The sequence below is a fragment of the Micromonospora sp. PRAS1 genome, assembly GCF_059553435.1.
In genome coordinates, this window is record NZ_JCANNB010000009.1 from 168,928 (window position 1) to 213,779 (window position 44,852).

Sequence of the window (44,852 nt, forward strand, 5' to 3'; positions counted from 1 at the left end):
GCATGTGAGTGACACCGGGCTGGTGTTGTCGGGGTTGGATCTGTCCGGGGTGCGCTCGGCGGGTGAGTTGTTGGACGCGGTGGCGGTGTTCGCGGCGGGTCTGCCGGGGGATGCGGTGGTGTTGGGGCACGGCTGGGACGAGTCGACGTGGGCGGTGCCGCAGCCGCCGGGGGCGGCGGAGTTGGATCGGGCGGCCGGTGGGCGGCGGGTGTATCTGTCGCAGGCGTCGGTTCATTCGGCGTTGGTGTCGTCGGCGTTGTTGGCGGCGTGTCCGGAGGCGGTGGCGGCGCCGGGGTTCGACGGGTCGGGGTGGCTGCGGCGGGATGCGCATCATGTGGTGCGGGCGGCGGCCCGGACGTCGGTGACGCGGGCGCAGCGGGTTGCGGCGCAGCGGGTGGCGTTGGCGCGGGCGGCGGCGTTGGGGATCGCTGCGGTGCACGAGTGTGGTGGGCCGGAGATCTCCGACGAGGCGGATTTCATCGGGTTGTTGGCGCTTTCGGGTGCGGGTGTGCCGGAGGTGTACGGCTACTGGGGTGAGTTGGGTGGTGCGGCGCGGGCGCGGGAGTTGGGTGCGGTGGGTGCCGGTGGTGATCTGTTCGCCGATGGTGCGCTGGGGTCGCGGACGGCGCATCTTTCGCAGCCGTACGTTGATGGTGCGGGGTGTGGTGACGGTTATCTGAGCGCGGAGCAGGTGCGTGATCATTTGTTGGATTGCGCGGCGCACGGGTTGCAGGGTGGTTTCCATGCGATCGGGGATGCGGCGATCTCGACGGTGTTGGCGGGTTTCGCGGGTGCGGCGCAGCGGTTGGGTACGGAGGCGGTGCGGGCGGCGCGGCATCGGGTGGAGCATGCGGAGTTGATGGATCGGCGGTTGATCGCCGGGTTTGTGGAGTACGGGGTGGTGGCGTCGATGCAGCCGGCGTTCGACCGGTTGTGGGGTGGCGCGGGTCGGATGTATGAGGCGCGGTTGGGGTTGGCGCGGTCGTTGGGGTCGAATCCGATGGGTGCGATGCATGCGGTGGGGGTGGCGTTGGCGTTCGGTTCGGATTCGCCGGTGACGCCGTTGGATCCGTGGGGTTCGGTGCGGGCGGCGGTGGCGCATCACAATCCGGTGCAGCGGATGAGTGTGCGGGCGGCGTTCGCGGCGCATACCCGGGGTGGGTGGCGGGCGGTGCGGCGGGACAGTGCGGGGGTGTTGGCGTTGGGGGCGCCGGCGACGTTCGCGGTGTGGTCGACGCCGGCGGGGGTGGAGCGGGGGTTGCCGGTGTTGCAGTCGCCGGATCCGGAGTTGCGGGGGGTGGCTGATCCGACGCCGTTGCCGGTGTGCCGGGCGACGGTGCTGCGTGGCGAGGTGATCTATGAGCAGGGGATGGCGTGATGGGGAAGCTTGATCTGGATCCGGCGTTGGTGGCGCGGGCGCGGGAGTTGGCGCGTCGGGCCGGGGGGCCGGTGGTGGAGTTGGCGCGTGGGCATACCACGGTGTCGGTGGAGCGGGCGGTGTTGCGGCTGGCCGGGGTGGCTGGTGCGGATCCGGATGGTATTCCGTGGGTGAACCGTCTGGTGGATGCGGTGGTGGCGGATGTGGGGTTGGGGCATGGGGTGGCGGTGCCGGTGTTCGATGCCCTGGCTCGGGAGGGCGTTGCGGATGTGACGTTGCTGGCGCAGAAGGCGGCGGCGGGGTCGGTGCGGTTCGGGTTGCCGACTGGTCGGGCCGAGTCGGTGGCGCGTCGGGCGGCGCGGAAGGCGGTGGGTGCGGGGGTTCGGCGCATCGACCGGCGGCGGGTGGAGCGGGAGCGGCTGGTGCGGCGGTACGGGGATCCGGCGCAGCGGCCGTGGATTTATCTGATCGTGGCGACGGGGGACATCTACGAGGACATTCCGCAGGCGCAGGCTGCGGCGCGGGCCGGTGCGGATGTGATTGCGGTGATCCGGTCGACGGGTCAGTCGTTGTTGGACTATGTGCCGGAGGGGGCGACGCGGGAGGGGTTCGCCGGGACGTACGCGACGCAGGAGAACTTCCGGTTGATGCGGGCGGCGTTGGATGAGTCGTCGCGGGAGTTGGGGCGGTATGTGCGGTTGACGAATTATGCGTCTGGGTTGTGCATGCCGGAGATGGCGACGCTTGCGGGTCTTGAGCGGTTGGACATGATGCTCAACGACTCGATGTACGGGATTTTGTTCCGGGACATCAATCCGGTGCGGACGTTCGTGGATCAGCGTTTTTCGCGGCAGGTGCATGCGCGTGCCGGGATCATCATCAACACGGGTGAGGACAACTATCTGACCACTGCGGATGCGGTGGACGAGGCGCATACGGTGACGGTGTCGCAGCTGCTGAACGAGTATTTTGCGCATGAGGCGGGGTTGGCGGACTGGCAGTTGGGGTTGGGGCACGCGTTCGAGATCAATCCGGATGTGCCGGAGTCGTTGCGGTTGGAGTTGGCGCATGCGTTGTTGGCGCGGGAGTTGTTTCCGGATGCGCCGTTGAAGTGGATGCCGCCGACGAAGCACATGACCGGTGACGTGTTCCGGGGCAACCTGCTGGATGGGTTCTTCAATCTGGTGGGGGCGATGACGGGGCAGGGGATTCTGCTGGTGGGGATGATGACGGAGGCGGTGGTGACGCCGTGGTTGTCGGATCGGGACATCGCCCTGCAGAACGTGCGGTACGTGTTGGGTGCGGCGGGTGGGTTGCATGAGGATTTCGTGCCGGCGCCGGGTGGGTTCATTCAGCAGCGTGCCAATCGGGTGCTCGGTGAGGCGGTGGAGTTGTTGGAGCGGATCGGGGAGCAGTCGTTGTTGTCGGCGATCGCCGAGGGCACGTTCGGGATCATGAAGCGGCCGGCGGATCGGGGGAAGGGTCTGGACGGGGTGGCGCGGCACGAGGCGGGTTACTACAACCCGGTCACCGAGATTCTGGAGGGTGGTGCGGCGTGAGCGGGAAGGCGGTTGTGCGGCCGTACGGGGACACCACCGGTGACGGGATGGTGCAGGTGTCGTTCACGTTGCCGGTGCCGCATGACAAGCGGGCCGAGGGTGCGGCGGTGCAGTTGGCGAACAGGATGGGGATCGATCCGGCGTTGGTGGTGCACGCGAAGCAGATGGGTGAGGGGTTCACGTTCTTCGTGGTGTACGGGCGGGTGAACCATCTGGTGGACCTGTCGGCGGTGCGGGTGGTGGAGCGGGACTTTCCGTTGTTGTCCGCCAAGGAGGTCAATGCGGTGGTGAAGCGGCGGCTGCGGCGGAAGTTGTCGGTGGTGGGTGCGTGTATCGGTACGGATGCGCACACGGTGGGCATCGATGCGATTCTCAACGTCAAGGGGGTGGCGGGGGAGAAGGGCCTGGAGTATTACCGGGAGTTGAAGGTCACGAATCTGGGTGCGCAGGTGAGTGTGCCGGAGTTGGTGGAGGTGGCGCGGCGGGAGCGGGCCGATGCGGTGTTGGTGTCGCAGGTGGTGACGCAGCGGGACGCGCATCTGCACAACACGCGGGAGATGTCGGCGGCGTTCCGGGAGGCGATGTCGGTGGGGCGGCGGCCGTTGCTTGTGGTGGGTGGGCCGCGGTTCGACGAGTCGCAGGCCGCCGAGTTGGGGGTGGATCGGATTTTTGGTCGGGGTACCACGCCGGGTGAGGTGGCGTCGTATCTGGTCCATGCGTTGATCATGGAAAAGCAGGCGTTGGCGACGGACAAGAAGGCGAAAAGTGATGGCTGATTCCCGGGTCGGGTTGACGGTGACGCACCGGCGCTATGTGCCGTATTCGCATGCGCACTACGCGGGGAGTCTGGTGGACGGGGCGTACGCGTTGGGGTTGTTCGGGGATGTGGCCACGGAGGTGTGTATCCGTACCGATGGCGACGAGGGGTTGTTCGCCTCGTACTCGGATGTGCAGTTCCGGGCGGCGGTGCGGGCCGGGGACGTGTTGGAGGTGGTGGCGACGGTGACGCGGGTGGGTAGTCGCAGCCGCACGCTGGACTTCGAGGCGCGGGTGGTGTGTCGGGGCCGGCCGGAGCGGGGTGAGTCGGCGGCGGAGGTGTTGGCTGAGCCGATCGTGGCGGTGACGGCGACCGGCACGGTGGTCGTTCCCGCGTCGTCGTGAACGTCGCGGTCTGCGCCGACGTCGGTTCCACGTACACGAAGGTCGCGGTGGTGGACCTCGACGGTGGTGGTTTGGTGGGGGCGGCGGCGGCGCCGACCACTGTCGGTACGGATGTGTTGCACGGGTTGCAGGCCGCGGTGTCGGCGGCGACGGCGGGGCTGATGGTGCGGGACGTGCCGTGGTTCGTGTGTTCGTCGGCGGGGGGTGGGCTGCGGCTGGCGGTGGTCGGCTATGAGTCGTTGGTGACCGCGCGGGCGGGTCGGCGGGTGGGCCTGTCGGCGGGGGCGGACGTGGTGCACGTGGCGGCGGGGCGGCTGGGTCGGGCGGAGCTGACGGCGTTGCGGGCGGCGCGTCCGGATGTGGTGTTGCTGGTGGGGGGCACCGACGGTGGGGATGCCGAGACGTTGACCCACAACGCGACGCGGTTGGCGCGGGCCCGGTGGCGGGTGCCGGTGGTGCTCGCCGGCAACGTCGATGTCCGTGCCGGGTTGCATGCCGTGCTGGCGGGGGCGGGGGTGCCGGTGACGGTGGCGGACAACGTGTTGCCGCGGATCGGGGTGCTGGCGCCGGGGTCGGCGCGTTCGGCGATCCGGGAGGTGTTTCTGCGGCACGTCATCGGCGGTAAGCGGCTGTCGCGGGGTGGCCGGTTCGCGCGGTTGGTGCGGGCGGCCACGCCGGACGCGGTGTTGACCGGGGTGGAGGTGCTCGCCGACGTGGTCGGCGGTGACCTGGTGGTGGTGGATGTGGGTGGGGCCACCACGGATGTGTATTCGGTGTTGGTTCCGGACGAGCGGGCCGGTGGGCCGGGCCGGGAGGTGGCCGGGGAGTTGTGGCGGGCGCGGACCGTCGAGGGGGATCTGGGGATGCGGTGGAGCGCTCCGGGGGTGGTGCGCGCGGCGGTGGAGGAACGGCTGGTGGCGGCCGAGGATCGGGATGGGTTGGCGGCTGCGGCGGTGGCCCGGGCCACGGATCCCGGATTCCTGCCGGCGGACGCCGCCGGTCGGGCGGTGGACGCGCGGATCGCGGCGTTGGCGGCGACGGTGGCGGTGCGCCGGCACGCCCGTGGGGAGGGCACCGGGGAGCGGGCCGGGCGGGATCTGCGGGACGTGCGGTTGTTGGTGGGTTCGGGTGGGGTGTTGCGCCACGCCCGGCACAACGACGCGGCGGGGGTGCTGGACGCGGTGTTGGCCGACCATGCCGGGGGGTGGGCGGTGCCGAGGGCGGCGCGGCCGGTGGTGGATGTGGACTATGTGCTGGCGGCGGCGGGGTTGCTCGCCGTCGAGCATCCGGTGGCGGCGCGGGCGCTGCTGCGTCCGCTGCTCGGTTGAGTGGTCGCCTCGGGGGCCGGTGGACCGGGTCGTGGCGTGCCGGAATGGTCGCGGTGTGGTGCGACACGCCGAGGCGGTGCGGCGACTCGACGGGGGTGGGTTGACAAGGGCGGGGGTGGGCCACGTACCGTCTTTGAGTCCTACCACGGGAAGCGGCTGCTGTTCGCTTCGTCCCTTCGTCCGCTGGCCGAGCGACAGGTGCATGTCGGTCGCGGCGGCCAGGTCCAGCGGGCGGGGGTCGGCGGGGCGGCGCGAACCCGGCCGCGGTTACCGGTGTTCGGCAGGGTGAGGTGCGTGGCCAGTAGACAACGGCCTGACGGGGGCAGCCAGCCGCCGTCCGGTCGGTCCGAAGGTCGTCGTGCTCATTCTCGCCGCACCGGCCGGGAGGGGCCTGGGAGCATCGGGGCGCGGCGTGAGCCGCGCCCCGACTTCATGTCCGCTGTGGTGGTGGCGGCACTCCTGCGCTGGGCACCGGAGCCGGGCGGCTACGACCTGGTGTCGGCGCAGTTCATGCACCTGCCGCCGCAGCCCCGGCGGGAGCTGTTCGCGCGGCTGGCCGACGCGGTGGCACCCGGTGGGCGGCTGCTGATCGTCGGGCACCACCCGCGCGACCTGCGGACCACCGCCCGTCGCCTGCACTACCCGGAGATGATGTTCACCGCCGAGCAGGTGGCCGCGGAGCTGGACCCGTAGCGGTTCGAGGTGCTGGCGGCGCAGGCCCGCCCCCGCGCGGCGGTGGATCAGGACGGGCGCGACATCGTCGTCCACGACGCGGTGCTGCTCGCCCGCCGCCGGTGACCCGGCGCCGGTGCGGCCCCACGGCAACCTGTCCGGTTGGCCGGGCGAGGGCGGCGACGGCCGCGCTGGCCGGCCGGGTAGCCTTCGGCGCGTGATCGCGCCTGACTCGTCCGGGACGGCCGTGGACCGGCCCGCCACCGCGTCGCCACCTGCCGAGGCCGAGCCGGTGCGCCTGCCGCTGGCGGTGGCCATGGCGGTGGCCGCCGGGTTGGCGCTGCTGGTGGCGTTCCCGCCGTACGGGTGGTGGCCGTTGGCGCCGGTGGGCGTGGCGCTGCTGGCCGCGGCGACCCACCGGCGGCGGCTGCGGGCCGGTGCCGGTCTGGGCTTCCTGACCGGTCTGGCGCTGTTCGCGCCGTTGCTGGCCTGGACGAACCTGCACACCGGCTACCTGCCGTGGGTGCTGCTGTCGCTGCTTCAGGCCGGCTACCTGGCGCTGCTGGGTGCCGCCGCGGCCTGGGTGTCGCCGCTGGCCGACCGGTTCCCGGCGGCATGGCCGCCACTGACCGGGGTGCTGTGGGTGGGGCAGGAGGCGCTGCGCGACCGCACCCCGTTCGGCGGGTTCCCGTGGGGCCGGTTGGCGTTCGGCCAGGACGGCTCGCCGCTGCTGCGGCTGGCCGCGCTGGGCGGCGCCCCGCTGGTCACGTTCGCGGTGGCGCTGACCGGCGGGCTGCTGCTCGCCGCCCTCTGGTGGCTGCTGAGGGCGCGCCGTGCCGCTGCCGGTGGTCGCTGGTGGGTGCCGGCGGCCGGTGCCGCCGCCGCGGCGGTCCTGGTGCTCGGTGGCGGGCTGCTGGTGCCGGTGGCCACCGCCCGCGCCGACCGGAGCGTGACGGTGGCAATCGTGCAGGGCAACGTGCCGCGGCTCGGCCTGGACTTCAACGCCCAGCGGCAGGCCGTGCTCGACAACCACGTCAACGCCACCATCACGCTGGCCGAGGAGGTCGCCGCCGGTATCCGGCCCCGCCCCGATCTGGTGGTGTGGCCGGAGAACTCCAGCGACATCGACCCGCTGCGCAATCCGGCCGCCGGGGCCCGGATCTCGGCCGCCGCCGACGCGGTCGGCGTACCGATCCTGGTCGGCGCGGTGCTGTCCGGTCCGGGGCCGGGGGAGGTACGCAACGCGGGGCTGCTGTGGCACCCGGGCAGCGGCCCCGACCTGGAGCAGCTGTACATCAAGCGGCATCCGGTGCCGTTCGCCGAGTACGTGCCGCTGCGTCGCATCGCCCGGCTGGTCAGCGACCAGGTCGACCGGGTGCGGGCGGACTTCGTGGCCGGCAGCACGCCGGGGGTGCTGCGTACCCCGGCGGTGGTGCTCGGCGACGTGATCTGCTTCGAGGTCGCCTACGACGGGCTGGTCCGTGACACGGTGGTCGGTGGGGCGCAGCTGCTTGTGGTGCAGACCAACAACGCCACCTTCGACGTCGCCGAGGCGCGCCAGCAGCTGGCCATGGTGCGGCTGCGGGCGGTGGAGCACGGCCGGTCGGCGTTGATGGCCTCCACGGTCGGCGTGTCCGGGTTCGTCACCCCCGACGGGCGGGTAAGCGACGCCACCGGGTTCAACACCCGGGCGGTGGTGGTACGGCAGCTGCCATTGACCGAGGGGCGCACGCTTGCCACCCGGGTCGGGATGTTGCCGGAGGTGCTGCTGGCCGGGTTGTGCGTGGTCGCGCTGGCCGGTGCGGCCGTGCTGCGGCGTCGGGCGGGTGCCCGGCCCGGCTAGGCGCTCGGGAGAGGGGGCGGCGGTGGCGCAGCGCACCGACATCCGTACGGCGGTTCCCGGGGTGGGGCGCGTCCTGGTGGTCATCCCGACCTACAACGAGGCCGACAACGTGGCGGCGATCGTGCGGCGGGTGCGCCGGGCCGCGCCGCAGGTGGAGATCCTCGTCGCCGACGACAACAGCCCCGACGGCACCGGTGCGGTCGCCGAGGAGATCGCCCGCGCCGACGGGCAGGTGCATGTGCTGCACCGCGACGGCAAGCAGGGGCTGGGTGCGGCGTACCTGGCGGGGTTCGCGTGGGCGCGGCAGCGCGACTACGACGCGGTGGTGGAGATGGACGCCGACGGTTCGCACGCCCCGGAGGACCTGCCTACGCTGCTGCGTGCCGCCCGCGACGCCGACGTGGTGATCGGCTCGCGGTGGACGCCGGGCGCCCGGGTGGTGAACTGGCCGCTGCGGCGGCTGGTGTTGTCGCGCTGCGGCAACCTGTATGCGCGGTTGGCGCTGGGTGTTCCGGTGTCCGACGCCACCGGCGGCTACCGGGTCTACCGGTCGGCGGTGCTGGACGCGCTGGACCTGGAGTCGGTCTGTTCGCAGGGCTACTCGTTCCAGGTGGAGCTGTCCCGGTTGGCGCACCGGGCCGGGGCGCGGATCGTGGAGGTGCCGATCACGTTCGCCGAGCGGGAACGTGGGGCCAGCAAGATGAGCCCGCTGATCGTGGTAGAGGCGCTGTGGCGGATCACCGGCTGGGCGGTGCGGGACCGTCGTACGGCGGTGCGGCGCGGGTGGCGGGAGGCCACCACCGGGCGGGCCCGGTGGCCCTGAGCGGCGGTCGTGTCATGCTGGATATACGCAGACGGTCGCGCCTGCCGGGCGGGCCGCAGACGTCGAGACGCCGTGTGGCGGATGGGGTGATATGCGCCGAGCACTGAGGTTCGTACCGTTGGTCCTGCTGGTGTCCGTGGCCGCGGAACTGGCCGTGTTCGTCATGGTGGGCCGCACCATCGGCTTCGGCGCGGCGACGCTGTTGGTGTTCGCGGCCTCGCTGCTCGGGCTGGTGCTGCTGCGTCGGGAGGGGATCCGGGCGTGGCGGGGCTTCCGGGAGGCGGCGCAGGCCGGCCGGCCGCCGGGTCGTCAGGTGACCGAGGGGCTTGTGGGTCTGCTCGGTGCGCTGCTGCTGGCCGCCCCGGGTCTGGTCAGTGCCCTGGTGGGGTTGGTGTTGCTGGTGCCGCCGGTGCGTCGGATGGCCCGGGTCGGGATGCAGCGTTCCGCCGAGCGCCGGATGTCGTCGATGGCGGCCGGTGACCTGTTCGGGCCGCGCCGGGTACGGGTGTACCGGGGTGCGCCGCAGGAGCCGGCGGGCTCGACCGGTGAGCAGCCGGCCCAGCCCGCCACGAGCACCGGTCAGCCGGCCACGAGCACCGGTCAGCCGACCATGGTGGCGCAGCAGCAGCCGGTGGTGGACGGCGGCGGGGCGATCGAGGGTGAGATCGTGGAGCCGCGTAACCGCTGAAAAAGGGTCGACTCGTCGGCCCGCCCGCGAAGACATGACAGCGCCCCCGGGAATGATCCCGGGGGCGCTGTGCGGGTACGGGTCAGGCGCGTCCGCGGCGGGTGCGGACCTCCTGCAGCCGCTCGGCGAGGATGTCCTCCAGTTCGGCGATGGAACGCCGCTCCAGCAGCATGTCCCAGTGGGTACGCGGCGGCTTGGCCTTCTTCTGCTCCGGCTCGCTGCCGTCGACCAGCCGGGCGACGCTGCCGTCGAACTTACATTCCCAGGTGGTGGGTACCTCGGCGTCGACGGCGAACGGCACCTCGAACTGGTGTCCCTTGGCGCACAGGTACTCGCGGGTCTGCCGCGGCGCGAGCTCCGTGTTGCGGTCGGACTCGTAGCTGACCGCGCCCAGCCGGCTACCGCGCAGCATACGCTCGCCCATGATCGACTTCCCCTCTTCGGTGGTGCTGGTCCTGTCAGTGCAACGGTCCGCCCCCGCCGGGCCATTCCCGGCCGTACCCCGGGCGGCGGCGTTCACGCGTTGCGCGGTCAACGGTAGCCGGCCACGGCCTGCCCCCGGCCGCCTCGGCGGACCGTCGCCGCCAGCGGGAATGGTAGCCGGTCGGGTCGCCGACGCGGGCAGGCCGTCGCGTAAACCGCCGAGCGGTCAGCCGACCCGTGGGGTCGGCGGCAACGGCAACGGCAGCCCGGGTAGGCCGTCGAGGCTGTGCGCCACGTGTTCCTTGCCGGCGAAGTAGCTGCCCAGGGAGGCGTCGTCCTCGCGGGCGAAGCGTCGGGCGTGCAGGTCCCGGTCGGCGTCGTAGGTCATCAACGGCACCGCGTAGCCGCAGGTGTCGCGGATCAGTTCGGCGTGTACGACGATGACGGCCCGTAGTCCGTGGTCGGTGGGGTCGATGTCGGGGAAACGCCGCACCAGGGCCGGGAAGCGAGGGTCGTCGCGGAACACCGGCTCGCCCCGGCCGTGCACCCGTACGATGTTCGGCGCTCCGGAGAAGGCGCACCACATCAGCGTGATCCGGCCGTTCTCCCGAAGGTGGGCGATGGTCTCGGCGTTGCTGCCGGCGAAGTCCAGGTAGGCCACGGTCTGTTCGTCGAGCACCACGAGGCTGCCGCGCAGGCCCTTCGGGGAGAGGTTGACCGTGCCGTCACCGGACAGTGGAGCGGTCGCGGTGAAGAAGATCGGTTGCTCCTCGATGAAGTCCCGTAGCCGCCCGTCGATGCGTTCGTGCGTCTTTCCCATCCCGCCATCATCGTCGCCACGGGTGGGGTCGGCGCGGTCCCGGGTGGCGGGGCGGACGGGATCCGAGCCGTACGACGTCGGCCGCTATCGGATATCGCCAAGATCGACGGCGTTTTGAGTCGAGTACCAGCACTCACAGGGCACGAGACTGTTGACATTCGAGAACAGCTCCGGGATAGTGGCTCGAAATCTAGCAGTGGAGTGTTCTATGTCACAGGCGGAGGCCATGCGTGGCCGGTTGATCGAGCAGGGCGTCAAGTACGTCTTCGGGTTCTACGTGGACATCCACGGCGTACCGAAGAGCAAGTGCGTACCGGTCGAGTCGCTGCCGTCGATGGCCGAGGGGTCGGAGCTCTACACCGTCGGCGCCCTCGAAGGGATGGGGGAGTTGGGCCCGCACGAGGACGAGTGCGCCGGCTTCCCGGATCTCGACCGGCTGGTGGTGCTGCCCTGGAACCCCGCCGTCGCCGTCGCACCGACCCGGCTGCACCTGCGCGGCGCCCCCTACGCCCAGGACTCCCGCAATCTGCTCATCCGGCAACTGGAGGCGGCGCGGTCGATGGGCCTCGGCGTCAACGTGGGGATCGAGCCGGAGTTCTACGTCATCCGACCGACCCCGCACGGCTGGGAGCCGCTGGTACCCAGCGACCGCCTGAACGCACCGACCCGCGGATACGACCTGGAAGCGACCATGCTGGCCGAACCCTTCCTCGACCCGATGGTGCAGTACATGAACAGCCTCGGGTGGGGCGTCTACTCCTTCGACCACGAGGGAGGCGACGGACAGTACGAGTTCAACTTCGACTACGCCGACGCGCTCACGATGGCCGACCGGATGGTGCTGTTCCGGCTCATGGCCAAACACTGCGCCCGCGAACTCGGCTGCGTCGCCACCTTCATGCCCAAGCCCTTCCAGGACGACTTCGGGTCGGCCGCGCACCTGAACATCAGCCTGGCCGACCTCGCGACCGGTCGCAACGTGTTCACGGCCGAGGACGACACGGCCTACAGCGACCTGGCCCGCAGCTTCACCGCGGGAGTGCTCGCCCACGCCGGTGCCATCTGCGCGGTCACCTCGCCCTCGGTCAACTCGTACAAGCGGTTCACCAGCAAGGGCTTCATGGACGAGATCTCGTGGGCGCCCGTACACCGCGCCTGGGGCGAGAACAACCGGACCCTCATGTGCCGACTGCCCGTCAACCGGCACTGCCTGGAGGTGCGCTCGGTCGACGCCGCGGTCAACTACTACCTCGGCATCGGCATGGTGCTCGCCGCGGGGCTCGAAGGGGTCGCCAGAAAACTCGATCCCGGCGCACCCCTCAACGCCGACACCTACCGGATGACGCCCGAGGAACTCGCCCAGCACGGCGACCTCGCCCTGCCACCCACGCTGGACGACGCCCTCGACGAGTTCGCCGCCGACCCGCTCGCCCGGGAGGTCTTCGGCGACGAGTTCCACGCCACCTATCTGCGCCACAAGCGCCAGGAGTGCCACGAGTACAGATCGGTGGTCACCGACTGGGAACTACGCACGTACCTGCAACGGATCTGAGGACCGATGTCCACCCCGGACCCGACCAGCCGTACGCTGCCGCCGCAGGCAGAGGCGCGTCGACGCGCGGCCAACGCCGAGGCGTTGAACCGGCTGGTGAACGCGAATCCCACCCTGGTGGACGTGGCCACCGCCGCCGACGTCGTCCCCGGCATGACCCCGACCACCATCCTGACCTCGGGCGCCCCGCTCGATTGGCCCGAGTACACGGGCGGACAGCGACGAGCCCTCGTCCACGCCGCCGTGTACGAGGGGTTGGCCGCCGACCCGGACGACGCGGTGCGGGCGCTGGACGCCGGCAAGATCCAGGTCAGCACGACCCAACAGCACAACTGCATCGGGTCGGTGGCCGGCATCTACACCGCCTCCATGCCGGTCCTCGTCGTACGGGACGAGACCTACGGCGGCACCGCCTACTGCAACCTGTACGAGGGCAGGAGCAGACGCCGCCTCAACTACGGCTCCTACGACGAGGAGGTCGCCCGGGGACTTCGCTGGCTCGAGACGACGATGGCGCCCGTGCTCTCCGAATGCCTGCGTCGGACGGGGCCGATCGCCCTGAAGCCGCTCATGGCCCGCGCCCTGCGGATGGGCGACGAACTGCACAGCCGCAACACCGCCGGCAGTCTCCTGCTCGAACGGGAGCTACGCGACGCGCTCTTCGAACTGGCCAGAACCGACACGCACGTCGCCGCGGTCCGGCAGGTGCTCGCCTTCTTCGACGACAACGACTACACATTCCTGCGCGTCGGGATGGCCGCCGCGAAGGCGATCGCCGACGCGGCACACGGGGTGCCGTTCAGCAGCCTGCTGACCGGGATGGCCCTCAACTGCCGAGAATTCGCGATTCGGATCAGCGGCCTCGGCGACCAGTGGTACCGCGGCGAGCACCCGGACCTCGACGGGCGGTTCTTCGACGGCTTCGGCCCGGCGGACACCGAATGGATCGGTGGCGAGAGTTGCGTGACCGAGACCGTCGGCCTCGGCGGGTTCGCCCAGGTCTGCGCCCCCACCCTGCAGAACTACCAGGGCGGCACGTACGAGGCGATGCGGGCGAACAACGAACGGATGTATTCGATCACCGTCGGCGAGCACCCGGACTTTCGACTACCGCCGTTCGACTTCCGGGGATCCCCGGTGGGCATCGACCTGTTCGCGGTGCTGGCCACCGACACCACCCCACTCATCGACGGCGGCCTCGCCGGCCGCGACGGCGGCCAGATCGGGGCCGGCGTCCTCAGACCGAAGACCGACAGCTTTCGTTCGGCGGCGCGTGCCTACCTGGACCGTTACGGCAACAGCGCCGAGAGATTGTGAGTCGCCCTTTCGCCACATCGGCATCGAGCAGCCGGCGACGTGCCCCTGCTCGCCAAGGAGAGACCATGGAACATCCTCCACCGACAACCTCGACCACACCCACCGGAGCCCCTCGCAAGATCAAGGGGAGGATGGGCCCGCTCGAACTCGCCTTCTTCGTGGTGGCGGCGGCCGGTCCGCTGCTCGTGGTGGCGGGCTTCGCTCCACTCGCGTTCATGATCGGCGGCGTCGGGGCGCCCGGCGCGCAACTGGTCGCGGGCCTCGTCCTGCTCCTGTTCGCCGTCGGCCTGACCCGGATGGCGCTGCGCATCAAGAACGCCGGCGCCTTCTACGCGTACATCGGCCGTGGTCTCGGCCGGCCGGTCGGCGCCGGAGCCGCGACCCTGGCGCTGGCCGCCTACTCGGCCATCGCGATCGGGCAGCTCGGCGCCGTGGGCGCCTTCGCCGCCGGCCCGCTCAACGATTTTCTCGGTACGGACATCCCCTGGCCGGTCTACTCCCTGACCGCGCTCGCGATCGTCGCCTATCTGGGGCACCGGCAGATCTCGCTCAGCGCCAAGGTGCTCGGGGTGGCGCTGCTGGCGGAGGCGGCGATCCTCCTGGTCCTGGCGGCGCCGGTGCTGTTCACCGGCGGCGCGGAAGGGTTCGACCTCGGTTCCTTCACCCCTGGCGCGATCTTCGCCGGCGGCGGCACCGGCGCGATGTTCGCCATCGTCTTCGGCGCCTTCATCGGCTTCGAGTCCACCGCGATCTACTCCGAGGAGGCCCGCGATCCCCAACGAACCGTGCCGCGCGCCGTCTATCTCGCCGTCGGGTTCCTCGCCATCTTTTACACCTTCATGGCCTGGATCGTCTATCTGGCGTACGGGAAGTCGGAGATCGTCTCCGCGGCGACCGCTGACCCGGTCGGTCTCGTCTTCACGGCAACCGAGCAGTACGTCGGCTACCCGGCGGTCGTGGTCATGCAGATCCTCCTGGTGACCAGTGCCTTCGCCTCCACACTGGCGTTTCACAACACCGCCTCCCGTTACCTGTTCACCCTCGGGCGGGAGCGGCTGCTGCCACGGGCACTGGCCAAGGTGCACCCCAGGCACCACTCACCCCATGCGGCGAGCGCCGTACAGGCCGGGTTGGCGCTGGTCGTGGTCGGCATCTTCGTACTCGTCGGCGCCGACCCCTACCTCCAGGTCTTCCTGCTCATGGTGGCACCGGGCGTACTTGCGGTGATCGTTCTTCAGGCGCTCTGCGCGATAGCCGTCGTGGCGTTCTTCAACTGGCACCAACGCCGGCACGGGCTGACCTTCTGGAGCACGACACTCGCCCCCCTGCTCAGCGTCGTGGGCCTGACCATCGCCTGCTGGTTGGTCGCCACCAACTTCGAGTTGCTGTCCAACCGAACCGACTGGGTGAACCTGCTCCTGCTGGGCGGGCTCCTGGTGGCGTTCTGCGTGGGTATGGCGCGCTCGCTGTGGCTACGAGCCAAGGACCCGGCCCGGTACGCCGAACTCACCCAGACAGAGGTCTTCTGAACCGCTCACCCCTGGCGATCCACCCGCCCGCCCGGCGCCCGCACGGCTCCGGGCGGGCGGCGCGCGGCGAGCGACCTCAGCCGATCTCCCACTCGTAGGAGAACTTTTCAATCTTGAGGATCAGCGACGTCTCCACGTTGCTGACGCCCGGCATGCCGCCCAGCACCTCCGAGGTGAACTTCAACAGATGCTGGTTGTCGGCGAAGAACGCCTCGATGATCAGGTCGTAACGGCCGGTGGAGAAGCCGCAGTAGCGGACCTCCGGCAGCCGGACCAGCGCCTCGGACACGCTCCGCAGGCTGGGCAGATTTACCGAGATGCCGATGATGGCCGACACGTTGTAGCCGGCCAGCTTCGGCGACGGAACGGCAACGATCTCGAACAGGCCCCGGTCGAGCATCGCCGCGATGCGCTTGCGGACCGTCGTCTCGGTGATCTTGAGTCGGCGGGCGATCTCCACGTTCGGCGTCCGGCCGTCGGTCTGCAGGATGCGCAGGATGTCGCGATCAGTCTGATCGAGGCCGGTGAACGGCAGGTCGAGGTCGTTGGCTCCGGACCGCTCCGCCCTACGTGGTCGTGGCTGCCGAACGGATCCCATCGCGTCAGCATAGCGAAGTTCGAGCAGCGGGCAGGTCGTCCGCCCGATCGCCGCTGCCCGGCCACCGACCTGGTCACCCGCCCACCCGTCAGGGCGTCCGGCGGGTCAGGGCGGTGGCGAGCTCACCCACCTGGCCCGCCAGTTGGGCCACCCGCTGCCGGGCATCGTCGCGGTCGGTCTCGGCCGCGCGCAGCCGTACCGTCAACTCCACCACCTGGTTCTCGGCGGCGCTGGCCGCCGCCCGGGCGGCGGCCAGCTCGGCGCGCAGCGCGTCCGCCTCGGCGGTGGCGGCGGTCAGGTCGGCGCTGGCCTGCCGGGCCGACGTTTGCGCCCGGTCACGGTCGGCTTCGGCGTCGGCACGCGCCTGTTCGGCCTGCTCGGCTCGGGTGCGGGCGGCGTTGGCCTCCGCCCGGGCCTCGCTGGCCCGGGTCGCCGCACGCTCGGCCTCGGCGCGCGCCTGTGCGGCGTCCGAGCGGAGCTTCTCGGCCTGCGCCCGCGACTGGTCGGCCTGTTCCCGCGCTTGATCAGCCTGTACCCGCGCCTCGGTGACGGCCGCTGCATGACGTGTCGCCTCCGCACGAGCCGCGTCCCGGTCGGCGGTCAACTCGGCGCACCGGCGACGCTCGGCGTCCAGCTCGGTCCGCAGCTGTCGCAGCTGGGTGCGGGCGGTGTCCCGGTCGGACTCGGCCTGCGTTCGCAGCGCCTCGGCGGCGGCCTGCGCCCGCTGGGCGTCGTCGCGGGCCGCTGTCGCCCGTTCGGCGCGCGCGGTGGCCTCGGCGGCCTGATCGGCGGCGTGCGCGGCGTCGGTCCGTGCGGCGTCCCGTTCGGTCGCCGCGACCTGCGCCCGTCGGCGGTCCTGCTCAGCTCGGGCGTTGGCGTCCTCCGCCACCCGCAGCGCCTCGTCGCGTTCGGTCTGCGCCGCGGCGACCGCCGTGGCCGCCTCCGCCCGGACCTGGGCGAGCTGGCGCTCCACACCGGCCGGGGACAGTTCGGCGTGCAGCGCCTCGGTCAGCGTCGCCACGACCTGGTCGAGCCGGTCCACCGCCTCCCAGGTGCGGGCCACCTGCCCGGGCAGGCCGGGGGCGTTGCGGTGGCGCATCCGGCTGTTGCGGGAGGCCCGCTGGCAGGCGCCGTCGTTGTCCCGGCAGTAGCGGAACGGGCGGCCGGCGCCGGCACGCTGCGGCACGTCGCGTCCGCAGTGGGCGCAGGGGCGGGTGTCGGCGGCGGGCTGGGCGTCCATCGAACGGGGAGTCTAGTGGGGTGTCCGGAACGCGCAGCAGGACCCGACCGCCACCCGCCACCACGGAACCGGCCCTGGCCTCGTCAGTCAGCGACCGAGAGCACCTCGGTCGTCTCGCCGGCGGTCAACGTCACGGTCGTCTCGCCGTACGGGCCGGCGACCCGCAGCCGCTGCGGCACCGGCGAGCGCAGTCGGGCCCGGACCCGGCCCGGCCACCAGGTCAGCTCCTCGACGGTGAGCCCGCCCGGGCAGCGCACCCCGCGTAGCGTCCCGCGCTCCAGTCCCGGCAGCGGCGCCGGCAACAACCGCAGCCGGCCCGGCCGCCCCCGTACCAGCGACTCGATAAGCACGGCCGGCAGGGTGTGCGCGGCGTCGGCGTTGTAGGTGACCCGCCCCGGGTTGTGCGCGCTCATCAGCGACCGGAAGAACATGTCCCGGCCGACGATCTTGAGTAGGTTCTCCGCCACCAGGTTGCCGTCGCGCAGCCGGGCCGCGGCCAGCGCCCGGTGCAGACTGCCGTGCGCCGACAGGTTCTCGTCGCCGCGCCGGCGCAGCACCCGATGCGCGGCGGCGGCCAGTTCCGGGGTGTCGTCGGGGTCGATCTCGTCCAGCGGCCACACCGGGTAGAGGTGACTGACGTGCCGGTGGTCCTCGTCGCCGCGGTAGCCGGGCCAGGCCCATTCCGCCAACGCCCCGTCGGAGTCGATGCGGTACGCCGGCAGCCGCGCCAGCAGATCGGTGAAGCGCTCGTCACCGGTGAGCGTGGCGGCGACGGCCAGCGCGTGCCGGGCCGCGGCGATGTCCATTGTGGCGTTCACCGCGGCGGGCACCGGTTTCCCCGCCGCGTCCAGCGGCCCGGTCTCCGCCGAGTACGACGGCACGAACGTCACCGTGCCGTCGGGCGCGGTGACGGTGAGGAAGTCGACGAAGAACTCGGCCACCTCCACCAGCCAGCCGGCCACCTCGCCGAGCGGCTCCCCGGTCACCAGATGGTGCTCGTAGAGCGGAAACAGCAGCCAGTGCGCGCCCGGCAGCCACGCCGTGAACGGCCAGTCGGGGTGGACGTGGAACAGGTGCCCGTGCTCGCCGTCGGTGCGGCTGGGCGCCAGCAGGCCCCGCGTGCCGTAGACGGCGCGGGCGTTGGCCCGCCAGTGTTCGACCTGGCTGCGCAGCAGCCCGGCGTGGGCGGCGGTGACCTCGGGCAGGGCGCCGAGGTTCGCCGCGGCCAGTTGCAGGTTCAGGTTGGCGTCGGTGGTGAAGTCCCCCGCCCAGGCCGCGTCCCAGGAGCCGAGCCACAGCCCGGTCAGTCGGGGCGGCAGCACCCCACTGGCGCTGAACAGCAGGTACCGTCCGGCGTGGAACAACCGTTCCAGCAGGGCCGGGTCCAGGCGGTGCGGGTCGGCGGCCTGCCGGGCCAGCAGCTCACCCACCGGCAACGCCCGCTGCTCGGCCGGCACCGCCAGGTCCAGCACGACCCGCCGGTACGCCGGGGTGTGCCGCGCCACGTGCCGCTGCAGCAGCGCCGGGTAGTCGGCGTCGCGGTGACCGCCCAGCCGGTGAGCCAACGCCTGAGTGCGCCACGTCGCCTCGGGCCGGTCGAGCGCGGTCAGCAGCAGCGCCGGGCCGTGCACCCGCACCCGGTCACCGTCGAGTTCCACGTCGCCGCGCAGCAGGGTCAACCCCTCGAAGCCATACGCGCCACCGGCCTGCGGGTAGCGGCCCCGTACCCGCAGGAACACCAACCCGTCGCGCCGATACGCGGACACCGCGTAGCGCACCTCGCCCGGACAGCCGGGCAGCTCACCGGTGGCACCGACCACACAGCTCCCGAGGTCCAGCCGGGTGACCACCAGCCGGTCGGCGCGGGAGACGAACGATCGGCGTTGCGCACCGGCCCAGCGGACCACCACCTCGCCGGTGTCGAAGTCGGTGTGCCGGCGGTAGTCGCGCACCGGTGTCTGCTCGGGCACGTCGACGGTGAGGGCGAAGCCGGGATGAAACGACTGCGTCCAGCGCAGTGGTGTGTCGCCGGCCAGCAGTCGACCCGCCTCGGCCCGCTGGCCGGCGAGGATCAGTTGCCGGATCCGGGGCAGCAGTGCGGCCAGTTGCGGCGCTCGGGCGTCGCGGGTGCCGTTGGGCAGTACGAACCGGTGATGGTTGACGATGATGCGTTCGGCGTGCGGCCGGCCGTACACCATGATGCCGTACTCGCCGTTGCCGGCCAGGAACGCGTCCTCCCAGCTCGACGCGGGTTCGGTGTCCCAGATGTGGTGGGTCGGCCCGGTCACGACGCCGCCGGGTCCAACGCCGCGACGGGTGCGGCGGCCGTGCTGTCGCGCACCGTCAACCGGGGCGGCAGCAGGGTGCTCTCCGGTACCGGTTCGTCGCGTAGCTTGCGCATCAGCAGCGACACGGCGTGCCGGCCGATCTCCTCGGCCGGCACCGGCACGGAGGTGAGCCGGGGGCTGGCGTGCTCGGCGAACTGGTCCGGGCAGACCGCCACCACCGACACGTCCTGCGGCACCCGCCGGCCCAGCGCCGCCAGGGCCGCCTGCACCGGCCCGACCGCCGCCTCGTTCTGCACGACCAGCCCCGAGATGCCGGGGTGGCGGGCGAACAGGTCGACCACCCGCTGGTGCACCTCGGCGGCGTTCTCCGCGCACGGCAGCGCCACCGCGTCGACGCCGTGCGCGGCGGCGGCCTCCAGCACCCCGGAGCGGGTGCGGTGCGCGAAGCCGGTGCCCCGGTCGTAGACGGCGGCGGGGGCGCCGAGCAGCGCCACCCGCCGGTGGCCGAGCCGCGCCAGGTGCTCCACGCAGACCTGGCCGGCCCGGTGGAAGTCCAGGTCCACACAGGTCAGGCCGCAGGTCTCGGCGGGCAGGCCGATCAGCACGCTGGGCCGGCCCAGCTCACGCAGCAACGGCACCCGCGCGTCGTGCAGTTCCACGTCCATCAGCAGCACCCCGTCGACCAGGGCACCGGCGGCGATGCGGCGCAACCCCGCCGGCCCCTCGTCGGAGGTGAGCAGCAGCACGTCGTGGTCGTGGCGGCGGGCCGAGGTCACCACCGCCGTGGCGAACTGCATCACCACCGGCACCTGGATGCCCGAGCGCAGCGGCAGCACCAGCGCGATCACGTTGGATCGCCGACTGGCCAGGGCCCGGGCGCCGGCGTTGGGGTGGTAGCCGAGCAACCGGATGCTGGCCAGGACCCGGTTGCGGGTCACCTCGGAGATGGCGCGTTTGCCGCTGAGCACGTACGACACGGTGCTCACCGCGACGCCGGCGTGCCGGGCCACGTCGGAGATGGTGGGCTGTCCGGACGGCACGCGTCCACGCCCGCTCACCGGGCCCCGCTCGCGGTGTGCAGGCGGGGCCGGGGCTCGACCGGTTCGCCGCGTACCGCCACGGCACCGACCTGCCGTACGTCGGTCGCGGACCGCCCGACCAGCACGGTGTGGGTGGCGTCCTCCACCACCGGGCCGCCCCGGTCGGCGTCCCACCAGGCCAGCTCGGCGGTACGCAGCCGCAACGTCACGGTCTGCCGCTCGCCGGGGGCGAGGGTGAGGCGGGCGAAGTCGCGCAGTTGCCGCAGCGGCTGCTTGACCCGGGAGCGGCGCTGCCGGGTGTAGAGTTGCACCACCTCCTCGCCGGCCCGGTCACCGGTGTTTGTGACGTCCACGCTCACCTCGACCTGCTCGCCGACGGTTGCCACCGGCGTGCTCAGCCGCAGCCCCGAGTACTCGAACCGGGTGTAGGACAGGCCGTGCCCGAACGGGAACAACGGATCGCCCCGGTAGTACAGGTAGGTGGCATCCGCGCCGATCACGTCGTAGTCGAGCAGGTCGGGCAGGTCGGCGACATCGGCGTACCAGGTCTGGGTCAGCCGGCCGCCCGGCTCGGCGTCGCCGAGCAGCACCTCGGCCAGCGCGGTGCCGTGCTCCTGGCCGCCGTGCGCCGACCAGAGCACCGCCGGCAGGTGCTCCCGCGCCCAACCGATCGCGTACGGGTAACTGCTGGTCAGCACCAGAACGGTACGCGGGTTGGCGGCGTGCACGGCACGCAGCATCGCCTCCTGCCGGGCCGGCAGGGCCAGGTCGACCCGGTCCTCGGTCTCGCGGCCGTTCACCATCGGATGGTTGCCCAGCGCCACCACCGCCACGTCGGCGGCGGCGGCCAGCGCGGCGGCCTCGGCCGCACCGTCGGCGACCAGCTCGATGCCGAAGGCGGTGGCGGACGCCGGCCCGTCGGCGTCGACCCGCAACCGGCCGTCGGTGTCGACCGTGACGTACCGGTCGGTCGCCAGGTGCCGCAGCAGCACGGTGCCGCCGGGCAGCGGATCGAACTGGAAGGTTTCCCGCACCACCCAGCCGCCGGGTCCGGGCCGGTCGTTGACCAGGGTGCCGTCGTCGTCGGCGCCGACGTGCCGGCCGTTGCCGACCGCGCGCAGCGCCACCGTGTCCCGACCCCAGTCGAACACGTCGAACCAGGCGGGGTCCGGGCCAACGGTCAACGGGCCGCCGTCGGCGTCGTCGGGGCAGCTGACGTACCGGTCGGCCACCCGCAGCGCGATGCGGTCGGTGCCCGGATGGGTGCTCACCTGCGGCAGTCGTTCGGCCAGTCCCTGGTAGGTGGTGACCGCGTACGGCAGGGTGCCGCTGTACCAGTCCTCGTACACCACGTCGGCCAGCGGGCCGAGCACGGCCACCCGGGGCCCCGGCGGGAGGGGGAGCAGCCCGTCGTTGTGCAGCAGCACGACGGACTGGCGGGCGGCTTCCCGGGCCAGTTCCCGATGCGCCGGGCAGTCGACGACCTGCGGTGTGGTCGCCGCGTACGGGTCGGTGTGCGGCGGGTCCAGGTCGCCCAGCCGCAGCCGGATGGTGAGGATGCGACGCACCGCGCGGTCCACGTCGGCGACGGTGATCAGGCCCCGGTGCAGCGCCTCGGTCAGCCGCTGCACTGTGGGTCCGCTGTCGGTGTCGTCCTCGGTGAAGCTGTCGATGCCGGCGCGCAGGGCGGCGGCGAAGCCGCTGACGTGATCGGGCGCGTGGCCCTGCACACCGGCGATGTTGCCGACCGCGCCCGCGTCGCCGACGACCAGCACCTCGCCGGGGGCCCACCGGCGCAGTTCGGCGTCGATGAGTGGGCTCAGGTGTGCCGGCACCCCGTCGACCAGGTTGTAGGAGGCCATCGCGGCGACCGCGGCGCCGGCCGCGATGGGGGCCCGGAACGCCGGCAGTTCGTACTCGTGCAGCACCCGGGGCGGCAGGTCGCTGGAGGTGGTGGCCCGGTCGGTCTCGTTGTTGTAGCCCAGGAAGTGTTTGACGGTGGGTGCGGTACGCAGCCGCTCGGGGTGATCCCCGCGCAGCCCCTGCGCGTACGCGGTGGCCAGTTGGCCGGTCAGCCGCGGGTCCTCGGACCAGCCCTCCTCGTTGCGTCCCCAGCGCGGATCACGCAGCGGGTTGACCACAGGCGCCCACACGTTGAGCCCGACCCGGGCGGGGTCGGCGTGGTGCTTGGCGCGTACCTCGTCGCCGACGGCGGCACCGACGGCGCGCACCAGGTCCGGGTTCCAGCTGCTGGCCAGGCCGATCACCTGGGGAAAGACGGTGGCCGGGCCGAGCCAGGCGACGCCGTGCAGCGCTTCGGTGCCGGTCCGGAAACCGGGCAGGTCCAGCCGGGGCACCGCCGCCTGCCACTGGTGCAGCAGGCCGAGCTTCTCGGGGAGGGTGAGCTGGGCCAACAGGTCCTCGACCCGGGGGTGGGGTGTGGTGCGGTCGGTCATGGTGAATCGCCTTCCGGTGCCCGGCGCGCCGAAGGTCGAAGCGCTTCGACGACGGATGGCCGAGCAGCGTCGCAGGTCATGGGGGGATGACGGTCGTCGGCCCGGACGCTGGCGAAGCGCTTCGACAAACCGCGGAAAGCAAGCCGCCCCGGGTGCCCGAACGGGGCGGCTCAAGTCGAGGTTGGCACCCCGCGACCGGTCAGGTCAAGACCGGCGGCGCGTGGGGCCGGTGGCCGGTCAGCGGGTGGGCAGTCGGCCGGCCTCGACGGTGGCCAGCGCGGCGGTCGCGCCGCCGAGCGCCGCCGGGGTGGTCAGGGTGGAGGCGTCCAGCCGGCAACCGCCGGCGGCAGGGGCGTGGCTGCGCGCGGCCAGCTCCGACCGGGCCGCCGGCAGCAGCCACGGCGCCAGGGCGGCGAGGTGGTCGCCGAGCACCACCACCTCCGGATTGAGCAGGTCGGCCAGGACCGCGACGCCACGCCCGACGTGCCGGCCGATCTCGGCCAGGCCGCTGAGCACGGTGGGGTCGTCCTGCCGGGCCAGCGCCACGATCCGCTCCAGCTCCGGCAGGTAGTCGGTGATTGGGCCGTCCTCGGCGGCGTCGGGCAGCAGCCGGCACACCACGGCGGGCAGCCCGACCAGCGCGGTGAGGCAACCCCGGCTGCCGCAGACACAGTTCGGGCCGGTCGGGTCGAGGCACAGGTGGCCGAGGTCGCCGGCGAAGCCGCGTGCGCCGCGCAGCAGCCGGCCGGCGGCGATGATCCCCGCGCCGACGGTGACCCCGCCGGTCACGTGCACCAGGTCGGTGGTGCCCGCGTACGCCCCGTGGCGCTGTTCGGCCAGCGCGGCGAGGTTGGCGGCGGCCTCGACGCCGACGGCGAACGGCGGCTGCCGCAGGGCGGCGCGCAGCTCGGCCGCGACGGGCACGTCCCGCCAGCCCAGGGCGGTGGCCAGCGGCACCGTGCCGGCCGGGTCGACCAGCCCCGGCACGCCCACGGTCAGCCCCAGCACGGTGCGGCCCTGTGCGCTGACCCGGCCGATCGCGCGGCGACTCAACGCGGCCAGCGCGCGCAATGTCTCGGCGGGGGAGACCGTGCCGGCGGCGAAGGCGCGCCGCCAGGTGAGCAGCCGGTTGCCGCCCAGGTCGATCGCCACGGCCACCAGTTCGTCGGCGCTGATCTGCAGGCCCAGGGCGGCGTACGGTTCGCCGTCGAGCACCAGCATCGTCGCCGGCCGCCCGACCCGGTTCTCGGTCAGCCCGGTCTCGCGGACCAGCCGCTGGTCGATCAACTCGCCGACCAGGCTGGAGACGGTGGCCTTGTTGAGTCCGGTGCGCGCGGCGATGTCGGCCCGGGAACAGGGGGCGTGCAGGCGGACGTGGCGCAGGACCACCGCGCGGTTGGCCACCCGCACGTCGCCGAGGTCGGTCGGCTGCGGTTCGTTGTGGATGCTGATCACGATCTGCCCGCTCCCTGCGCCGCCGTCGTGGCGCGCGTTTCATCATCGCGTACCGCGGCGGCGGGACCGATCATGGTGCCCGCCCGCCGGCACGCCCGGTCCTGTGGGGCGGTTGATTCGGCTGGATCCCCAACTAATCGTAACCGGACCCTGCTGCCGCGCAAACCCGCCGCCACAGGCGTGCTACCTGCCGTCATCCGGCCGCCTGGCGACCCTGTCCCGTGCGGCCTCCGACACCGTCCAGACCGGCCACCGCACGGGACGCCTCAGCCTTCGTCGGGGAAGAGTCCCGCGAAGGGTGCGGCGGCCACCACCTCGCCATTGAGCAGTGACCGGGCCGGTCGGTCGGCATCGCCGACCCCGGCGAGAACCAGCTGCCCCACCCGCAGCGGCCCTCGCGTTCGGATTCGTAGTTCCGCCCCGTCGCGGACCGCCTCGATGACCGTGTCGCCGTCGACGTCGTGGACCACCGTGGTGGCGTCGACCGCGCCCCAGCTGACCAGGGTGACATCGCCGAAGGGGCCGTCACCCACGGTGACCCCCGGCGCCACCAGTGGCAGCAGCGCGCCGCGGCGCACGTACACCGGCGCCCGGGACAGCGGCACTTCGACCCGCAGGTACTGCCCGCCGGCGTACCGTTCGCCGGTGGCCGCGTCGATCCAGTCGTCGCCGACCGGCAGGTAGACGTCACGCCGGCCGGACGGGTCGATCACCGGCGCGACCAGCAGGTCCGCGCCGAGTCGGTACTGCAGGTCGACGGTCCAGGCCGTCGGGTCGTGCGGGGTGTCGACGAGCAGCGCGCGCATCATCGGCGTCCCGGTGCGCGCCGCCGCCACCGCCGCCGACCACAGGTACGGCAGCAGGCGGTAGCGCAACCGCAGGGCGGCGACCGCGTGCTGCGCCGCCTCGGGCGGGAAGTCCCACGGCATCCGGCTGCTCGTGCCGTGCAGCCGGATCAGCGGCGACAGCGCCCCGAACTGCGCCCAGCGCACGTACAGGTCGGGGTCGGGTACACCGTGGAACCCGCCGGTGTCGTGGCTCCAGAACGGCACCCCGGACAGTCCGTGCGACAGCCCGCCGCGCAACGTGCTGGCCAGGGCCGGCCAGGTCGCGTTCACGTCCCCGCTCCACTGCGCGCTGTGCCGCTGCCCACCCAGGTACGACGCGCGGGCCCAGACCGTGCGGTGGCCGGCCACCTCCTCGGTGACCTGGGCGACCACGTCGTTGAAGAGCAGGGCGTACACGTTGTGCAACTCGACGCCGGTCATCCCGTTGTGGGCCACCGCGTCGACCGGTACCCCCTCGGCGAAGTCGGTCTTGAACACCGCCACGCCCTGCTCCAGCAGGGCACGCAGCAACCCGCTGAACCAGCGCACCGCGTCGGGGTTGGTGAAGTCCACGATGGCCGAGGCCGGGTAGCTGCCGTGCCAGACGTCGGCGACGTACGTGCTGCCGTCGGCGTGGCGCAGGAAGTAGCCGGCCTGGTCGGCCTCGGCGTAGCTCGGGCTGGCCGTCATCACGTACGGGTTCATCCAGAGGCAGACCCGGAAACCCTGCTCGGCGAGGGTACGCAGCATCCCGGCCGGGTCGGGGAAGCGGCGGTCGTTCCAGCGCAGGTCCGACCAGCAGCCGGCCACCTGCCAGTAGCAGTCCAGGTGCAGCACGTCGCAGGGAATGCCGTGCTCCCGGATGCGTCGGGCCCGTTTGAGCACCCGCCGCTGGCTGTCGGGCAGGAAGCCGGAGGAGATCCAGCTGCCGAACGCCCATCGGGGCGGCAGGTACGGCCGGCCGGTGAGCTGGTTGAACCGGTCCAGCACCTGCGCCGGGGTCGGCCCGGCCAGCACGTAGTAGTCGAGCAGGTCGTCGGGGACCAGGATCTGCACCGCGCTGTGGGTGGACTGGCAGACGTCGAACTGCACCGGCAGCCCGCTGTCGACAAGCACCCCGTAGCCCCGGTTGGACAGGTAGAACGGCACGTTCTTGTGGGCGCGGTCGGACTCGCCCCCGAAGGCGTCGAAGTTCCACATCAGCGCCCGCTGGCCCCGCTTGTCCAGCGGGGTGAACTTCTCCCCGAAGCCGACGAAGCGCTCGTCGCCGGGGGCGAGAAAGCTCTCGTGCCAGGCGACCCGGACCCCGTCGAGCGTGGAGTGGCCGAACGGCAGGGTACGCAGCCGGCCGCTGATGTCGACCGTGCCCTGGTCCTGCTCGATGAGCACGGCACCGTCGGCGCTCAGGAACCGGATCCGCCACGGGTCGAGGGTGATCTCGGCGACCACCGCACCGGCGGCCACCCGGACGTGCCGCTCGTCGACGGTGACGGTGGCCGGGTAGGGCCGGGGGTGCACCAGGGCCACGGCCCGGGCCGAGCGGCTGCGGGCCTGCGCGTCCTCGGCCAGCCGCACCCGGATCACACCGTCGCCGGCCGCCTCGACGCGGACCACCGCGGTCGCCCCGTCGGCCAGTGCGGCCTTGAACGTCGCGCCGTGCGGGTCGGTGCCGGCGACCTCGGCCCGGCCCACCATTGCCGGGCCACCCGCGCCGGGGCCGCGCACCGGCAGGTCGGGCGGGTCGGCGACGAAGGTCTCGTAGGGCACCAACGGCGGGCGGTACGGCATCGGCGTCTCCTCGACGAGGTTTCGGCGGTGCCGACAGTTTCTTTAACTACCCAACGAACTGTCAACGACAGTCATCGATTCCGAAATTATCGGTGCCGTTGACATGGGCAAAGCCCGTACCTAGTTTGGACAGTCCTTCAACTAAAGAAACCGGTGATGGTGGTATGTGGACCGAGGGCCCGCTCTGCTACGGCGGCGACTACAACCCGGAGCAGTGGCCGACCCGGGTCTGGGCCGAGGACGTCGCGCTGATGCGCCGGGCCCGGGTCAACCTGGTCACCGTCGGCGTGTTCGCCTGGTCCCGCCTGGAGCCGCAACCCGGACGGTACGACTTCGACTGGCTCGACCAGGTGCTCGACCTGCTGCACGACGGCGGCATCCGGGTCGCGCTGGCCACCCCCACGGCCTCCCCGCCGCCCTGGTTCACCCTGGCACACCCGGAGGCGCTGCCGGTCACCGCCGACGGGGTCCGGCTGCACCACGGCAGCCGGGACACCTACTGCGCCGCCACGCCCGCCTACCGGGCCGCCGCCCGACGCATCGCCGGCGCCCTCGCCGACCGGTACGCCCACCACCCGGCGCTGGCCGGCTGGCACGTACACAACGAATACGGCACCACCTGCCACTGCGAGCACACGGCGAACGCGTTCCGCCGCTGGCTGGCCGAGCGCCACGGCGACCTGGCCACGCTCAACGAGGCCTGGGTGACCAGCTTCTGGAGCCAGCACTACACCGACTGGGCGCAGATCAGCACCCCCCGGGCCACCCAGTACCTGGCCAATCCCGGCCAGCTGCTGGACTTCCGCCGCTTCTGGTCGGACACCCTGCTCGACGCGTACGTTGAGCAGCGCGACCTGCTGCGCGCGGCGAATCCACGGCTGCCGGTCACCACCAACTACGTGCTCGGCGACTGGGTACCGGTCGACCACGCCCGCTGGGCCGCCGAGGTGGACCTGGTCGCCGTGGACCACTACCCGTCGGCGGTGGACATCGGCGCGGAGGAGCAGACCGCTCTCGTCGGCGACCTGGCCCGGGGCTGGGCCCGGCACGCCGCCCCTGACCGGCCCACCCCGGCGGTCGGCGACGCCCCGGCCTGGCTGCTGATGGAGAGCGCCCCGAACCAGATCCACACCGCCGGACGGATGCACACCAAGGAGCCGGGCCGGATGCTGCGGCACAGCCTCGCCCACGTCGCCCGGGGCTCGCACGGCGCGATGTTCTTCCAGTGGCGGGCCCCCACCGGTGGCGCCGAGCGTTTCCACTCCGCCCTGGTGCCGCACGCCGGCCCGGACAGCCGGGTGTTCCGCGAGACCGTCGAACTCGGCGCGGCGCTGCAACGCCTCGCCGAGGTACGCGGCCGGGTCGAGGCGTCCGTGGCGCTTGTCGTCGACGCCGCCAGCGGCTGGGCACTGCGCCATCCGGGTCTGCCCTCCGAACTGCTGGACCACCACGAGGAGGCCGCCGCCGCCCACCGAGGGCTGTGGCACGCCGGCTACGGCTGCGACGTGGTGGTGCCCGGCGACCCGCTCGACGGGTACCGGCTGCTCGTCCTGCCCGCCCTCTACCTGGTCGACGACGCCACCGCCGGCTGGGTACGCGAGCACGTCCACGGCGGCGGTCACCTGCTGGCCACCTACCTCAGCGGGGCCGCCGACGAGCACGCCCGGGTGCGTCTGGGCGGCTATCCGGGCGCGTTGCGCGATGTCCTCGGCGTCTGGGCAGAGGAGTTCCACCCGCTTGCCGACGGCGAGCAGGTGGGCCTCTCCGACGGCGGCACCGGGCGGATCTGGGCCGAGACGCTGCGTCCGGCCGGGGCGGAGGTGGTCACCGCGTACGCCGACGGGCTGCTCGACGGCCGGCCCGCCGTCACCCGGCACCGCTACGGCGCCGGCACCGCGTGGTACGTGTCGACTCGACCCGACGATGACACGTACCGCCGGTTGCTGGCCCGCGCCGCGCGGGCCGCCGGCGTCCGGCCCGTCTGCACGCAGGCGCCCGACGGCGTGGAGGCGGTGCGCCGCCGCGCCGGCCGGCACAGCTGGCTGTTCCTGTTCAACCACACCGACCGGCAGCACCGCGTCGCCGCGCAAGGCGTGGAACTGCTCACCGCGACCATCGTCGAGCAGGCGGTGACCCTGCCGCCCGGCGGCGTCGCGGTGCTACGCGAGCCCGCCGACTGACCCGGGTCAACCGGCGGGCACGTCGAACCTCCGGTCAGCCGGCGGCGACGGCGGCACGGGAACGGTCGGCGGCGATCCGCACCGCCAGCGCGGCCAGCACCGTGCCCATCAGCACCCGCTGCACCCGCAGCCACAGTGGCCGCCGGCCCAGGAATCCGGCGATCCCACCGGCGGTCAGCACGATCAACGCGTTCACCGTCAACGCCACCGCGATCTGGGTAAGCCCCAGCAGCAGGCTCTGTACCGCCACGCTGCCCCGTGCCGGGTCGATGAACTGCGGCAGCAGCGACACGTACAGGATCGCGATCTTCGGGTTGAGCAGGTTGGTCACCAGACCCATGGTGAACAGCCGCCGGGTCGGGTCCGGCGGCAGCGGCACCGGAGTGAACGGCGAGTGGCCGCCCGGGCGGACCGCCTGCCAGGCCAGCCACAGCAGGTACGCCGCCCCGGCCAGCTTCACCGCCGTGTACAGCGCCGGCACCAGCACGAACACGGTGGCGATGCCGGCCACCGCGGCACCCAGGTAGACCACGAAGCCCGCCGCGACCCCGAGCAACGAGATCAACCCGGCTCGCCGCCCCTGGGTGACCGACCGCGACACCAGGTAGACCATGTTCGGCCCCGGCGTCAGCACCAGCCCCAGGGCGACCAGCGCGATCCCGACGATCCCCGCCGTACTCACCATTTCCGCCCCCGTTCGCGCGATCCTCCGCCGAGCCTACGCCGCTGGCACATGCCCGCGGTGACCGTGACGCTCTGCTCCGGGACAGGCACCGGCCGCGTCACGGTGGGCCCGGGGGAGCCTTCCGTCGACGCCGCGCCGCCTGAGGGTTCTGCTCCCGGCTCAGCGCGACCGGCTCTTCGCCCGCGCCGTGGAGGCCGACCCCGGCTGGGCCGAATACCAGGCGAAGACGTCCCGGGTCATCCCGGTGGTGGCCCTCTACCGGCGGCCTGGAGACGCACCTGGCGTACGAGGAGGAGCAGCTGATCCCGGTACTCGACGGCGTCGGCTGACGCCGCTGCCGGCGGGCGGGACGAATTGCTCGCCCCGCCCGCCGGCCCCCCGTTGATTCACCCGGCCCTCGGGTCGCGGAGTTGCTGGCCTACCGCGATCAGGTGCGGGTCGCCTCGTAGCCGCCGCTGGTGATCCAGGCCCCGTTGCGGCATTCCGCCTTCTGGTACTGCCACCTCTTCGCGCCGTTGATCGGCGACCCTGAACTACAGGTGACCCAGACCCGCACGTAGTAGCCGTTGCACTGGACGTGGTACCGCTCCGCGCCCCCGCTGCCAGCGCTGTCAAACCATTCCACGCAGGCCGCCGCAGCCGCCTTGGGAGCGGCGGCGGCCACAGGCGCGGCGGCCGTCGCGGGGCTGCTGCTCAGCGCCAGCGCACCGCCGACCAGTAACGCGATGCCAGCCGCTGCGGTCGATCTGGTTCGAGTGCTCCGCACGATGAATCCTCCTAGAGATGTCGGCTCTGGCCGTTCCCGGCGTTCGTCCGGCCGGTGAAATCAGCGTCCGGCCCCTGCCATTCGGAAATCTTGCGCAGACCTTGAATGCGCAGACCAGGCGCGGACGGCGGAGGAAGACGCCGGACGATGTCGGTCGCTGATCCGGAGCGTGCCGGACCATTACCGGACAACCCTTGGATGGACCTTGTGGAAAGCTTGAGTCCGCTGGTGGCCGGCGGGGTGGACAGCGAGGGCTCATGGTTGTGCAGTTCAGGATGCTGGGCAACATCGAGGCAGAGGCCGACGGCAATGCGATCGATCTCGGTCATGTCCGCCAGCGATGCGTGCTGGCGGTGCTGCTGGTCGAGGCAAACAGGGTTGTGCATGTCGATCGGCTACTCGACCGGGTGTGGCTGGACCGGCCACCACAGCGGGCACACGGCACGCTCTACAGCTACCTGTCGCGGCTACGGCGTGCACTCAGCGGCGCTTACGATGTCGGCATCGTGCGGCAGCAGGGCGGCTACCTGCTGAACGTCGACGCGATGGCGGTGGACCTGCACCGATTCCAGGCGCTTGTCGCACGTGCCCGGCTCACCGCCGACGACGAGCAGGCGCTGCGGCAGTTCGACGAGGCGCTCGGCCTGTGGCGGGGCGAGCCGTTCGCGGGCCTGGACACGCCCTGGTTCAACACCATGCGTACCGCCCTGCACCAGGAGCGGCTGGCGGCCGAACGCGACCGGACCGATATCGCCCTGCGTTGCGGCCAGCATTCCACGCTGCTGGCCGAGCTGTCCCGCGGGGTGGCCGAGCAGCCGTTGGACGAGCGGCTTGCCGGCCAGCTGATGCTGGCGCTGTCCCGTTCGGGCCGACAGGCCGAGGCCCTTGAGCAGTACCAGCGGATTCGGTGCCAACTGGCCGACGTGTTGGGCGTCGACCCCGGCCCTGACCTGCAGAAGCTGCATCTGCGGATCCTGCACGGCGATCCCGGTTTCGCCGCCTCGGCGGTGTCGGCCACCGGCACCGCCCGTATGCCCCGGCAGTTGCCGCCGCCACCGGCCAGCTTCGCCGGCCGCGCCCGCGAGTTGGCGGCCCTCACCGACGCCGTCGACCAGCAGGTCGAGACGGGGGGCGGGGTCACCATCTCGGCGGTCGGCGGGATGGGTGGGATCGGCAAGACCTGGCTGGCGTTGCGGTGGGCACACGACAACCTGGACCGGTTCCCCGACGGGCAGCTCTACGTCAACCTGCGCGGTTTCGAGCCCACCGTGGCGGCGATGCCACCCGCGGTGGCGCTACGCAGCTTCCTCGACGCCCTCGGTGTGCCGCCCGGGTCGGTACCGACGGACCTGGACACACAGGCCGGCATGTACCGCAGCCTGGTGTCCGGTCGGCGGATGCTGATCGTGCTGGACAACGCGCGCGACGCCGAGCAGGTGCGTCCACTGTTGCCCGGCGTTCCCGGCTGCGCCGTGGTGGTGACCAGCCGCCAGCAACTCTCCGGCCTGGTGGCGGCCGAGGGTGCCCGCCCGGTCACGCTGGACCTGCTCACCGCCGCCGAGGCCCGCGAGTTGCTGGCGAGCCGGCTAGGCGACCGCCGGCTGGTGGCCGAACCGGCACCGGTGCAGGGGATCGTCGAACGCTGTTCCGGCCTGCCGCTGGCGCTGGCGATCGTGGCAGCCCGCGCGGCAGCCCAACCCGGATTCCGGCTCGCGGCCCTGGACCGGGAACTGGCCGAGTTGCAGGGCAGCCTCGACGGCTTCGCCGGCAGCGGGGACCCCGCCACCGACCTGCGCTCGGTGTTCTCCTGGTCGTACCGGGCGCTCGGCGAGCCGGCGGCGCGGCTGTTCCGGCTGCTCGGGCTGCATCCCGGGCCGGACATCTCGGTGCCGGCCGCCGCCAGCCTCGCCACCCTGCCACAGCGGCAGGTGCGTCCCGTCCTCGGCGAGTTGAGCCGGATGCAGCTGCTGGTGGAGCGGGTCCCGGGTAGATACACCTGCCACGACCTGTTGCGGGCGTACGCGGCGGAGCTGGTCGAGTCGGAGCCGGCGGACATTCGCCGCGCCGCGGTGCACCGGATGCTGGACCACTACCTGCACAGCGCCTGCGCCGCCGATGCCCGGCTGTCCCCGCTGCGGGACCGGCTCGTGCTGCCCCCGCCGGAGGCGGGGGTGGAGCCGGAGGCGCCGGCGGACAACGGGCAGGCGTTGGCCTGGTTCACCGAGGAGGGGGCGGTGCTCCTGCGGGTGGTCGAGCTGGCCGCCCGGCACGGCTTCGACCGGCACGTGCGGCAGTTGGCGTGGGCGTCGACCACCTTCCTCAGCCGGCGGGGCTACTGGGCGGATCTGATCGCCCTCCAGGAGCGCGCGCTGGTCGCCGCCGAACGCGACGGTGACCGGGCGGCGCAGGCGCAGGCGCATCGGGACATCGTTCCCGCCTACTCCGAGACCGGGCGGTTCGAGGTGGCCCGCGTTCACCTGGAACGCGCCCTGACACTGCTGGACGAACTCGCCGACGGGGTCGGCCAGGCACACACCCTGCTGTCACTGAGCTGGGTGGCCGAGAAGGACGGAGACCGGGCGGCCGCGTTGCACCACGACCAGCGGGCGCTGCAACTCTTCCGCGACAACGGGCACCGGGCGGGGGAGGCCCGGGCACTCAACGCGCTCGGCTGGGACCACGCCATGCTCGGCGCGTATCGGGAGGCGGTCCGCTGCTGCCAGCAGGCCGTCGCCCTGCAACGCAGGCTCGGTGACCTGACCGGCGAGGCGAACAGTTGGGACACGCTCGGGTACGCCCATCACCATCTCGGCCACTACGAGTGGGCGGCCCGCTGTTATGGCCGGGCGTTGAAACTCAGCCGCGAACTCGGCCACCGCTACAACGAGGCGGAGGCGCTGCGGCACCTCGGCGACACCCGCCGGGCCCTCGGCGACCAGGCGACCGCCATCCGCTGCTGGCGGCGCGCCCTGCACATCCTCACCGAATTGGCGCACCCGGAGGCGCAACAGCTCCGGGATAAACTCGCCGCCGGCCGGACAACGGTCAGCAGCCCGCGCGGGGCGACCAGAGGTAGGTGCGGTCGAGAGCGAGCAGGCGGGCTTTCGGATCAGGGTGGTCGGCCGTCACCGCAGTGGAGATCTCGCCGGCGAGGGCGTGGTAACCCTCCCGGGTGATGGCGGCCGACTCCGGCACAATGGTGCGATGGCAGCGTCGGATCGAGGTGGCCTCGGCCAGGTGTTCAACGAGGTGCCGCAGCTCTACGACCGGGTCCGGCCCGGGTACCCCGACGAGTTGTTCGCGGACCTGGCCACGATCACCGGCCTGGACACACGGTCGCCGGTGCTGGAGGTGGGCTGCGGCACCGGCCAGGCGACCCGTTCACTGGCCGCGCTCGGCTGCCCGGTGACCGCCGTCGAGCCGGGCGCGGCGATGGCCGCGCTGGCCCGACAGCGTCTCGCCGGTCACCGCGACGTACGGGTCGAGGAGTCCACATTCGAGCGCTGGGACGATCGCGGGCGACGCTTCGACGTCCTGGTGGCCGCGTCGGCGTGGCACTGGGTCGACCCGTCGATCGGTTGGCGGCGCGCGCACCAGGTGTTGCGCCCCCAGGGCTGGCTGGCGTTGCTCGGTCACGTCGTGGTCCGCTGTCCCGGCGAGCCGGAGGTGTACGCCGAGACCGCCGACCTGCACGAACGGTTCTCGCCCGGGAACCCGGACTGGGGGCATCCGCCCCTGGCGGACGACGTACGCGCCACGGACACGGGTTGGGGTTCGGTCGAGGATCCCGGCGACCTGTTCGGCCCGCCGATCGTGCGGTGGTACCCGACCGTGCAGTGGTTCACCGGCGACGGGTTCGCCGACCTGCTGCGCTCGCTGTCGCCGTACCGGAGGCTCGACCGCGCCGTACGCGAACCGTTGCTCGATGCCGTCGCCGAGCGCATCCGCACCCGCATGGGCGACCGGGCCGCCCGCCGTTATCTGACTGTGCTGCGACTCGGCCAGCGCCGATGACCCGGTGTCGCCCGGTGTCGCGGGTCAGCCGGCAAGGTGCTGCGGGTCAGCCCGGGGAGAGGACGCAGAACTCGTTGCCCTCCGGGTCGGCGAGGCACCGCCACGACGCGTCGCCCTGGCCGACGTCGATGCTGGTGGCCCCGAGCGCCTCCAGCCGAGCCACCTCTGCTGCCTGATCGTCATCGGGGTAGGGCTTCAGGTCGAGATGCACCCGGTTCCACCAGGTCCGCACACCGGTCGTGCGCAGGAACTCCAGATACGGCCCGACTCCCTTGGCCGAACGCAGCACCGCATGATCATCGGTCACCTCGTGCAGGGTCCAGTCCATCGCCTGGTCCCAGAACCGGGCCATGGCTCGCGGATCCGCACAGTCGACCACCACCACGGCGATCGGCCCGGTGTCCCGGTAGATCTCCCGAGGCTCCAACACGCAGAACACGTTGCCCTCCGGGTCGGCCAGCACCGTCCACGGGACATCGCCCTGGCCCACGTCAGCGGGAGTCGCACCGAGTTCCATCAGGTGTGCCACCAGCTCCGCCTGATGGGCCGCGGAGGTGGTGGCGAGATCGAGGTGCACGCCGTACTTCACGGTTTCGGGGTCCGGGACGACGACCACGTCGACGCAGACAGCCGCGGGGTCCGGCCAGGTGATGCCCGCGGGTTCGACGTTGACCACACCCGGTTCCTCGCTGGAGACACCCCAGCCGAGCGCCTCCGCCCAGAACCGGCCGAGAGCCGATTCATTCCGAGCCTTGAAGTTCACCTGGACCAGACGTAGTGCCATGCCATGCAACCGTACGGGTTGGCGCGGGACCGTGGGCTGGAGGGTCGGATGCTGGGCCACGACCTCGACCGAGCCACGCAATCGTCAGCCGCTGGCGGCGTAGCTGAAGATTCTCTGCGGGGTCAGCCGGATCCACGCCGTGGCCCAGGTCAGTTCGCGGTCGTACCGGTTCGCGGCGGCCGTCGCGTCGGCCGTCGCGGCATCCACGACCTCGGCGACTCCTTCCAGCATCACCATCGCGTGGTCCGGTCCGTCGCCGCGCATGACGACAAGCGACGCCCACGGGTGCGCGGCGACATTGGCCAGGCGGACCGCACCGCCCACCGTGGGGAGCCACACGGCCCGTTCGTGCTGGACCAGGCTGGTCGGCGTGGCATGCGCACGACCGTCAGCCCTCGTGGTGGCCAATACGCCGTACGCCCCCGGGTGGAGCAGTCGGGCAAGTTGGGCACCGGTCATCCGATTCTCCGCCGGAAACGACGACGCCGTGGCGGCACCAGCTCGGCTGAAGGAGATGTCCTGAAGTTCGGCAAGCCAGACCTCTTCCGCGTCCATGCCAGGATCGTCTCGGTTGAAGGGCGGTTGAGGTCAACTGTCTTCCTGCCGGTGCCGGGTGGGCCGACCCGTCGATCGGGGTTTGGTGTGAAGTGCGGCCGGGCGGGTCGGAGCCGCCCGCCCGGCTGCATTTCCGCTAGTGCCCGCTCAGCACCGTGAAGGCGAATCCGGCGCTCGTCGGACGGCGCAGCGGAATGCCGCACTTGACCCGGCGCAGTACCTCGTTCCTGCTGAAGCCGAGGCCGTGGGCGATGAGCCGGTCCGGGCGTACCGGCACCGGGTCGGCGAAGACGACCTCCACCTGGACCGGCCACACCTCGTCGCGCCAGGGCGACGGGACGTCCAGCCGCCAGGCGCCCGTCCAGTCGAGGACGAAGCGGTTGCGCCGGGCGAGCCGCGGGTCCAGCAGCGTGGACGCCACCAGTTCCGGATCGTTGTCGCGGTAGCCGTCGAGTTCGGCCGGATCGAAGGAGTTGACAGGCGTCCGCTCGTGCACGGTGAGCTTGCTCGTCCGATCGCAGGATATGCAGCCGACCAGTAGCCAGACGTCCAGCAGCTTGCCGTTGGCGTTGACGCGGAACCTGCCCTTGCCGGTGGTGGCCGACTCCGCCCGGCAGTCCAGGCAGCGCAGCGACAGCAGCGGCAGCCTGGTCCGACGAACGGCCCAGGGCAGCACGGTATGCGGTTGTGAAGACATGGTTTCCAGACCTGATCTCTAGACCTGACACGAGGCCGATCACGCGCGGCCTCGAACGCGGTATGACCGGGCGCACGGGCAGCCCGGCAGAACCGACGGGAGCGTCGGCTACCGGTGAGTGGAAAAAGGTGTCAGGTCTAGAGAGCAGGCGGGGTCACGCGGTTTTGTCCTCTGTCCTCACGACGATGGGCGCCGGCAATCTACGGGTACGCCGTCGGAAGGCTCAACCGGTTTTCCGGCCGGCGCCGGGGTGTGTAGCCCACTCGTGCTGCTGAGGGTCAGCTCACGGCCCTTTTGACGAGGGCGGTGAGCTTCTTCTCGGCGTTGTCGCTCAATGCGGTCACCGCGTAGGAGGTGGGCCAAAGGCCGCCGTCGTCGAGGTTGGCTTCGGTGGTGAAACCGAAGGTCGAGTAACGCTCCTTGTCGACCTGCCCGCTGCGGAAGAAGCACAGCACCTTTCCCTTCCGCGCGTAGGCCGGCTGTCCGTACCACAGCTTCGGGGACAGCTCCGGCGCGGTAGTGGTGACGATTGCGTGGATTCGTTCGGCCACCACCCGGTCCGCCGTATCCATCTCCGCGATCTTCGACAGCACGTCGAGTTCCTCGGCGGCTGCTTTCTTGCCACGACCGCTGCGGTTCGCCTCCTCCCGTAACTCCGCGGCGCGCTGCTTCATGGCGGCACGCTCCTGGGCAGAGAAGCCATCGGTGTTCGTCCTGCCGGGTTTGTCGCTCATGCGGCCCACTCTCCTGTGACGGTGTGCAACTGAGGCTAGCTGTGCTGCGGGACCTGCAACTTCTTGATTCCTGACGGGTGCGATGAGGGTGTCCGGGCCGGTCAGGAATCAAGAAGCACCTCCCGGGTGCGGCTACCTAGTGTTTTGGGCATGAAGATCACCTCTTGGGCGCTCTCTCTCGACGTCATCACTGTCGGTGTGCCGGCGGTTGAGGCGGCACGCGGCTTCTACGCGTCCGTGTTCTCGGCTCCGGTCACCGACGACGGACACACCGCCAGCCTGGATCTGCACGGCACCGGACAGCTTGCTCTACGTCAACTCGACGCGCTCGCCACCGACGCCGGCATGAGCCCGGCGACCTCGGGCTTCCGGGGCTGCGTCCTGTCCATCATCGTCAACCAACCCGCCGAGGTCAGGGCGCTCCTCGACGCCGCCGTCGCTGGCGGGGCGTCGGTTGTCAAGCCGGCGAAGAAGGAGTTGTTCGGCGAGTTCGCCGCCGTCTGCCAGGCGCCGGATGGAACAGTCTGGAAGCTGGCTGCCGCTACCAAGAAGGACAAGGGTGCCCTGACCGGTCCACCGAAGCCGACCGAGACCGCCGCCTATCTCGGCGTTGCGAACCCGAAAGCGTCGAAGGCGTTCTACGAGGCGCTGGGGATGCGTGTCGATCGCGACTACGGCGACAAGTTCGTCGACTTCACCATCGCCGACGGCGTCTGCCGGCTGGGTCTGCTGCCCCGCAAGGCCCTCGCCAAGGACGCTGCGGTCGACGAGCACGGTGACGGTTTCTCCGCGCTCGTGCTGACCCACACCGTCGCCTCCCGCAACGACGTTGACGCCCTGCTCGCCGCCGCAGGCGCTGCCGGCGGCCGGATCAGCGCCGCTACCCGGACCGAGAACGGACACCACGTCGGCCGGTTCACCGACCTCGACGGTTACCACTGGGCAGTCACCGCCCGGGCATAGCTCCGGGGGGCGGTCGGTTCACCAACCCCGACGCCTCGGCCAATTAATGGATTACCGGTTACAGCAATGAGATAATCTATCCACACAAGATGGACATAACACCCATGCATCATAATGACAGTTAAGGTGCATAAGTGCTTACGCTGGTGTGACGGCGGATTGAACCGGGTCCGTCAGGAACTCAGGAGATGGCCCGCCCGTACGCCGTGCGCGCCTCGGCGACCTCGGCGGCCTGGCGCGCACGCCAGCGCTGCTGGGCCTGCCGGTTGCAGATCCGGCAGACTCTCCGGAACCGGCCGGTGGTCGGGTCGATCTCCCGATCGTGGCCGTTGCGGCACTGGGGGCGCTGGGCGCGGTCGCGGCAGTTGTCGGCGCGGCTGCGCTGGCACAGGTGGCTGGGCTCGATGCAGTCCGGCGCGCCGCAGTCGTGGTGGACTTCCAGGGCGGGGTCGTAGCCGCCGACGAAGACCACGTACGCCGCGATGTGTGCCCAGGCCCGGCCGGCGAGTTTCTGGTACTCGCCAGGCCGGTTGCCGTAGCCGCGCACGATGAGGCATCCGTTGCCGGCCCGGGTGGCGCGGCTCAGCAGGTAGGCCCGGAGGGTCTCCTCGGTGAAGTGGCGCGACAGGCCGGTGATCTGGGACAGCACCGGATCAGCCTATGACCCGGCCGCGACTCGGTGCCGAGCGGTGGTGAGGGATGCTCATTTATGCCATCGGGGCAGCATCCGGTAGGACATCTGTCGCCAGAATCTCTGCAGGTCGGATCGGGGGCCCAACTGCCAACTCGCCCGGCTCGGTCGCTGCGGATGCAGGGTGGCCAACTCGACCTGCCGCGAGCAGAACGCCTCGTCGATCTGGTGCGGCAGGTCCTCGTTCGGCGCGGGCAGCGGGCAGAGCCGGAACGGACAGTCGGCCACGCAGGTGGCGCCCGGGCTGGTCTTCTCGATGGGGTGCTCGCGGCTGGCCTGCAGGGGAGCGCGGTCGCCGGTGAGGCAGGGCGGCAGGTTGCTGCGGTTGGACCGGGCCAGCAGCCGGTCGCGCTCGGGCGGATCGTCGGGGTACCGACCGGTCAGGTTGAGCAGAAGCATCACGTCGGCGAGCAGACGCTGGGCACGCTGGTCCAGCACCGCCCAGCCGACGGACTCAGGCAGCCACGACTCCTGCTCGCCGCGGATGTCGGCACTCGGCTCGCTGTCACCCACCCGGCTGATGATGTCCCGCTCGTCGATCCAGCAGTATCGCTCGGGATGCCCGCTGCGCAGCGCCAGGACGCAGAGCTCCGCCACCTCCTGCACCAGCGGGTGGGGCGTACCGTCGCCGTCGGGCGCGGCCGGGCCACCGCCGGCGATGCTCACCCAGTAGTCGACCAGGCCGCGCGGGTCCGCCGCCGGCCGGTCGTACGGCAGCCACTCGTGCGGGTCCTCGGGCAGCGACAGCAGGGTCAGCGCCTGGAGCAGCACGAGCTGCGCGTACCAGAGGTGGACGTTGCGCAGCAGTCGTTCGGCCTGCTCGATCAACGCCTGCCGCCGGTTGCCGCTGTCATCGAAGATGCGGCAGTTGGCCGCGAGGCGGAATCCCTGCGCCAGGTGCATCTGGTTGGCCAGGTCGTCGGCCCCCGATGGTTCGCAGAACCGGTCGACTGCGGCGCGTAGCAGGTCATGAGTCCGCTCCTCCGAATCCCGCTGCGCCTGCGGTGGCAGGTAGCGATGGGAGTACAGGTACAGCAGCGGGATCAGCCAGCCGCGCAGCTGCTCCTCGTGGGACGGGTTGGCCGAGTCGGGGGTGCAGGGCTCGCCCTGCAAACGCTTTGCCAACAGCCGTGCGGCCTCGCCGCCGCCGATGGCGATCTGCCGTACGGCCACCAGCCGGACCGGGTGCGAGGCCTCGCCGCAGATCATGTCGAAGAACGTGCGGTAGGCGGGCCCGTCGGGGTAGGCGTTCCCGCGTTCGACGAGCAGCCGGGCCGCCGCGCCGAAGCGGTGCATGAGGGCCAGCTTCGCCTCGCCCAGCGGCCGGTCGGTGATGGAATGGTCCTCCTGGAAGGTGTGCCAGTTGGCGGCGGCGGCCGAGGCGATGCGCGAGTGCGCGGGCTGGGCGGACCAGCCGTCGATCTCGAAGGCGGTGGCGAACATCTCGACGGCCCGGGTTCGGTCGCCGCTGGGCAACCGAACCTTTCCGGGTCCGGCCTCGGTGCTGCGGCTCTGCCTGGCGGCGACCGTGCACAGCGCGTTGGTCAGGAAGGCGGCGAGCTTCGGCACCTTCTGTGCGGGGGCGTCCTCCTCGCAGTGCGGCAGCAGTCGTTTGAGGCCCGCGACCGCCTCGCGGGCTGCCCGGGAGGGCTTCGGTGGCGGCCCAGCGCTGCGGGAGAAGAGGGTCATCGCGATGAGTAGCTCGCGGCTGGGTCGGTTCGAGCCCTGCTCGGCTCGTTGCAGAAAGTCGATCATGCCCTGCTCGATCGCCGGTGCCAGGTACCGCGCACCCAGGTAGGCGTGGATCGCGCCGTCGGGAAATCGCAGTCCTCCGTTGGGGAGGCGTTCCGCCAGGCCGAGCAGCACGCCGAGGGCCTGGGCGAGACCGAGGTCGGATTCGAGGAGGGGGTTGAACTTCGTCACCTTCCGTTTCAGCGCTTCCGTCAGAAAGCTGTTCTGCCGGTGCCGCAGATCGGTGGGATTGACCTCGGCGGTGCCGTCGAGCAACCCCAGACAGGCAAGTGCCGAGAGGATCTCGAAGACGTCGTGGCGCTCGCGCTCGGAGACGCCGTAGTCCTGGTGCACCCATCCGCTGATCAGCGCCTCGCGCCAGCGCTCCATCAGGTACCAGCGCGCCGCGGAGCGGTCGCGCGGTTGTCGATCGTCACGGGTGGCCGCCACCGCCTCCAGCTTGCCGCAACGACGCAGGTCATCGATGATGCGCAGGTAGACAGGTGATTCGGCGATGTCGGCGAGCCTGACCAGGTCGGCTACCCGGGCCCAGCCGGGACCCAGGGTCGGGTCCGGGCCGAGGACGTACTTCAGGGCGGCGCCCTCGCTCAACGGCTCCAGTTGGAGCACGCTGGCGTTCATGCCGCGCAGCGGGTCGTTGGGCCGGGAGGCGATCACCAGCGGCAGGTCCTGTCTGGCCGCCTGGTCGATGGCGTAGCGCAGCACGCTGTCCCGGTCGACGTCGTGGCCGACGTCGACCTGTTCGAGGCCGTCGGCGAGCACCACGATCCGTTCCCGCCGGCGTAGCCACCGCCACGCCGTGTCGCCCTGTCCTGCGCTCCACAGCCAGGGGTCCACGAAGCGCAGGAACTCCTCGTGGGCCAGGGCGAGAAAGTCGAGGTCCTGTTCCTTGTCGACCCGGCGACCGCGCAGGTCCAGGCCGACCGGCACGAGGCGTTTTCCCGCCAGGTGCTGGGCGAGCAGGGTCAGCGTCGCGGTCTTGCCGGTGCCGATCCCGCCGACGAGGACCAGTGGGCGGCGGACGTCGTGGTCCTGCAACCGTCTCAGCAGTAGCGTGCAGAGTTCGTTGCGGCCCACCACCTGGCCGAGCTGTTGGCCCGCCGCCGTGTGCACCACCCGTTCGGGTGCCCGTTGGACGGTGGATCGGTACCGGTTGCTGAGCCAGGCGTACCAGCCACACAGGAAGATGACGGCGCCCAGCGCCAGCCCCAGCAGGTTGGTGGCCAGGCCGGTCACCTGGCCGCAGTAGAAGGATGCCGACTCCGGGCAGACCTGCCACGGTTGCAGCGTGCCGAAACGCGCCAGGATCGTCACGACCAGGGCGACGAACAGCCAGAGCGCGTAGGCCGCCCCGACGATCACGACCACCCAGTAGAGGCGTGGCCTCGGCCGGCGGGGGAGGTAGTCGTCCGGCAACCGCTCGGCGGCCGCCCGGCTCGCCTGCTGGCCGGCGTGCTCGCGCCAGGTCCGCCGCCGTCGCCGCCACTGCCGCAGCCGGACCCGTACCTGCCATCGCCGGTTCGCCCAACTGCCGGGTCCTCGTCTCACCTGGGCCCGTCCCTGCTGTCGCGTCTCGATGCGAGAGAGGCGACAGCGGACAGCTGTGAACAGGATTCGCCATTCACCTCACCCAGAGTAATCGGCACCCGTTCCCACCAGGGGCTTTTGGCGATCGCAGCCGCCACCGCCCGACGCGCAACCCACCCACTAGTACGCTGTACCAGAGCGCCAAACGGTGTAGCACGCCGTACTGGCACGATGTGCTGCTCAGCTCGACGTGGGGGATCGATGGACTATGGGTGACCGGCGGGAGCAGATCCTGCGCGCGGCGACGGAGATCGCCGCCGAGGGCGGCCTGGCGGCGTTGACCGTACGTGCCGTCGCCGCCCGCGCCGGCATCGGCCCGAGCACCCTGCGGCACTACTTTCCGACCCAACGCGCCCTGCATCAGGCCGTGGTCGACCAGAGCCTCGACGCCGAGCTGCTCGACCTGCGCATCGGTGACCGCAGCGTGCCGGCGACGATCCGGCTCACCGAGTGCCTGGCCCAGTTCCTGCCGGCCGGGCCGGGCAGCCGGAGCGAGCTGGAGAACTGGCTCGCGCTGCACGCCTCGGCGCTCGGTCCGCAGCGCACCGAGCAGGCTCGGCGGCTGTTGTCCGCGATGACCGCCCGCGCCCTGGACCGGGTCGACACCTGGCTGGCCACGCTGGAGGCCGAGGGCGCGCTACGGCACCCGGATCGGCTGCGCCACGCCACCGTGCTGCTCGCCCTGATCGACGGTCTCTGCCTGCAACTGCTCGCCGCCGAATCCGGGGCCAGCCTGGTGGAGGCCCGCAGCATCCTTGCCGAGGCGGTCGACCGGCTGGTGACGGTCAGCCCCGGCGGCTGATCGTCAGCCCGGTCAGTCCGGCGTCGGTACGCAGTACACGTCGCCGGAGTTCGCCTCGTGCGGCAACGTGAGCAGGTGGGTGGCCATCTCCTCGGCGGAGACCCACCGCCCGAGGGTCAACGACTTTTCGTCGCCGAGCGCCACGTCGAAGCCGGCGAAGCCGAGCGCGGTGAGCCGGTCAAGGCAGCGCAACGCCACCGTACGGCCGATGGTGGTGAATTCGAAGGACAGTGCCGGCAGCGGGCGGCTCAGGCCGGCGAGGACGGCGTCCTCGAAGCCCTCCACGTCGATCTTGACGAAGGCCGGCGTGCCGTGTTCGGCGATGAGCGCGTCGACGGTGGTGACCGGGACCTCGATCCGGCCGTCCCACACCTGGCCCTCCCAACCGCCGGCGCCGGCCGCCGCGGCCACGAAGTCGGTGGAGGCGGTGGAGACCGTCGGGTTGGCGGAGTTCACCAGGAAACCGACAAGCCCCGGCTGCGCCCCGCAGGCCGCCTCGACCACGCTGACCTGTTCGTCGTCGGCGTAGATGGTCCGTAGCGCCCGCAGGCACAGCGGTTGCGGCTCCACGGCGACGACCCGGGCCCCGAGGCGGCGGAAGCAACCGATGTGGTCGCCGACGTGCGAACCGATGTCGAACACCAGGTCGCCGGGGCGCACGAAGCGGGCGTAGAAGGCATCCATCGCCGCGTCCCGGTCGGGGTCGCCGTAGTAGACCTCCAACGAGCGGCGCAGCGAGGCGGTGACCGGGTCGGCCTTGAGCGCCTCGACCGCGGCGGATTGGGTACCCATCGCAGCACCCTAACCCGGCCGGGTGGCCGCCGTGGCGGTCCGCGCGACGGCCGGTCACCCCGTGTGACGTACCTCGGTGTCCCAGATCTCGGTCCACGGCCGCCGCAGCCCCCGGCACAGCCAGATCGGCCCGCCGTTCTCGGGGGCCACCGCGCCGGCCTCGCCGTCGTTGGCGGTGAGGATGACGGCCCGGTGGCCCGGTCCCCGATCTCCACAGCGGCCGGGCGTTGCTACACCGTTGCGGTACGGCCACGCGGCGTCGCCGTGGTCATGGCGACCATTTGTCGGCCGGACCGACCAGGTGCGTAATCCTCCCGACGGTCCGTGACCGGGCAACGATCCCGCCTCGGAAGATCTTGTTAGCCTCGGTGCATGGAATCCCCGTCGCCGGGTCGCCCGTTGGACCTGATGTTCCTGCTCAGCTGGGCCAGCCACGCGCTGCGGGCCGAGCACGCCGCCAGCCTGGCCGAGTTGGGCATCTCACCCCGGGCGTACGGCGTGCTGCTGCGCGCCCACGGCGGCGGGCTCACCCAGCGGCAGATCGGCGAGATGTGCGGGGTCGACAAGACCACAATGGTGGTGACCCTGGACCAGCTGGAGGCCGACGGGCTGGCCCGCCGGGTACCCGCGCCGGGTGATCGACGGGCCCGCCTGGTGGAGCTGACCCCGAAGGGGGAGCAGGTGCTCGACCAGGCCCGGCAGGTCTCGGCCCGGATCGAGGCGAACGTGCTCGCCATCCTGCCCGAGGCCGAACGCGACGTGTTCGTCCGGGCCATCCAGCGCCTGGTGCACGAGCGCCTCTCCGGCCAGTGCGGGCCGGCCGGCTCCGTCTGCTAGCGCGCCGAGCGCGCCGGCGCTCGGCGCGCTCGCCACTCCGTCGCTTCGGCGACGGCATCTTCCGGGTCATGGACGCACCCGACGAACTTGTACTGACCTCCTCTGCCTGGGGCATCCGTCCACCCGCCCACTCAATCAATCTCGTACCAGATAGTCTCGTACGAGACTATCTGGGTACGGTCGCTGTGCTGGAGTTCCCGAACAAGGAGTGACCATGAGCAGTACCGC

Annotated in this window: 37 protein-coding genes (1 of these 37 running past the window's edge); 19 read left to right on the forward strand and 18 right to left on the reverse strand. The window is 71.7% G+C overall.

Features of this window, described 5'->3' with window-relative positions:
* The 9 genes from AC507J_RS11535 to AC507J_RS11575 all read left to right on the forward strand — a co-directional run.
* On the forward strand, nucleotides 1–1,378 hold the 3' portion of the coding sequence (locus AC507J_RS11535; RefSeq protein ID WP_496289104.1) for an amidohydrolase. 191 nt of this gene lie to the left of the window's left edge; 1,378 of the gene's 1,569 nt are visible here — the last part of the coding sequence; the start codon falls outside the window, past its left edge; the stop codon is at nucleotides 1,376–1,378.
* Nucleotides 1,375–2,937: a lysine 5,6-aminomutase subunit alpha gene (kamD, locus tag AC507J_RS11540; protein ID WP_496289105.1), complete on the forward strand. Its 1,563-nt coding sequence runs from the start codon at nucleotides 1,375–1,377 to the stop codon at nucleotides 2,935–2,937. Before AC507J_RS11535 ends, kamD begins: the two co-directional genes overlap by 4 nt.
* Nucleotides 2,934–3,713 carry a lysine 5,6-aminomutase subunit beta gene (gene kamE, locus AC507J_RS11545; RefSeq protein ID WP_496289106.1) on the forward strand — a complete coding sequence of 260 codons (780 nt, stop codon included), beginning with the start codon at nucleotides 2,934–2,936 and terminating at the stop codon, nucleotides 3,711–3,713. Before kamD ends, kamE begins: the two co-directional genes overlap by 4 nt.
* Nucleotides 3,706–4,098 carry a 3-aminobutyryl-CoA ammonia lyase gene (kal, locus tag AC507J_RS11550; protein ID WP_496289107.1) on the forward strand — a complete coding sequence of 131 codons (393 nt, stop codon included), beginning with the start codon at nucleotides 3,706–3,708 and terminating at the stop codon, nucleotides 4,096–4,098. The genes kamE and kal overlap by 8 nt, the downstream gene beginning before the upstream one ends.
* Nucleotides 4,095–5,426, forward strand: a complete 1,332-nt coding sequence (locus AC507J_RS11555) for a glutamate mutase L (protein WP_496289108.1) — start codon at nucleotides 4,095–4,097, stop codon at nucleotides 5,424–5,426. The genes kal and AC507J_RS11555 overlap by 4 nt, the downstream gene beginning before the upstream one ends.
* Nucleotides 5,427–5,858: 432 nt before the next feature.
* Complete coding sequence (locus AC507J_RS11560) at nucleotides 5,859–6,119, forward strand: hypothetical protein (protein ID WP_496289109.1); 261 nt, start codon at nucleotides 5,859–5,861, stop codon at nucleotides 6,117–6,119.
* 196 nt (nucleotides 6,120–6,315) lie between these two features.
* Nucleotides 6,316–7,941: an apolipoprotein N-acyltransferase gene (gene lnt, locus AC507J_RS11565; protein ID WP_496289110.1), complete on the forward strand. Its 1,626-nt coding sequence runs from the start codon at nucleotides 6,316–6,318 to the stop codon at nucleotides 7,939–7,941.
* 22 nt (nucleotides 7,942–7,963) lie between these two features.
* Nucleotides 7,964–8,764, forward strand: a complete 801-nt coding sequence (locus tag AC507J_RS11570; RefSeq protein WP_496289111.1) for a polyprenol monophosphomannose synthase — start codon at nucleotides 7,964–7,966, stop codon at nucleotides 8,762–8,764.
* A 91-nt stretch (nucleotides 8,765–8,855) separates the two neighbouring features.
* Nucleotides 8,856–9,452 (forward strand): FxsA family protein, encoded by a 597-nt coding sequence (locus tag AC507J_RS11575; protein WP_496289112.1) that lies wholly within the window; start codon nucleotides 8,856–8,858, stop codon nucleotides 9,450–9,452.
* An 82-nt stretch (nucleotides 9,453–9,534) separates the two neighbouring features.
* On the opposite strand, the gene AC507J_RS11580 is transcribed toward AC507J_RS11575, so the two are convergent.
* Together AC507J_RS11580 and AC507J_RS11585 are read right to left on the reverse strand one after the other, a co-directional pair.
* A complete protein-coding gene (locus AC507J_RS11580) occupies nucleotides 9,535–9,876 on the reverse strand; it encodes an RNA polymerase-binding protein RbpA (protein WP_046564157.1) in 342 nt (113 codons plus the stop codon).
* A 225-nt stretch (nucleotides 9,877–10,101) separates the two neighbouring features.
* Nucleotides 10,102–10,695: a pyridoxamine 5'-phosphate oxidase family protein gene (locus AC507J_RS11585; RefSeq protein ID WP_496289113.1), complete on the reverse strand. Its 594-nt coding sequence runs from the start codon at nucleotides 10,693–10,695 to the stop codon at nucleotides 10,102–10,104.
* A 208-nt stretch (nucleotides 10,696–10,903) separates the two neighbouring features.
* Between AC507J_RS11585 and AC507J_RS11590 the strand changes: the two genes are divergently transcribed.
* The 3 genes from AC507J_RS11590 (at nucleotide 10,904) to AC507J_RS11600 (ending at nucleotide 15,093) form a co-directional block, all read left to right on the forward strand.
* Complete coding sequence (locus AC507J_RS11590; protein WP_496289114.1) at nucleotides 10,904–12,247, forward strand: hypothetical protein; 1,344 nt, start codon at nucleotides 10,904–10,906, stop codon at nucleotides 12,245–12,247.
* A 6-nt stretch (nucleotides 12,248–12,253) separates the two neighbouring features.
* Complete coding sequence (locus AC507J_RS11595) at nucleotides 12,254–13,564, forward strand: YlbE family protein (protein WP_496289115.1); 1,311 nt, start codon at nucleotides 12,254–12,256, stop codon at nucleotides 13,562–13,564.
* 65 nt (nucleotides 13,565–13,629) lie between these two features.
* Complete coding sequence (locus tag AC507J_RS11600) at nucleotides 13,630–15,093, forward strand: APC family permease (RefSeq protein ID WP_496289116.1); 1,464 nt, start codon at nucleotides 13,630–13,632, stop codon at nucleotides 15,091–15,093.
* A 76-nt stretch (nucleotides 15,094–15,169) separates the two neighbouring features.
* Here the strand turns inward: AC507J_RS11600 and AC507J_RS11605 are convergent, their stop codons facing one another.
* The 7 genes from AC507J_RS11605 to AC507J_RS11635 form a co-directional block, all read right to left on the reverse strand.
* Entirely contained in the window at nucleotides 15,170–15,691 is a 522-nt protein-coding gene (locus AC507J_RS11605) for an Lrp/AsnC family transcriptional regulator (RefSeq protein ID WP_496289117.1), read from the reverse strand.
* Between the two features lie 88 nt (nucleotides 15,692–15,779).
* Nucleotides 15,780–16,931 (reverse strand): hypothetical protein, encoded by a 1,152-nt coding sequence (locus tag AC507J_RS11610; RefSeq protein ID WP_496289118.1) that lies wholly within the window; start codon nucleotides 16,929–16,931, stop codon nucleotides 15,780–15,782.
* A gap of 83 nt (nucleotides 16,932–17,014) precedes the next feature.
* Nucleotides 17,015–19,219: a glycosyl hydrolase family 95 catalytic domain-containing protein gene (locus tag AC507J_RS11615; protein ID WP_496289119.1), complete on the reverse strand. Its 2,205-nt coding sequence runs from the start codon at nucleotides 19,217–19,219 to the stop codon at nucleotides 17,015–17,017.
* Nucleotides 19,216–20,259: a LacI family DNA-binding transcriptional regulator gene (locus AC507J_RS11620; protein WP_496289120.1), complete on the reverse strand. Its 1,044-nt coding sequence runs from the start codon at nucleotides 20,257–20,259 to the stop codon at nucleotides 19,216–19,218. Before AC507J_RS11620 ends, AC507J_RS11615 begins: the two co-directional genes overlap by 4 nt.
* A 14-nt stretch (nucleotides 20,260–20,273) precedes the next feature.
* Complete coding sequence (locus tag AC507J_RS11625; RefSeq protein WP_496289121.1) at nucleotides 20,274–22,715, reverse strand: glycoside hydrolase family 3 C-terminal domain-containing protein; 2,442 nt, start codon at nucleotides 22,713–22,715, stop codon at nucleotides 20,274–20,276.
* 237 nt (nucleotides 22,716–22,952) lie between these two features.
* Nucleotides 22,953–24,170, reverse strand: a complete 1,218-nt coding sequence (locus tag AC507J_RS11630) for an ROK family transcriptional regulator (protein WP_496289122.1) — start codon at nucleotides 24,168–24,170, stop codon at nucleotides 22,953–22,955.
* A 266-nt stretch (nucleotides 24,171–24,436) separates the two neighbouring features.
* A complete protein-coding gene (locus AC507J_RS11635) occupies nucleotides 24,437–26,785 on the reverse strand; it encodes a TIM-barrel domain-containing protein (protein ID WP_496289123.1) in 2,349 nt (782 codons plus the stop codon).
* A gap of 164 nt (nucleotides 26,786–26,949) precedes the next feature.
* Here AC507J_RS11635 and AC507J_RS11640 point away from each other — a divergent pair, with 164 nt between their 5' ends.
* Nucleotides 26,950–28,965, forward strand: coding sequence for a beta-galactosidase (locus AC507J_RS11640; protein WP_496289124.1), 2,016 nt, complete (start codon nucleotides 26,950–26,952; stop codon nucleotides 28,963–28,965).
* 34 nt (nucleotides 28,966–28,999) lie between these two features.
* On the opposite strand, the gene AC507J_RS11645 is transcribed toward AC507J_RS11640, so the two are convergent.
* Nucleotides 29,000–29,650, reverse strand: coding sequence for a LysE family translocator (locus tag AC507J_RS11645; protein WP_496289125.1), 651 nt, complete (start codon nucleotides 29,648–29,650; stop codon nucleotides 29,000–29,002).
* 148 nt (nucleotides 29,651–29,798) lie between these two features.
* Here AC507J_RS11645 and AC507J_RS11650 point away from each other — a divergent pair, with 148 nt between their 5' ends.
* Nucleotides 29,799–30,035, forward strand: a complete 237-nt coding sequence (locus tag AC507J_RS11650; protein ID WP_496289144.1) for a nitroreductase/quinone reductase family protein — start codon at nucleotides 29,799–29,801, stop codon at nucleotides 30,033–30,035.
* Between the two features lie 42 nt (nucleotides 30,036–30,077).
* Here AC507J_RS11650 and AC507J_RS11655 read toward each other — a convergent pair whose 3' ends face one another.
* Entirely contained in the window at nucleotides 30,078–30,416 is a 339-nt protein-coding gene (locus AC507J_RS11655) for a hypothetical protein (RefSeq protein ID WP_496289126.1), read from the reverse strand.
* A gap of 257 nt (nucleotides 30,417–30,673) precedes the next feature.
* Here AC507J_RS11655 and AC507J_RS11660 point away from each other — a divergent pair, with 257 nt between their 5' ends.
* Complete coding sequence (locus AC507J_RS11660; protein WP_496289127.1) at nucleotides 30,674–33,592, forward strand: AfsR/SARP family transcriptional regulator; 2,919 nt, start codon at nucleotides 30,674–30,676, stop codon at nucleotides 33,590–33,592.
* 28 nt (nucleotides 33,593–33,620) lie between these two features.
* A complete protein-coding gene (locus tag AC507J_RS11665; RefSeq protein WP_496289128.1) occupies nucleotides 33,621–34,430 on the forward strand; it encodes a class I SAM-dependent methyltransferase in 810 nt (269 codons plus the stop codon).
* Nucleotides 34,431–34,476: 46 nt separating this feature from the next.
* On the opposite strand, the gene AC507J_RS11670 is transcribed toward AC507J_RS11665, so the two are convergent.
* The 4 genes from AC507J_RS11670 to AC507J_RS11685 form a co-directional block, all read right to left on the reverse strand.
* The gene (locus AC507J_RS11670; RefSeq protein WP_496289129.1) at nucleotides 34,477–35,214 is read right to left on the reverse strand and encodes a VOC family protein; all 738 of its coding nucleotides are present in this window, start codon (nucleotides 35,212–35,214) and stop codon (nucleotides 34,477–34,479) included.
* 84 nt (nucleotides 35,215–35,298) lie between these two features.
* The gene (locus AC507J_RS11675; RefSeq protein ID WP_496289130.1) at nucleotides 35,299–35,769 is read right to left on the reverse strand and encodes a pyridoxamine 5'-phosphate oxidase family protein; all 471 of its coding nucleotides are present in this window, start codon (nucleotides 35,767–35,769) and stop codon (nucleotides 35,299–35,301) included.
* A gap of 136 nt (nucleotides 35,770–35,905) precedes the next feature.
* Nucleotides 35,906–36,466: a DUF1062 domain-containing protein gene (locus tag AC507J_RS11680; protein ID WP_496289131.1), complete on the reverse strand. Its 561-nt coding sequence runs from the start codon at nucleotides 36,464–36,466 to the stop codon at nucleotides 35,906–35,908.
* Between the two features lie 278 nt (nucleotides 36,467–36,744).
* Nucleotides 36,745–37,200, reverse strand: a complete 456-nt coding sequence (locus AC507J_RS11685) for a DUF1801 domain-containing protein (protein WP_496289132.1) — start codon at nucleotides 37,198–37,200, stop codon at nucleotides 36,745–36,747.
* A gap of 150 nt (nucleotides 37,201–37,350) precedes the next feature.
* Between AC507J_RS11685 and AC507J_RS11690 the strand changes: the two genes are divergently transcribed.
* Nucleotides 37,351–38,163: a VOC family protein gene (locus AC507J_RS11690; protein WP_496289133.1), complete on the forward strand. Its 813-nt coding sequence runs from the start codon at nucleotides 37,351–37,353 to the stop codon at nucleotides 38,161–38,163.
* A 181-nt stretch (nucleotides 38,164–38,344) separates the two neighbouring features.
* Here AC507J_RS11690 and AC507J_RS11695 read toward each other — a convergent pair whose 3' ends face one another.
* A complete protein-coding gene (locus AC507J_RS11695) occupies nucleotides 38,345–38,812 on the reverse strand; it encodes an HNH endonuclease family protein (protein WP_496289134.1) in 468 nt (155 codons plus the stop codon).
* Nucleotides 38,813–38,866: 54 nt separating this feature from the next.
* Nucleotides 38,867–42,154, reverse strand: coding sequence for an NACHT domain-containing protein (locus tag AC507J_RS11700; protein WP_496289135.1), 3,288 nt, complete (start codon nucleotides 42,152–42,154; stop codon nucleotides 38,867–38,869).
* Between the two features lie 247 nt (nucleotides 42,155–42,401).
* On the opposite strand from AC507J_RS11700, the gene AC507J_RS11705 reads away from it, so the two are divergent.
* Nucleotides 42,402–42,995 carry a TetR/AcrR family transcriptional regulator gene (locus AC507J_RS11705; protein ID WP_496289136.1) on the forward strand — a complete coding sequence of 198 codons (594 nt, stop codon included), beginning with the start codon at nucleotides 42,402–42,404 and terminating at the stop codon, nucleotides 42,993–42,995.
* Nucleotides 42,996–43,007: 12 nt separating this feature from the next.
* Here the strand turns inward: AC507J_RS11705 and AC507J_RS11710 are convergent, their stop codons facing one another.
* Nucleotides 43,008–43,787, reverse strand: a complete 780-nt coding sequence (locus tag AC507J_RS11710; protein WP_496289137.1) for an FkbM family methyltransferase — start codon at nucleotides 43,785–43,787, stop codon at nucleotides 43,008–43,010.
* 372 nt (nucleotides 43,788–44,159) lie between these two features.
* On the opposite strand from AC507J_RS11710, the gene AC507J_RS11715 reads away from it, so the two are divergent.
* On the forward strand, nucleotides 44,160–44,624 hold the full coding sequence (locus AC507J_RS11715) for a MarR family winged helix-turn-helix transcriptional regulator (protein WP_496289138.1): 465 nt from the start codon (nucleotides 44,160–44,162) through the stop codon (nucleotides 44,622–44,624).
* Nucleotides 44,625–44,852: the final 228 nt, after the last annotated feature.

Bases quoted from the DNA above. Each gene is read 5' to 3' on its own strand.
- kal (WP_496289107.1), top strand. From the start codon at position 3,706: ATGGCTGATTCCCGGGTCGGGTTGACGGTGACGCACCGGCGCTATGTG.
- AC507J_RS11560 (WP_496289109.1), top strand. From the start codon at position 5,859: ATGTCCGCTGTGGTGGTGGCGGCACTCCTGCGCTGGGCACCGGAGCCG.
- AC507J_RS11575 (WP_496289112.1), top strand. From the start codon at position 8,856: ATGCGCCGAGCACTGAGGTTCGTACCGTTGGTCCTGCTGGTGTCCGTG.
- AC507J_RS11580 (WP_046564157.1), bottom strand. From the start codon at position 9,876: ATGGGCGAGCGTATGCTGCGCGGTAGCCGGCTGGGCGCGGTCAGCTAC.
- AC507J_RS11585 (WP_496289113.1), bottom strand. From the start codon at position 10,695: ATGGGAAAGACGCACGAACGCATCGACGGGCGGCTACGGGACTTCATC.
- AC507J_RS11590 (WP_496289114.1), top strand. From the start codon at position 10,904: ATGTCACAGGCGGAGGCCATGCGTGGCCGGTTGATCGAGCAGGGCGTC.
- AC507J_RS11595 (WP_496289115.1), top strand. From the start codon at position 12,254: ATGTCCACCCCGGACCCGACCAGCCGTACGCTGCCGCCGCAGGCAGAG.
- AC507J_RS11600 (WP_496289116.1), top strand. From the start codon at position 13,630: ATGGAACATCCTCCACCGACAACCTCGACCACACCCACCGGAGCCCCT.
- AC507J_RS11605 (WP_496289117.1), bottom strand. From the start codon at position 15,691: ATGGGATCCGTTCGGCAGCCACGACCACGTAGGGCGGAGCGGTCCGGA.
- AC507J_RS11610 (WP_496289118.1), bottom strand. From the start codon at position 16,931: ATGGACGCCCAGCCCGCCGCCGACACCCGCCCCTGCGCCCACTGCGGA.
- AC507J_RS11625 (WP_496289121.1), bottom strand. From the start codon at position 22,715: ATGACCGACCGCACCACACCCCACCCCCGGGTCGAGGACCTGTTGGCC.
- AC507J_RS11635 (WP_496289123.1), bottom strand. From the start codon at position 26,785: ATGCCGTACCGCCCGCCGTTGGTGCCCTACGAGACCTTCGTCGCCGAC.
- AC507J_RS11640 (WP_496289124.1), top strand. From the start codon at position 26,950: ATGTGGACCGAGGGCCCGCTCTGCTACGGCGGCGACTACAACCCGGAG.
- AC507J_RS11645 (WP_496289125.1), bottom strand. From the start codon at position 29,650: ATGGTGAGTACGGCGGGGATCGTCGGGATCGCGCTGGTCGCCCTGGGG.
- AC507J_RS11660 (WP_496289127.1), top strand. From the start codon at position 30,674: ATGGTTGTGCAGTTCAGGATGCTGGGCAACATCGAGGCAGAGGCCGAC.
- AC507J_RS11665 (WP_496289128.1), top strand. From the start codon at position 33,621: ATGGCAGCGTCGGATCGAGGTGGCCTCGGCCAGGTGTTCAACGAGGTG.
- AC507J_RS11670 (WP_496289129.1), bottom strand. From the start codon at position 35,214: ATGGCACTACGTCTGGTCCAGGTGAACTTCAAGGCTCGGAATGAATCG.
- AC507J_RS11675 (WP_496289130.1), bottom strand. From the start codon at position 35,769: ATGGACGCGGAAGAGGTCTGGCTTGCCGAACTTCAGGACATCTCCTTC.
- AC507J_RS11680 (WP_496289131.1), bottom strand. From the start codon at position 36,466: ATGTCTTCACAACCGCATACCGTGCTGCCCTGGGCCGTTCGTCGGACC.
- AC507J_RS11685 (WP_496289132.1), bottom strand. From the start codon at position 37,200: ATGAGCGACAAACCCGGCAGGACGAACACCGATGGCTTCTCTGCCCAG.
- AC507J_RS11690 (WP_496289133.1), top strand. From the start codon at position 37,351: ATGAAGATCACCTCTTGGGCGCTCTCTCTCGACGTCATCACTGTCGGT.
- AC507J_RS11705 (WP_496289136.1), top strand. From the start codon at position 42,402: ATGGGTGACCGGCGGGAGCAGATCCTGCGCGCGGCGACGGAGATCGCC.
- AC507J_RS11710 (WP_496289137.1), bottom strand. From the start codon at position 43,787: ATGGGTACCCAATCCGCCGCGGTCGAGGCGCTCAAGGCCGACCCGGTC.
- AC507J_RS11715 (WP_496289138.1), top strand. From the start codon at position 44,160: ATGGAATCCCCGTCGCCGGGTCGCCCGTTGGACCTGATGTTCCTGCTC.